The 55,924-nt window shown below is 66.7% G+C and carries 58 protein-coding genes (2 of these 58 running past the window's edge); 35 read left to right on the forward strand and 23 right to left on the reverse strand.

From position 1 onward, the window contains the following. The 3 genes in view from ABD678_RS03745 to ABD678_RS03755 are tightly spaced (each overlapping or abutting the next) and all read left to right on the forward strand, a layout consistent with a single transcriptional unit that may run on beyond the window. Positions 1–297 carry the 3' portion of a hypothetical protein gene (locus ABD678_RS03745; RefSeq protein WP_344753847.1) on the forward strand. It extends 63 nt beyond the left edge of the window, so only the last 297 of its 360 coding nucleotides appear in the window; its start codon lies off the left edge, out of view; the stop codon is at positions 295–297. Further along, the gene (locus tag ABD678_RS03750; protein ID WP_344753849.1) at positions 294–968 is read left to right on the forward strand and encodes a cysteine hydrolase family protein; all 675 of its coding nucleotides are present in this window, start codon (positions 294–296) and stop codon (positions 966–968) included. The genes ABD678_RS03745 and ABD678_RS03750 overlap by 4 nt, the downstream gene beginning before the upstream one ends. Next, positions 965–1,762 (forward strand): hypothetical protein, encoded by a 798-nt coding sequence (locus ABD678_RS03755; RefSeq protein ID WP_344753851.1) that lies wholly within the window; start codon positions 965–967, stop codon positions 1,760–1,762. Before ABD678_RS03750 ends, ABD678_RS03755 begins: the two co-directional genes overlap by 4 nt. 23 nt (positions 1,763–1,785) lie before the next feature. Here the strand turns inward: ABD678_RS03755 and ABD678_RS03760 are convergent, their stop codons facing one another. Further along, the gene (locus ABD678_RS03760) at positions 1,786–2,943 is read right to left on the reverse strand and encodes an FAS1-like dehydratase domain-containing protein (protein WP_344753853.1); all 1,158 of its coding nucleotides are present in this window, start codon (positions 2,941–2,943) and stop codon (positions 1,786–1,788) included. A 166-nt stretch (positions 2,944–3,109) separates the two neighbouring features. On the opposite strand from ABD678_RS03760, the gene ABD678_RS03765 reads away from it, so the two are divergent. From ABD678_RS03765 to ABD678_RS03825, 13 genes are all read left to right on the forward strand, one after another. Then, positions 3,110–4,732 (forward strand): thiamine pyrophosphate-binding protein, encoded by a 1,623-nt coding sequence (locus tag ABD678_RS03765; protein ID WP_344754360.1) that lies wholly within the window; start codon positions 3,110–3,112, stop codon positions 4,730–4,732. A gap of 26 nt (positions 4,733–4,758) precedes the next feature. Continuing rightward, a complete protein-coding gene (locus ABD678_RS03770; protein WP_344753855.1) occupies positions 4,759–5,922 on the forward strand; it encodes an ABC transporter substrate-binding protein in 1,164 nt (387 codons plus the stop codon). Positions 5,923–5,946: 24 nt separating this feature from the next. Next, the gene (locus tag ABD678_RS03775) at positions 5,947–6,849 is read left to right on the forward strand and encodes a branched-chain amino acid ABC transporter permease (protein WP_344753857.1); all 903 of its coding nucleotides are present in this window, start codon (positions 5,947–5,949) and stop codon (positions 6,847–6,849) included. Continuing rightward, on the forward strand, positions 6,846–7,715 hold the full coding sequence (locus ABD678_RS03780) for a branched-chain amino acid ABC transporter permease (protein ID WP_344753859.1): 870 nt from the start codon (positions 6,846–6,848) through the stop codon (positions 7,713–7,715). Before ABD678_RS03775 ends, ABD678_RS03780 begins: the two co-directional genes overlap by 4 nt. A 13-nt stretch (positions 7,716–7,728) precedes the next feature. Beyond that, entirely contained in the window at positions 7,729–8,433 is a 705-nt protein-coding gene (locus ABD678_RS03785) for an ABC transporter ATP-binding protein (protein ID WP_344753861.1), read from the forward strand. After that, positions 8,433–9,131 (forward strand): ABC transporter ATP-binding protein, encoded by a 699-nt coding sequence (locus tag ABD678_RS03790; RefSeq protein ID WP_344753863.1) that lies wholly within the window; start codon positions 8,433–8,435, stop codon positions 9,129–9,131. Before ABD678_RS03785 ends, ABD678_RS03790 begins: the two co-directional genes overlap by 1 nt. 10 nt (positions 9,132–9,141) lie before the next feature. Beyond that, positions 9,142–9,519 (forward strand): hypothetical protein, encoded by a 378-nt coding sequence (locus ABD678_RS03795; RefSeq protein ID WP_344753865.1) that lies wholly within the window; start codon positions 9,142–9,144, stop codon positions 9,517–9,519. 81 nt (positions 9,520–9,600) lie between these two features. Beyond that, the gene (locus tag ABD678_RS03800) at positions 9,601–10,350 is read left to right on the forward strand and encodes an alpha/beta fold hydrolase (protein WP_344753867.1); all 750 of its coding nucleotides are present in this window, start codon (positions 9,601–9,603) and stop codon (positions 10,348–10,350) included. Beyond that, positions 10,347–12,422 carry an acetate--CoA ligase family protein gene (locus ABD678_RS03805; RefSeq protein WP_344753869.1) on the forward strand — a complete coding sequence of 692 codons (2,076 nt, stop codon included), beginning with the start codon at positions 10,347–10,349 and terminating at the stop codon, positions 12,420–12,422. The genes ABD678_RS03800 and ABD678_RS03805 overlap by 4 nt, the downstream gene beginning before the upstream one ends. After that, the gene (locus ABD678_RS03810; RefSeq protein ID WP_344753871.1) at positions 12,415–12,816 is read left to right on the forward strand and encodes a carboxymuconolactone decarboxylase family protein; all 402 of its coding nucleotides are present in this window, start codon (positions 12,415–12,417) and stop codon (positions 12,814–12,816) included. Before ABD678_RS03805 ends, ABD678_RS03810 begins: the two co-directional genes overlap by 8 nt. Next, positions 12,809–13,786: an alpha/beta hydrolase gene (locus ABD678_RS03815; protein WP_344753873.1), complete on the forward strand. Its 978-nt coding sequence runs from the start codon at positions 12,809–12,811 to the stop codon at positions 13,784–13,786. Before ABD678_RS03810 ends, ABD678_RS03815 begins: the two co-directional genes overlap by 8 nt. Continuing rightward, positions 13,716–15,713, forward strand: a complete 1,998-nt coding sequence (locus ABD678_RS03820; protein WP_344753875.1) for a flavin-containing monooxygenase — start codon at positions 13,716–13,718, stop codon at positions 15,711–15,713. The genes ABD678_RS03815 and ABD678_RS03820 overlap by 71 nt, the downstream gene beginning before the upstream one ends. A 33-nt stretch (positions 15,714–15,746) precedes the next feature. Then, positions 15,747–16,379, forward strand: a complete 633-nt coding sequence (locus ABD678_RS03825; protein ID WP_344753877.1) for a TetR/AcrR family transcriptional regulator — start codon at positions 15,747–15,749, stop codon at positions 16,377–16,379. A gap of 228 nt (positions 16,380–16,607) precedes the next feature. On the opposite strand, the gene pstB is transcribed toward ABD678_RS03825, so the two are convergent. From pstB to ABD678_RS03870, 9 genes are all read right to left on the reverse strand, one after another. Next, positions 16,608–17,387 (reverse strand): phosphate ABC transporter ATP-binding protein PstB, encoded by a 780-nt coding sequence (gene pstB, locus ABD678_RS03830; protein ID WP_344753879.1) that lies wholly within the window; start codon positions 17,385–17,387, stop codon positions 16,608–16,610. A 10-nt stretch (positions 17,388–17,397) separates the two neighbouring features. Further along, positions 17,398–18,480, reverse strand: a complete 1,083-nt coding sequence (gene pstA, locus ABD678_RS03835; protein ID WP_344753881.1) for a phosphate ABC transporter permease PstA — start codon at positions 18,478–18,480, stop codon at positions 17,398–17,400. Beyond that, positions 18,480–19,433 (reverse strand): phosphate ABC transporter permease subunit PstC, encoded by a 954-nt coding sequence (gene pstC / locus ABD678_RS03840; protein WP_344753883.1) that lies wholly within the window; start codon positions 19,431–19,433, stop codon positions 18,480–18,482. The genes pstA and pstC overlap by 1 nt, the downstream gene beginning before the upstream one ends. 133 nt (positions 19,434–19,566) lie before the next feature. Further along, positions 19,567–20,658, reverse strand: a complete 1,092-nt coding sequence (locus tag ABD678_RS03845) for a phosphate ABC transporter substrate-binding protein PstS (RefSeq protein ID WP_425561942.1) — start codon at positions 20,656–20,658, stop codon at positions 19,567–19,569. Between the two features lie 146 nt (positions 20,659–20,804). Then, positions 20,805–21,893, reverse strand: a complete 1,089-nt coding sequence (locus ABD678_RS03850) for a phosphate ABC transporter substrate-binding protein PstS (RefSeq protein WP_344753885.1) — start codon at positions 21,891–21,893, stop codon at positions 20,805–20,807. A gap of 106 nt (positions 21,894–21,999) precedes the next feature. Further along, the gene (locus ABD678_RS03855; RefSeq protein WP_344753887.1) at positions 22,000–22,968 is read right to left on the reverse strand and encodes an NUDIX hydrolase; all 969 of its coding nucleotides are present in this window, start codon (positions 22,966–22,968) and stop codon (positions 22,000–22,002) included. Then, the gene (locus ABD678_RS03860; protein WP_344753889.1) at positions 22,965–25,136 is read right to left on the reverse strand and encodes an RNA degradosome polyphosphate kinase; all 2,172 of its coding nucleotides are present in this window, start codon (positions 25,134–25,136) and stop codon (positions 22,965–22,967) included. The genes ABD678_RS03855 and ABD678_RS03860 overlap by 4 nt, the downstream gene beginning before the upstream one ends. Before the next feature lie 69 nt (positions 25,137–25,205). Continuing rightward, entirely contained in the window at positions 25,206–26,090 is an 885-nt protein-coding gene (gene mshD / locus ABD678_RS03865) for a mycothiol synthase (RefSeq protein WP_344753891.1), read from the reverse strand. Then, positions 26,065–26,760 carry a response regulator transcription factor gene (locus ABD678_RS03870; RefSeq protein WP_344753893.1) on the reverse strand — a complete coding sequence of 232 codons (696 nt, stop codon included), beginning with the start codon at positions 26,758–26,760 and terminating at the stop codon, positions 26,065–26,067. Before ABD678_RS03870 ends, mshD begins: the two co-directional genes overlap by 26 nt. A 63-nt stretch (positions 26,761–26,823) precedes the next feature. On the opposite strand from ABD678_RS03870, the gene ABD678_RS03875 reads away from it, so the two are divergent. The 4 genes from ABD678_RS03875 (at position 26,824) to ABD678_RS03890 (ending at position 29,757) form a co-directional block, all read left to right on the forward strand. Next, entirely contained in the window at positions 26,824–27,114 is a 291-nt protein-coding gene (locus tag ABD678_RS03875; RefSeq protein ID WP_344753895.1) for a hypothetical protein, read from the forward strand. 131 nt (positions 27,115–27,245) lie between these two features. Next, entirely contained in the window at positions 27,246–27,866 is a 621-nt protein-coding gene (locus ABD678_RS03880) for a nitrobindin family protein (RefSeq protein ID WP_344753897.1), read from the forward strand. Then, positions 27,835–29,004, forward strand: coding sequence for a CAF17-like 4Fe-4S cluster assembly/insertion protein YgfZ (gene ygfZ / locus ABD678_RS03885; protein WP_425561943.1), 1,170 nt, complete (start codon positions 27,835–27,837; stop codon positions 29,002–29,004). The genes ABD678_RS03880 and ygfZ overlap by 32 nt, the downstream gene beginning before the upstream one ends. A gap of 9 nt (positions 29,005–29,013) precedes the next feature. After that, positions 29,014–29,757, forward strand: a complete 744-nt coding sequence (locus ABD678_RS03890) for a phosphoglyceromutase (protein WP_344753899.1) — start codon at positions 29,014–29,016, stop codon at positions 29,755–29,757. 165 nt (positions 29,758–29,922) lie between these two features. Here the strand turns inward: ABD678_RS03890 and phoU are convergent, their stop codons facing one another. Continuing rightward, positions 29,923–30,585, reverse strand: coding sequence for a phosphate signaling complex protein PhoU (gene phoU, locus ABD678_RS03895; RefSeq protein WP_344753901.1), 663 nt, complete (start codon positions 30,583–30,585; stop codon positions 29,923–29,925). Between the two features lie 154 nt (positions 30,586–30,739). Between phoU and ABD678_RS03900 the strand changes: the two genes are divergently transcribed. After that, positions 30,740–31,894, forward strand: coding sequence for a sensor histidine kinase (locus ABD678_RS03900; protein ID WP_344753903.1), 1,155 nt, complete (start codon positions 30,740–30,742; stop codon positions 31,892–31,894). Then, a complete protein-coding gene (locus ABD678_RS03905; protein ID WP_344753905.1) occupies positions 31,891–32,571 on the forward strand; it encodes a response regulator transcription factor in 681 nt (226 codons plus the stop codon). The genes ABD678_RS03900 and ABD678_RS03905 overlap by 4 nt, the downstream gene beginning before the upstream one ends. Before the next feature lie 33 nt (positions 32,572–32,604). Here the strand turns inward: ABD678_RS03905 and ABD678_RS03910 are convergent, their stop codons facing one another. Continuing rightward, positions 32,605–33,087 (reverse strand): hypothetical protein, encoded by a 483-nt coding sequence (locus ABD678_RS03910; RefSeq protein ID WP_344753907.1) that lies wholly within the window; start codon positions 33,085–33,087, stop codon positions 32,605–32,607. Between the two features lie 162 nt (positions 33,088–33,249). Here ABD678_RS03910 and ABD678_RS03915 point away from each other — a divergent pair, with 162 nt between their 5' ends. After that, positions 33,250–33,732, forward strand: coding sequence for a CarD family transcriptional regulator (locus ABD678_RS03915; protein ID WP_344753909.1), 483 nt, complete (start codon positions 33,250–33,252; stop codon positions 33,730–33,732). 23 nt (positions 33,733–33,755) lie between these two features. Here ABD678_RS03915 and ABD678_RS03920 read toward each other — a convergent pair whose 3' ends face one another. Beyond that, on the reverse strand, positions 33,756–34,757 hold the full coding sequence (locus ABD678_RS03920; RefSeq protein ID WP_344753911.1) for an MBL fold metallo-hydrolase: 1,002 nt from the start codon (positions 34,755–34,757) through the stop codon (positions 33,756–33,758). Positions 34,758–34,827: 70 nt separating this feature from the next. Here ABD678_RS03920 and cysS point away from each other — a divergent pair, with 70 nt between their 5' ends. Both cysS and rlmB read left to right on the forward strand, forming a co-directional pair. Then, positions 34,828–36,249, forward strand: coding sequence for a cysteine--tRNA ligase (gene cysS / locus ABD678_RS03925; RefSeq protein ID WP_344753913.1), 1,422 nt, complete (start codon positions 34,828–34,830; stop codon positions 36,247–36,249). After that, positions 36,246–37,247, forward strand: coding sequence for a 23S rRNA (guanosine(2251)-2'-O)-methyltransferase RlmB (gene rlmB, locus ABD678_RS03930; RefSeq protein WP_344753915.1), 1,002 nt, complete (start codon positions 36,246–36,248; stop codon positions 37,245–37,247). Before cysS ends, rlmB begins: the two co-directional genes overlap by 4 nt. Before the next feature lie 42 nt (positions 37,248–37,289). On the opposite strand, the gene ABD678_RS03935 is transcribed toward rlmB, so the two are convergent. Then, complete coding sequence (locus ABD678_RS03935; protein WP_344753917.1) at positions 37,290–38,315, reverse strand: ketopantoate reductase family protein; 1,026 nt, start codon at positions 38,313–38,315, stop codon at positions 37,290–37,292. Positions 38,316–38,483: 168 nt separating this feature from the next. Between ABD678_RS03935 and ABD678_RS03940 the strand changes: the two genes are divergently transcribed. Continuing rightward, positions 38,484–38,786 (forward strand): Dabb family protein, encoded by a 303-nt coding sequence (locus ABD678_RS03940; RefSeq protein ID WP_344753919.1) that lies wholly within the window; start codon positions 38,484–38,486, stop codon positions 38,784–38,786. On the opposite strand, the gene ABD678_RS03945 is transcribed toward ABD678_RS03940, so the two are convergent. Both ABD678_RS03945 and ABD678_RS03950 read right to left on the reverse strand, forming a co-directional pair. Beyond that, on the reverse strand, positions 38,771–39,796 hold the full coding sequence (locus ABD678_RS03945; RefSeq protein WP_344753921.1) for a ketopantoate reductase family protein: 1,026 nt from the start codon (positions 39,794–39,796) through the stop codon (positions 38,771–38,773). The genes ABD678_RS03940 and ABD678_RS03945 overlap by 16 nt on opposite strands. A 5-nt stretch (positions 39,797–39,801) precedes the next feature. Then, entirely contained in the window at positions 39,802–40,692 is an 891-nt protein-coding gene (locus ABD678_RS03950; RefSeq protein ID WP_344753923.1) for an NAD(P)-dependent oxidoreductase, read from the reverse strand. 253 nt (positions 40,693–40,945) lie between these two features. Between ABD678_RS03950 and ABD678_RS03955 the strand changes: the two genes are divergently transcribed. Beyond that, positions 40,946–41,965, forward strand: coding sequence for a ketopantoate reductase family protein (locus ABD678_RS03955; RefSeq protein WP_344753925.1), 1,020 nt, complete (start codon positions 40,946–40,948; stop codon positions 41,963–41,965). Positions 41,966–42,022: 57 nt separating this feature from the next. Here the strand turns inward: ABD678_RS03955 and ABD678_RS03960 are convergent, their stop codons facing one another. The 5 genes from ABD678_RS03960 to ABD678_RS03980 all read right to left on the reverse strand — a co-directional run bounded on the left by ABD678_RS03960 (position 42,023) and on the right by ABD678_RS03980 (position 45,679). Then, on the reverse strand, positions 42,023–42,868 hold the full coding sequence (locus ABD678_RS03960; protein ID WP_344753927.1) for a fumarylacetoacetate hydrolase family protein: 846 nt from the start codon (positions 42,866–42,868) through the stop codon (positions 42,023–42,025). A 36-nt stretch (positions 42,869–42,904) separates the two neighbouring features. Next, positions 42,905–43,777, reverse strand: a complete 873-nt coding sequence (locus ABD678_RS03965) for an NAD(P)-dependent oxidoreductase (RefSeq protein WP_344753929.1) — start codon at positions 43,775–43,777, stop codon at positions 42,905–42,907. A 22-nt stretch (positions 43,778–43,799) separates the two neighbouring features. Next, positions 43,800–44,261, reverse strand: a complete 462-nt coding sequence (locus ABD678_RS03970) for a cupin domain-containing protein (protein WP_344753931.1) — start codon at positions 44,259–44,261, stop codon at positions 43,800–43,802. Between the two features lie 14 nt (positions 44,262–44,275). Then, a complete protein-coding gene (locus ABD678_RS03975) occupies positions 44,276–44,887 on the reverse strand; it encodes a VOC family protein (protein ID WP_344753933.1) in 612 nt (203 codons plus the stop codon). 84 nt (positions 44,888–44,971) lie between these two features. Next, the gene (locus ABD678_RS03980) at positions 44,972–45,679 is read right to left on the reverse strand and encodes a GntR family transcriptional regulator (protein ID WP_344753935.1); all 708 of its coding nucleotides are present in this window, start codon (positions 45,677–45,679) and stop codon (positions 44,972–44,974) included. A 275-nt stretch (positions 45,680–45,954) separates the two neighbouring features. Between ABD678_RS03980 and ABD678_RS03985 the strand changes: the two genes are divergently transcribed. The 6 genes from ABD678_RS03985 to ABD678_RS04010 are packed head-to-tail and all read left to right on the forward strand — an operon-like array spanning position 45,955 to position 51,822. Next, entirely contained in the window at positions 45,955–47,208 is a 1,254-nt protein-coding gene (locus ABD678_RS03985) for an amino acid ABC transporter substrate-binding protein (RefSeq protein ID WP_344753937.1), read from the forward strand. A gap of 28 nt (positions 47,209–47,236) precedes the next feature. Beyond that, complete coding sequence (locus tag ABD678_RS03990; protein ID WP_344753939.1) at positions 47,237–47,977, forward strand: ABC transporter ATP-binding protein; 741 nt, start codon at positions 47,237–47,239, stop codon at positions 47,975–47,977. Continuing rightward, complete coding sequence (locus tag ABD678_RS03995) at positions 47,974–48,714, forward strand: ABC transporter ATP-binding protein (protein WP_344753941.1); 741 nt, start codon at positions 47,974–47,976, stop codon at positions 48,712–48,714. The genes ABD678_RS03990 and ABD678_RS03995 overlap by 4 nt, the downstream gene beginning before the upstream one ends. Before the next feature lie 13 nt (positions 48,715–48,727). Continuing rightward, the gene (locus ABD678_RS04000; RefSeq protein WP_344753943.1) at positions 48,728–49,606 is read left to right on the forward strand and encodes a branched-chain amino acid ABC transporter permease; all 879 of its coding nucleotides are present in this window, start codon (positions 48,728–48,730) and stop codon (positions 49,604–49,606) included. Continuing rightward, the gene (locus ABD678_RS04005) at positions 49,606–50,676 is read left to right on the forward strand and encodes a branched-chain amino acid ABC transporter permease (RefSeq protein WP_344753945.1); all 1,071 of its coding nucleotides are present in this window, start codon (positions 49,606–49,608) and stop codon (positions 50,674–50,676) included. Before ABD678_RS04000 ends, ABD678_RS04005 begins: the two co-directional genes overlap by 1 nt. Before the next feature lie 36 nt (positions 50,677–50,712). Then, on the forward strand, positions 50,713–51,822 hold the full coding sequence (locus ABD678_RS04010; RefSeq protein ID WP_344753947.1) for a LacI family DNA-binding transcriptional regulator: 1,110 nt from the start codon (positions 50,713–50,715) through the stop codon (positions 51,820–51,822). Positions 51,823–51,843: 21 nt separating this feature from the next. Here ABD678_RS04010 and ABD678_RS04015 read toward each other — a convergent pair whose 3' ends face one another. Both ABD678_RS04015 and ABD678_RS04020 read right to left on the reverse strand, forming a co-directional pair. Then, entirely contained in the window at positions 51,844–52,896 is a 1,053-nt protein-coding gene (locus ABD678_RS04015) for a zinc-dependent alcohol dehydrogenase (RefSeq protein WP_344753949.1), read from the reverse strand. Next, a complete protein-coding gene (locus ABD678_RS04020) occupies positions 52,893–54,281 on the reverse strand; it encodes a M24 family metallopeptidase (protein ID WP_344753951.1) in 1,389 nt (462 codons plus the stop codon). The genes ABD678_RS04015 and ABD678_RS04020 overlap by 4 nt, the downstream gene beginning before the upstream one ends. A gap of 159 nt (positions 54,282–54,440) precedes the next feature. Here ABD678_RS04020 and ABD678_RS04025 point away from each other — a divergent pair, with 159 nt between their 5' ends. Both ABD678_RS04025 and ABD678_RS04030 read left to right on the forward strand, forming a co-directional pair. After that, positions 54,441–55,166 carry a helix-turn-helix domain-containing protein gene (locus ABD678_RS04025; RefSeq protein WP_344753953.1) on the forward strand — a complete coding sequence of 242 codons (726 nt, stop codon included), beginning with the start codon at positions 54,441–54,443 and terminating at the stop codon, positions 55,164–55,166. A 34-nt stretch (positions 55,167–55,200) separates the two neighbouring features. After that, positions 55,201–55,924 carry the 5' portion of a M24 family metallopeptidase gene (locus tag ABD678_RS04030; RefSeq protein ID WP_344753955.1) on the forward strand. The gene runs 512 nt beyond the window's last position, so the window shows 724 of its 1,236 coding nt (coding positions 1–724); it begins with the start codon at positions 55,201–55,203; the stop codon falls past the right edge of the window.

The following is a 55,924-nucleotide window of genomic DNA, read 5'->3' on the forward strand; positions in this document are numbered from 1 at the left end:
GAAGAGTTCAACACGTGGTATACGAACGTCCATCTGCCAGAGATCGTGGCCGTCGCCGGAGTCCGGTGGGGCAAGCGCTATCGAGTACGACGCGACGACGCCAGCTACCCGTCGGATGAATCCATCCAAACCTACTTGGCCATCTATGGGCTGGAGAGTGCGGACGTCCTGCGGTCGGAAGAGTTCCTTTCCCGTCGAGGGTGGTCGAAGGAGATCGCGCCGATGGTTCTCAACACGACGGTGACCATCTACGAGGAGTTGGCCGCTCTCTCTCACCCATCCGATGGAGAATCGTGAGTCCGTTGATCCTGGACCCGGCAACCACCGCGCTCTTGGTCGTCGACATGCAGAATGACTTCTGCGAAGAGGGTGGCTATTACGCTGGCGTTGGCGGCGGTGTCGGCCCGGTGCAGTCCATCATTCCGCCCATCCAGTTCTTACTGGAAGCGGCGCGGGAGAACGGCGTCTTCGTGCTCTACACGGCGATCACGTATCAGCCTGCCGATCGCGGTGTCCCCACCGACCTCACGGAACTGCACAGCCTACTGCCGGACACGTTCGGCGCGTACGAATCGCGCCTCCTCACCGGCACGTGGGGGGCGCAGATCATCGATCGGCTTACTCCGCGCAGCAACGAGATCGTCCTCGAAAAACCGAACTATTCCGTCTTCTATCAGACACAGCTTGAGGCGTTGCTGCGGCGGCGCGGGATACGCACCGTCGTCTTGACGGGCGCTGCGACCAATGGATGCATCATCCACAGCGCTTACGACGCATTCGTGAGGGACCTCGATGTCGTGCTCGTCGAGGATGGTGTGATGTCGTACTGGCCGGAACTGCACGACGCGGCCATGGCGATCATGGGGGCGATGATCGGCCCGATCGTGCCTTCACGGGACCTGGTGGCCGCGTTCGGCAATCGGGCCCCCATCCCGGCCGGATCTTCCAAGGATGGAGCAGCGTTGTGACACGCGTCACGGTGGGTCCGGTCAATGTGAGTCGGCTGCCGATGGAGAGCAACATCCCAGGGCGACCCGGGGTGACGCGGCAAGTACTGTCTCACAATGCGCTGACGGGCGCGACCACGCTGATCCAGGTCATGCCAGCCGGTTACCGGCCTCCGAACGGGGAGCCGCAAGGCAGTCGCAAGTTCGAGATGCACACTTGTCACGAAGAATTGTTCGCGCTGGAGGGGACATTCCACTTCGGCTCGTGGCACACGCTCAGCGCGCTCGGGTATCTGAACCATCCGCCGTATTGGGTACACCCTGCGGATCAGACCGCGGCCACCCCGGTCACCTTTCTGATCAAGTTCTCCGGCGCGCTGGATTTCGCTTTCGAGGACATTCCGTCCGGATGGGACGGAAGGGAATATGTTCATCCGTCAGCGCCGCCGGAGTCGACGCTGAGAGGATGCTCGCCCGTCAGCGTCGACGAACTGGAGTGGGTATACGCCACCGATCCGGGCGGCGCACCGCTCGGGTTTGAGATCAAGGAGGTTTGGCCGGGGGAGGTCGGCGGATGGTCGACGTCGCTGAACCGCTATCCGGCCGGCTGGCGAGGTTCCGGTGAACCGCAGCGCCTCGACGGTGGGGACGAATGGTTCGTGCTCAGCGGATCGCTGCACCTCGGGGACGGGGTAACGCTGACCGCCGGCGATTACTACTGCGACGCCGAGCAGACGATCGATGGCGGTGCTTCCGCGTACTCAGACGACGGTTGTCTCGCGATCAGATGGCGCGAGCGGCCGGATCACCACTGACGGCGGGCGGCCGGTCGACATTGTCATTCCGGTCTTGCGGGATGACGACCGCCATTGGTGAGGACCGTCGCGCCGCCGGTGGCGACGACATCGCCGAGCTGATTCGTGCCCGTCATGGTCACGGTGATGCGAGCATTTTCACCCGCCGTCTCGATACCGGCGACCTCGCCGCCGATCCAGACCGTGTCGCCGAAGATGTCGGGGCGACGGAGCTTGATCTCGAGCGTCTCAAGGAACGAGAAGTCTCCCATCCAGTTCGTGACCGCGTGGGCGAACCATCCGCAACGCTGCGGGCCGTTGTCGTAGGCGTTCGGCATGCCGATCTCGCGCGCAACACCACTGTTCTGGTGCCCGAGGCTGGGCAGGACCTTCTCAGCGAAGTAGCTCGGGTCGTAATTCGACGGCAACTTGCCCGGGTCGTTGGCGGCGAAATCACGGTACTTCCACGCGAGTTCGACGCCCTTGTAGCCCGGCGAGCCGATGCACCCGGCGTAGTACGCGGTCATCGCGATCTGGTCGATCGGCCCCTTCACGACTGCAGGGATGACGTCGCCGACGTTGACCCGGGCGGGATCCAGTGGCGACGAGCCTCTGCGGAACTCGTTCAGCGCCTGCTCCCTGATGGCGTCGAGCTCGGCATCCGTGTAGACATGCTCTTCGCGGAATGGATAAGAGAGTCCCTGGCCGCCGTCGGCGCCGCGACGCGGAACGCGGAACGTCTCCGCGGTGGCGTGGGCGATCACCTTGCCGCCAACGGTGTAGTCGGTGAGCGCCGTCTGGACGAGGAAGTACGGCGCCGTACGGCCGCGATGCTCCCTGACCTCGCCGAACCGGGAGTTGGGCGTGATCGCGTCGCCACGACGGAGGTAGTCGAAGAAGCGCCATCGGGTGCCGGCATAGAACGGCTGGACTCCAGGAAGCCCTGCCCCGATCGCGCCGTCGAACACCGAGTAGAGAAAGGTCGGCGGGGCGAGGAGGTTGTCGTGGCCGGCAGCCACCGCGTGCTCGGTGCTCGTCCAGAGGGGATTGTCGTCACCGATGCCCCAGGCGTAGTGACGGATGGTGTCGAGGGTCGCTTCGTGGTTGTAGGGCTCGACCCGGATGTCCTTCCCCTCGAACCGTCGAAGGTCTTCGAGGGCGCTCTCGTCAATGCTTGGGGACAGGTCCAACTCTGCAGGCACGGTCTTTCCCTTCGTTGAGTTCCGAAGATCGGTCTTGACTTCGGCTGGCTGGTGTTGAAGACTCTACTTCACCGAGCGCTCGCTCGACCAGTGGCATTCTCAAGGGTGAGGAGTCGAGATCAACACGTCGCACAACCAAGACACTCTCGTCCCCACCTACGCGCGACTGGCGAATGCGTTCGTTGCTGAAGGTGTTGAACGAGTCTTTGCACTGATGGGCGACGGCAACATGCACTGGGTCGCCGAGTTGGCGAAGATCGTCCCGGTGGTGCACGCCAGGCACGAGGCCGGTGCCGTGGCCATGGCGGACGGGTATGCGCGGGTCAACGATCAGATCGGAGTCTGCACTGTGACGTGCGGACCGGGTGTGACGAACACGCTCACGCCGCTGCGCGCCGCAGTGATCAACCGCACGCCGATGGTCGTCTTCGCCGGGGACACTCCGAGCGATGAAGAAGGGCACCTGCAGGAGTTCGACACCGAGGCGTTCGCCACGGTGGTCGGTGCCCATCATCTTCGCCTGGAGGATGCACACGCGGCGGCTGACCTGGTCGCTGAAGCGTTCACCGTCGCCCGCCGCGATCGCATTCCGGTCATCTTGAGCGTTCCCATGGACGTGCAAGAGGTGCTCGGCTCGCCGGAGGTCGCACGTTCTGTCGTTGCCGACATCGCGGCGCCGGTCGAACTCGATCCGGCATCGGCAGCGGAGCTGCTGGCAACGCTCGAGGGTCGCCGCTGCGTCGTGCTCGTCGGACGCGGTGCGCTCGCTGCGGACGCGCTCTCCGAGGTCGAGGAGCTGGTCGACCTGCTCGACGCTCATGTCGGCACGACACTCAAGGGGCTCGGCGCGCTTTCCAACCACCCGCGCAGCATCGGGATCATCGGCGGATTCTCCAACCGTAGGGCTCGCGAGGTGATTGCGCAGGCTGAGGTAGTTCTCGTCGTCGGTGCGAGCCTGAGCCGCCACACCACGGACGAGGGCACGCTCTTCGGGTCGGCGGCGCTCGTCCGCATCGATGTCCGTCCGGCATCCGCCGACGCTGGAGTGTGGTTGCACGTGCAGGCAGACGCGAAGGCCGCCGTTCGGCGACTGGTTGCTGACCTTCGAAGCCGTCGCTTGACTTCTCCGCGACGCGGCAGCGTCGATTGGGCCGCCGGCATGGTGGCTGATCCGGAATCCATCGGGTCAACCGAAGCAGCGGCGCCGATCCTCGATCCCGTTCAGGTGGTCCGGGCAATCTCGAACGAGGTCCCCGCCGCCGCGCAGGTCGTCGTGGGTGTCGGGCACTTCTGGAACTACTTCATCGAGAACTACACCCCGAAATCGGCGGGCAGAACCCACTTCCACTATCAGTTCGGCGCAATCGCGCAAGGGTTTCCCTCGGCGCTGGGGGTGGCCGCTGGTCGTCCAGCCGGCGGAACGCTCGTCGTCGAGGGTGACGGCAGTCTGCTGATGAGCTTGCCGGAACTCGAGACCTGGGCGCGCTACCAGCTGCCACTGCTCGCGGTCATCATGAACGACGGGGCCTACGGAGCCGAGGTGCACAAGCTTGCCGCCCACCGCCAGGACCCTCGGCATGCCGTGTTCGGCTACTCGCCATTTGCCGACCTCGCCACGGCGCTCGGCATCGAAGCCCACACTCCGTCGACCGTGGAGGCGCTTGCCGGCCACGTTCGCGACTACTTCGCCAGACAACGCCCGTTGCTCATTGATGCCCGCATCCCGCCGTACGCAATGAGCCGGATGTACCAACGAACCGTCATCACAGCTGAAGCGGGTCACCGTTGAACCGCTCGAAACGAAAGGAAACACCAGTGAAGAATCGATTCGGAAGACTCGCCAGCACCATCGCCGTTGGTGCGATCGTGGCTCTCGGGGCGGGCGCATGCGCGTCGCCAGGGGAGACCCCGCCATCCAGTAGTGATGACGGGCCCATCTATCTCGCCGGGATCTCTGGCGTCTCCGGCGTCGCAGCGACCTACGGGGAGCAGACGCGCGCCGGCGAGGCGATCGCTCTTGCACAGATCAACGATGCGGGCGGTATCAACGGGCGCCAGGTCCAGATCGACCACGAGGACAGTCGCTTCGACATCCCGACCAACGTCGCACTGTTCAAGCGGTTCGCGGCGGACAGCAAGTACGTCGCAGTGCTCGGGCCGGCCGATGGGTCCGGCGGCATCGCCACGACACCGTTCGCCAACGAGGCGGGTCTCGTGAGCATCGTCGCGGGAGGCTCGGCACCGTGGACGGTCCCGTTCGGGGACTTCGTGTTCCGACTTCCTCCGCAGAACAAGGAGATCATCGCCAAGACGGTCAAGGCCGCGGTCGATGCGTGGGGTATCAAGAGCGCTGCAATCATCTACGCTTCGGATGCTGACTACGCGGTTGCGGCGAAGGACCTCTACGAGGCGGTTGCCGCTGACTTGGGGATTGAGATCAAGCGGGTCGAGTCGTTCGAGTCGACGCAGCAGAACTTCGCACCGCAGCTCACGAACATCGCTGCAGCGAACGTTGATGCCGTGCTGATGTCGGTCGTTGCCGCCAATGCCGGACCCATGCTGCTCCAAGCGCAGAACCTCGGCCTTGAGGATATGCATTGGGTTGGTGACGCCGGCGCGCAGAACGCGAGCCTGTGGGAGCTCTCGCAGGGTAACGCCCAGGGATTGATCACGGGTACGCCGTTCGATGTGACGAGCAAGAACCCCGAGGTCGTTGAATTCGTCGAGGCCTTCCAGGCCAAGCACGGCACGCAGCCGACCATCTTCAACGCGTATGGCTACGACAGCGTGAGGCTGCTCGGGCAGGCCATCGCCGCCATCGATGGTGAGATCACCCGGGAGAGCGTCCGAGACGCGCTCGCGGGCATCACCTACGAGGGTGTCACCGGCACGATTTCGTTCCCCGACGGCAGCGGAAACGCGGCGCGCGAAGGAATCTTCGTCCTGGTGATGGACAACGGCAAGTTCATCCCGTTCTAGCCTCGACTGCTATTGGATCCGATAATGAGCCTCCTCATTCAGCAACTTCTCAATGGACTGAGTACCGGTGCGATCTATGCGCTGATCGGTCTCGGCTTCGTCCTGATCTTCGGGGTCGCACGAGTGTTCAACGGGGCTCAGGGTCCGATCGTGATCGTGGGCTTCTATCTCGCGTCCGTGGTGGCAGGGCTGTCAGGGGGAAACTTCTGGCTAGCCCTGCTCGCCGCGACCGCAATCGGTGCCGTGTTCGGCCTGCTGCTGGAGCGGCTGGCGATCGCCCCCCTTGCGTCGAAGGGCGGCGGACTGCTCGTGCCATTCCTGACCACGCTCGGGTTCGGGATGGTGCTCGAGGGAATCGTTCGCACGATCTTCTCCTCGAGTCCGCAGCCCTTCTTCGTCGAGTTCGCGAGCGAGAGCTTCAAGATCGGCGACGTTCGGCTGGGTCAGGCGCAGTTGTTCGTGACGGTGTTCACGATCCTCCTTCTCGTCGCACTCGATCGCATGATCTATTCGACGAGTTGGGGCCTGAGCGCTCGAGCGGTCGCCGAGAACGCCTCGATCGCCGGCGGTGTCGGGATCAGTCCGGTGGCGCTGAGAATCGGGATCGTTGCACTCGCCTCCGCGCTGGCCGGCACGACCGGGGCGCTTTACGGGCTGCAGTATGCCGCGGCGACTCCGACACTCGGCGTCGTCCTGACGATCAAGGGCCTGCTCGTCGCGGTGATCGCCGGGCTGACCAGTTTTCGTGGTGCTGTCCTCATCGGCCTCCTCCTGGGCGTCACCGAGGCCATGGTCATCGCGTTCGCCCCGGCGATGCCGGCTGACGGTTTCGCCTTCGTGATCCTGGTCGCCCTGCTGTTGTTCAAGCCCGCAGGCATCTTCGGCAGAAAACTATCCGGAACGGCAGTGGGAGCGGACGACCGATGATCGAGTTCTTTTACGGATATTCCGGGCAGCTGCTGCTCACGTTCGCGATTCTGGCGATCGCCGCGAGCGGCTGGAGCGTCATCTTCGGAACGGGAATGTTCTCCATGGCACCCTCCGCGACGATGGGCATCGGTGCGTATGGGGCGGCCGTCGCCTACACCCACTGGGGTATTCCCTTCCCGATCGCGACCGTCATCGGCGTAGTCCTGGCGGCAGTCGTCTCGGCGCTGCTGAGCCTGTTCGCCTGGCGGCTGGACCATCTCTTCCTCGGGATCGCGACGCTCGGTGTTGCAGAGTTCTTGGTGGCACTCGCGCACAAGACCCCGTACGTCGGAGGCTCGCTCGGCATGCCGGCAGGATTCGACGCCACGCCACCGGTCGTGCTCATCACGCTGGTGATCGTCGTGTTCGCACTGTGGCTGTTGCGCCGCACCCGCCTGTTCAGCGCAATGAGAGCCGTCGGGGATGACACGCTCGCGGCACAGAGCGTCGGCATCGACACGCGGAAGATGAAGGTCATCGCGTCGATTGTCGGCGGGGTGATCCTCGGGGTCAGTGGCGCGCTCTACACGTTCCAGTTGGGAAGCATCATCCCAAGCAACTTCGGCTTCTCCATGATCGTCCAGATCATCCTGGCGGTGTTGATCGGCGGCCGTGACTCGTTGTTCGGTCCGGTCGTTGGCGCGGCGGTCGTCATCGCGCTCCCGGAACTCGCCAGGTTGGTGTCCGTCGATCACAGCATCGCCTATGGCCTCGCACTGATGCTCATCGTGCTGCTGCGACCGCAGGGTCTGATTCCCGGCGGGCGGCCGCGGTGGCTGCGAGCCAAGTCTGTTCGCGCCGTGCAGGCGGGGATCACGTCGTGAGGAGAGCACTCGAATGCTTGAGCTGAATGAGATCAAGAAGTCCTTCGGCGGGGTCACCGCACTTGCCTCAGTCCAACTGAGCGTCGATGACGGCGAGTTCGTCTCGCTGGTCGGGCCGAATGGCGCGGGCAAGACGACGCTCATCAACATCATCACCGGGGCATTGCGTCCCGATGGTGGCCAGGTTCTCCTGGACGGCCGGCCGCTCAACCGGGTGCCCGCCTACAAGCGTTCGCGCCACGGTGTCGTGCGCACCTTCCAGAGCCCGAGGATGTTCCGCCGGCTCACCGTTAGGGAGAACATCCTGGCGAGTCCTCGAGTGCACACCGGTGCGAACAATGAAGACTTCGACGAGATCGTCGAAGCGCTTCAACTGACCGGTCGACTGGACGCTCGCACGGATGAGCTGAACGTGGTCGACCGGCATCGGATCGAGATCGCTCGCGCGATCCTGATGCGTCCGAGTCTGCTCCTGCTGGACGAGCCGACCGCGGGGATGGCCGAGAGTGAAGCTCGACAGGTCATCGACGTCATCAGCGCCCGGCAGAGCGCGGCCGGGTTCGGCATCTTGCTCATTGAGCACAACTTCCGGTTGGTCAAGGAGGTCTCGGATCGCCTCGCCGTGCTCGACTTCGGCCGCCTCATCCACACCGGCCCACCCGCCGAGGTGGAGAAGAACGAACGAGTCCTCGAGGCCTACTTGGGAAAGCGAAGCTGATGCTCAGAGTCGAGTCGATAGCCGTGAGGTTCGGCGCAGTCCAGGCGGTCCAGGACGTCGATATCGTCGTCGACCCCGGTGAGATCGTCGCGGTGATCGGCGCGAACGCCGCCGGGAAGTCCTCAACGCTCAACGCGATCGCCGGCATCGTCAAGACGAGCGGTGGGCGGATCGTCCTGGATGGCGTGGACGTCACGGGTTGGTCCAACTACCGGATCGCGCGTGCCGGGGTTCGGCAGGTGCCGGAGGGCGGCGGCATCTTGAACTCCCTGACCGTCGACGAGAACCTCCGGGTCGGAGGAAATCGGATGACGCGCGATGACGCGCGAGCGGCGATCGAGGCGTCGTACGAGACATTCCCGCGTCTGGCGGAGCGACGGAATGTGCTCGGCGGCACACTCAGTGGTGGGGAGCGGCAGATGCTCAGCATTGCTCGCGCGACCATCAGCGCTCCGAAGCTGTTGCTCCTGGACGAGCCGTCCTTCGGATTGGCGCCGGCGATCGTGAGCCAGGTGTTCGAGCTCGTCGAGGGCCTGAAGCGAGGCGACATCGGCGTGCTCGTCGCAGAACAGAATGCCGCACGGGCCTTCGCGATCGCGGACCGCGTCTACGTGCTGCAGCAGGGCAGGGCGGTGCTCGAGGGACCACCGTCCGAGCTCGAGAAGAATTCAGCACTCGTCGAGAGCTATCTCGGGTAAAGGGGGACGTGTGGAATTAGCAGGATTCAAGGAAGCCGTCGAGGGCATCCTGGCCCAGAACGACGAGTTCTCTGCGGGAGCCCGGTGCTTCCAGGCGGTGGTGGAGGTGAGCACCGCGTCAGGGAACGAGAACTTCGTGATCGATCGCGGAACCGTCGGCGGCCATGAGGCGCCAACGGAGGCGGCCCGAGTGACGATGGCCGTCACCACGCAGGGGTGGCAACTCCTCCAGGATCCTCATGCCGTCAACATCACGCTCAATCGTCTTTTCCGTGAGGGGCATGTCGAGTTCGGTGACGACCTCCACGAGGTGATGCATCACTGGAGCGCCCTGTTCTGGCTGACTGCAGCCATGCGGGAATCGCTCAGCGGCGTGCAAGAAGTCTGATCAGGGGAGTTTGGAATGCCGTATGTGTACAGCCGCGGGGTGCGGCTCTGTTATGACCGGATAGGCGAAGGACAGCCCCTTGTGCTGTTGCACGGCGCGTCGCAGGACTCGACATCCTGGCGCTTCAACTGGGACGAGTTCGGTCGCTACTACGACGTGATCGCACTGGACAACCCTGGGCACGGCAAGTCCGCGGTGCCACCATCCGGGCCGGTCGAGAGTGTCGATGAGTTCGCGGACTACGCGTGGGGGATGATCGAGGCGCTCGGGCTTGAGCGCCCGATCATCATGGGTCACTCGTTGTCGGCAGCGGTGGCATTGCGTCTTGCCGTGCGCTACGGGTCGCAACTGACGGGTGTTGTGGCTGTCGACGGCGCCGCACGTACGAAGAACGCAACGCACTATCGCCCGGGCCTGCTCGACTATGTGGCGATCAATCCGATGGCCTGGATCGAGACGACGTTCCTCTCCGTCCTCGGGCGAGCCACGCCCATCGCGCGAAAGCGCGAGATGGCACGCGATGCCCGCAGAGCCATCCCAGAGGTTTCTGTCGCAGATCTCGTCGCATACACGAGCTGCGACTTCCTGGATGAGCTTTCATCGATCGTCTGCCCGGTGGTGACGGTCGTAGGCGAGGACGACTGGTCGTGCACGCCGGAACTCGCCGCGGAGTCGCACGAGAAGATCACCTCACGCAAGGCGTTTCACTGCTTCGAGGGCGTCGGTCATATCCCTCACACCGAGCAGCCGGAGGTCTTCAACGAGACGCTGCTGCGACTGATGGCGTCGACGTTCGGTACGGGGTCCCAGGCCAACGGCGGGCAGTCGTGAGCCGCCCGACCGGGGCTGCGCTCGTCGATCTGCTCTGCGAACCGACCCAGGTCATCGTGATGGGTGGGTCCCGCAAGCCCGGTCACCCCTCCGCGCGACCCGTGCAGGCAATGCTCAAGTATGGTTTCCGCGGCGACATCGTGGTCGTCAATCCCAATGCAGAGGTCGAAGGCACCGTTGACGGCGTGCTCCAGGTGCGTGATCTCGCGGCGGTGCCGGTGCTCCCCGGCGCGGTCGGGATGATCGCGGTTCGGGCCGAGCACGTGCCATCGACCCTGGTCGCACTGGGCGAACGTGGCGTGAAGGCAGCGGTCGCCATAGCGAGTGGACTCGAGTCCGGCGCTGCGCGAGCGGCGATAGCGGCGGCGCTGGACTCCGCAGCTGCGGTACGCCTGATCGGACCGAACTGCGTCGGTACTTCCACGATCGCCACCGGGGCGCAGCTCAACTTCTCCTCGGTCATTGCGAGCACCACCGTTCGAGCCGGCGGGATCGCGATCGTCACGCAGAGCGGAGCGGTCGGCAATGGGATCCTCCAGTCGCTCGACCGGCTGGGAATCGGAATCTCGACGTGGTTCAGCACGGGGAACGAGTACGACGCCGGCGCTCTCGAGATCATCGCCGGCGTCCTCGAGCGTGAAGACACCCATACGGTCGGGGTGTTCCTGGAGGGCGTGACGGACCAGGCCTGGCTCGGCAAAGTCGGCGACGCGATCCGGTCCTCCGGGAAGCGGGTGTACTTCGTGAAGGCGGCGACCTCCGCGAGCGGCAAGAGTGCGGCGGCCGGGCATACCGGTCGTCTGGTCGACGACTCCTCGATAACCACGCGGGTGCTCGAGTCCCTCGGTCTGACACCGGTCGGTTCGGTTTCTGAGCTCATCGACGTGCTCGTCGTGCGTCATGTCGAGCATGACATCGTGGCCGGCGGCGAGATCGCTGTCGTCTCGGTGTCAGGCGCCTCCGGCGTGCTGGCCGCCGACCGGATCGAGGAGCGTACCGGCTTGCGCCTTGCGTCGGCCGACGGATGGAGTCTGCCCGCGACGGCGGAGGGCGTGCACGTGGCGAATCCGCTCGATGTGCCGTTCCTCGGTCGCACGGACGATTTCTGCGACGTGGTCGCGTCCGTGAGGCGAGAACCAGGAGTCGATCGAGTCGTGGGGGTGGTGTCCAGTCTTGCCCACGAGCTTGATCGGCTGCCTGTAGTGATGACAGCCGTCACCGGTGCCGCTCCACTGGGAATCACGTTCCTCTCCGAGCCCGATGGCGAGAACTCGGATGTGCGCCGGGCTTTCCACGAGAACGGCATCGCAACCGGAGTGACCGTTGATCGATTGATCCTCGCGATCAGCCGCTCAATGCGGCTCGCTGATCGCGAAGACGCGCTCCTGGATTCCCACCGCGCGGCGGACCACCACAGCCGCGATTCCGCCCAGCTCGACCTCGTCGAGGGCGCCGCGGTCATGCCGGAGCTGCCATGGGCGCCCTTCGAGGAGATCACGACGGCCAAGGATCTTGCTCGTGCGGGTGAGCGGTTGGGCTGGCCGGTCTTCCTCAAGACTTCTGGGCGCACACTGTCTCACCGGACCGAACTCGGTGCGGTTCGGAGAGTCCTGAGTCCAGAGCAGATCGAGTCGAGCTTCGCCGAACTGGCATCGCTCGCATCCCGTTTCGATGAAGGACTGGTTGCGCAGGCATCCGTGAGAACGGGCGGCTACGAGCTTCTTGTGGCCGCATACCCGCACTCCGAGATCGGACCGGTTGGCGTGGTGCGGCCGGGCGGTGTGCTGGCCGAACTACTGCACGGCGAAGAAATCGTCACAACGATGGACAGCGCCGAGGAAGTCGGACGCCGCCTGCGGGAAGGCGAGCTCGGCCCGTGGCTGGGCGGATTCCGGGGCTCGGATCCCTGCGACGTCGATGCGGTCGCCGCGATCGTGACGAACTGCGTCCGGGCGGTCGCACAGAACCGGCTTGCCTTCATCGAGCTGAACCCCGTCATCGCTTTTCATGACGGCGCGACTGTCGTCGATGCCGTCATGCATCGCACCAGGAAAGGAGAAGACCATGACTGACCCCACTGGTCACATGGCGCACTACATCGAGACTCTTGGCGCAGTGCCGGAGGCGATCCAGAGGATGTCGGAACTGTCGACGGAGTTCTTCGACTCGTACACGGCGATCAGAAAGCTGGCCTATTCGGACTCAGAGGGCGGGCTGTCGCTGCGACACAAGGAGTTGCTCTTCACCATCCTCGACGTGACGGTCTCCAATCGGGACGGCGCGCTCAACCATCTCCGTGCCGCTCGCCGCGCGGGGCTGACCGACGCCGAGCTGCGCGATGCGCTCATCATCACCTTCATCGTGCGGGGTGTCGCGAGCTGGGGTCTTGTCGGCCAGGACTTGTGGGCCGAGGCGACCCAGGATGGCTACGGGCAGAACGCTGCAGGGGAGCCGACTCATGGATAAGCCGAACTCGCCCACGAAGAGCGCAGAATCCCCGTACGCGTTCGAGGACGCGTTGGCGCAGGTGATTCCATACCTCTTCGTACTCGATCTGGATGACCTCGAGTCGTCTCGGGCCATCGTGATCGAGCAGGCGATGAAACGTGCCGCGACGGCGGATCAGGTCGAATCCGTTTTCGATCGCACCGCGCAGTGGCGCGGCAGGAGCGTGGGGGTGCGGGTCTACCGTCCTGAAGGCGTTCAGGATGGCGCGGCGATCCTGTACTTCCACGCGGGTGGATTCGTGCTGGGGAACGTGGATTCCGGCGACAGCTGGTGTCGCCGACTCAGCACGCTCGTTGGAGCCGTCGTTGTCTCGGTGGACTACCGGCTCGCGCCGGAGCACCCGTTCCCCGCTGCGGTCGATGATGGGGAGACGGCGTACGGGTGGTTGCAGGACAACGCCGAGGAACTCGGTATCGCCGGTGACAATGTCGCGTTGGTGGGCGACAGCGCTGGCGGCGGAATTGCCGCATCGGTGGCTATCCGGCTGCGAGGCGCTCAGGCACGCCCGCCTCGGGCTCTCGTGCTCTGCGCTCCACAACTGGATCCGCGCGGAGATTCCGACTCTATGAGGCAGTTCGTCGACACGCCCCTGTGGAACACCGCCCTCGCCAGGCGGAGCTGGCAACACTACTTCGGGGATCGCGACTATTCGAAGCTTGGACCAGAGGCCGCGCCGGCTCTGATCGACGACGCAACGGGTCTGCCGGAGACCTTCGTCTATGCCCACGAGTACGACCCATTGCGTGACGATGCGATCGCCTTTGCGGCCCGGTTGTTCGCTGCCGGGGTTCCGACCGGCCTCTCGGTCTATCGAGGCACCTTCCACGGGAGCAGAACCGTGGATGCCGCCCCATCCAGTGCGCGCATCGTCGCCGACGTCGTGGCTGCGCTCACCAACGCCCTTCATGGAGGCAACCGTGCCCATTGAGTACTCCGGAAGAGGGATCGACGCCGACGCGGATGCCGCCCGCCTTCGAGCGGCGCTCAACGCGGTGGAGTTGCCCCCGGCCCTGACCGCCATCGCACACTTGACCGGCGACCTCTCCCTGGTCGACCAGTCGTTGCGAGGCTTGCCCGACCCTGCTGAGGTGTTGCCCCGACCCCATGGCGGGATGACCGACGACCAGCGCGCAGAGGCCATCGACCGTGCCGCAGCAGCCATGGCGGACTTCGCTCGCAATGGCGGGCGAAGCAAGGGCGGCCCCAGTGACGAGACCCTCCGTCAGCTTCTTCACTTCATCACCGGCCCGATCGACGATGCGTACCTGCCGCTGCTGCTCCATGAGCTGGGCATCCCCTACGACCGGAGCGCGCCATCGTGGACGCAGGAGGATTTCCGTCCGAAGAAGCCGTTGCGAGTCCTAGTGATCGGTGCCGGCATGTCCGGTATCGCGTGCTCCCATAGGTTGGCGCAGGCGGGGATCGAACACGAGGTGTTCGAGCGGGGCGATGATGTCGGTGGAGTCTGGCGCGAGAACACCTACCCCGGTTGCCGCCTGGACACCATCAACTTCGGTTACAGCTATTCGTTCGCGCAGAAGAACGACTGGCCCCATCAGTTCTCGAAGCGCGACGAGGTGCTGGGCTATTTCCGCGACGTGGCGGACTCGATCGGCCTTCGCGCCCGCACTCGGTTCGGCGCGGAGGTGACGAGACTTCAGTACGACGAATCCCGGAGGCTGTGGCTCGTCACCTCGAGTTCGGCGCAGCGGGGTGTACAGACCGACGAGTTCGACATCGTCATCTCGGCCGTAGGGCAGCTCAATCACCCAAGCATTCCGGAGGTTCCCGGGCGTGACTCGTTCCAGGGCGCCCAGGTGCATACCGGTGCGTGGGATCACTCGCTCGAACTGGCCGGCAAGAGCGTTGCGCTTGTCGGCGCGGGTGCCAGCGCGTTCCAGGTCGGGCCGGCCCTTGTCGACGACGTCGCGCAGTTGACGGTCTTCCAGCGCAACGCCCCGTGGATGGTCCCGACGCCCGCCTATCATGATCCGGTCACGGAACCGATGCAGTGGCTCCTTGATCGCGTCGGCCCCTACCACCGCTGGTTCCGGTTCCATCAGCTCTGGAGCAACGTCGAGGGCATGCGGCGATTTGCGCGTGTGGACGAGGAGTGGGCGGACGACGGCCTGTCCGTTTCCGAACTGAATCTTCGGCTTCGCCAGACGCTGAGCGACCGGATGCTGGAGCGCTACGATGATCGTCCGGACCTCGCCGAGTACGTCGTGCCCACCTATCCGCCATTCTCCAAGCGCGTGCTTCGAGACAACGGCGAGTGGGCGCGAATGCTCAAGCACCGGAACACCACGCTGGTCACGAGCGGGATCGAGCGTCTCACCGTGGACGGGATCGTCTCGAATGACGGGTCGACGCACGCGGTGGACGCCATCGTCTGGGCCACCGGCTTCGACGCCTCGAATTTCTTCCAGCCGATGGAGATCGTCGGGGCAGGCGGGGTCACGCTGCAGGACTTCTGGGAGGGGGAGCCGAGAGCATATCTCGGAACCTCTTATCCCGGATTTCCGAACTTCTTCTCCATCTATGGGCCGAACACCAACCTCGCTGTCAACGGCAGCATCGTGCTGTTCTCCGAGTGCGCGATCGACCACATACTGATGTGCCTGCGCGAGTTGCTCGAGCACAACGCGACGGTTGTGGAGGTGCGTAATGACACGTTCAACGAGTACAACGACATGATCGATGCCGAAAACAGCTTGATGGCCTGGGGGGCATCCTCCGTGACAAGCTGGTACAAGTCTGCATCCGGAAGGATATCTCAGAACTCGCCGCTTCCCACGCTGGACTACTGGAAAATGACTCACAATGAGGTTACCAATGCATACTTGTTTCGGTAACCGCGTCCTCGAGGGTGCAATGGAAGTGAACGCATGTCAACTGGCCTTGATCGCGTAGGTCCCCATTCTGACATCGAGGATTGGGCGCACTACGCACCGGAAAACCTGTCGCCCATTCTCGCTGGTGCTCTCGATTGCTTCATGCAGAAGGGGTATCACGGAACCACCACACGGGAGCTGGCCGCGGCCGCTGGGCTGTCGGTGCCGGGGGTCTATCACCACTATGAATCGAAGCACGCCATTCTCGTCGAGTTGATGAGTCACGCGATGGACGAACTCTATTCACGAAGCCTCCTCGCGTTGACAGCCGCCAACAGTCCGGAGGAGAAACTCGACCTGCACGTCACATGTCTCGTGCTCTTCCACGCCCACCGGCAGGCGCTGGCGTTCATAGCGGCGAGTGAGATTCGCGCACTCGAGCCTGACGCCCGCGCAGCCCATCTGGCCTCGCGGGATAGGCAGCAGGACTTGCTCGAGGCCATCATCCACGAGGGAGTGGCGAAGGGTCTCTACACGGTGGACGATCTCCGCACGACTACCCGCGCGATAATCACCATGTGCACCGGTGTCTCGCAGTGGTACCGACGCGGCGGATTGCTGACGCCTGAGAAGGTTGCTGAGATGTACGTGCGCCTTATACGGCGAAGCGTCGGCGTGAGAGAATAGCCTGTTTCTGCTCTGGTGCGGACGTCTGAAATTGTTGAACGGGCGACGCCCGGTACCTGTCGGGAGCATCTGCATGGATCGAGTGTGGGCCCAGAGTGAGCGACTTTGCGATTCGGGTCATCATGAAGAGAATTAGGCGATCTCGTACGTTGTGAAGTGGCGCAACGACTTCCGCTCTCGAAGACTTCAACAAGCAGTCGGAGAACGGCGGTGGGCGATTCGCTTGCGCTACCCGAACTTGCCGGAGACGTAGTCCTCAGTGGCCTGCACCGACGGGTTCGAGAAGATCGTGCTCGTGTCGTCGTACTCGATGAGCTTGCCGGGCTGGCCGGTCCCGGCGATGTTGAAGAACGCGGTGCGGTCGGAAACCCGTGAGGCCTGCTGCATGTTGTGGGTGACGATGACGATCGTGTACTCGGTCTTGAGCTCCTCGATGAGGTCCTCGATCGCGAGGGTCGAGATCGGGTCGAGGGCGGAGCACGGCTCGTCCATGAGCAGCACGTCCGGCTGCACGGCGATCGCCCGGGCGATGCACAGGCGCTGCTGCTGGCCGCCCGAGATCCCCGAGCCCGGCTTCTCGAGGCGGTCCTTGACCTCGTTCCACAGGTTCGCGCCCTTGAGCGAGCGCTCGACGAGGTCGTCGGCATCCGACTTGCTCAGGCGCTTGTTGTTGAGCTTGACCCCGGCGAGCACGTTCTCCCGGATGGACATCGTCGGGAAGGGGTTGGGGCGCTGGAACACCATGCCCACCTGCCGGCGCACGAGCACCGGGTCGACGCCCGCCTCGTACAGGTTGCTGCCGTCGATGAGCACTTCGCCGTCGACGTACGCCCCGGGGATGACCTCGTGCATCCGGTTGAGGGTGCGGATGAACGTCGACTTGCCGCATCCGGATGGCCCGATGAAGGCGGTCACGCTGCGCGGCTCGATGTTGAGGTTGATGCCTTCCACGGCCTTGAACTTGCCGTAGTAGACGTCGAGGTCACGAACTTCGATTCTTTTGGACACTGGTTTCCTTCTATCGACCCGACTTGGGGGCGAAGTAGCGGGCGATGACGCGGGCGATCAGGTTGAGGAGCATGACGATGAGGATGAGGGTGAGCGCGCCGGCCCAGGCCCGGTCGAGGTAGGCCTGCACGTCGGCGCCGGGGCTCACGTACTGGTAGTACACGGCAACCGGCAGCGACTGCATCCGCCCCTCGAGCATGTTGTAGTTGAGGTTGTTGGTGAAGCCGGCGGCGACGAGCAGCGGCGCCGTCTCGCCGATGATGCGGGCGATCGCGAGGATCACGCCGGTCATGATCCCGGCGACGGATGTCGGCAGGACGACCTTGAGGATGGTCAGCCATTTCGGCACCCCGAGCGCATAGGATGCCTCGCGCAGCTCGTTGGGGACGAGCTTCAGCATGTCCTCGCTCGAGCGCACGACGACGGGGATCATGAGCACGGTGAGGGAGATGGCCCCGGCGATGCCGAGCTTGGTCCCCGGGCCGAAGAGGAGCGCGAAGATCGAGTAGGCGAAGAGCCCGGCGACGATCGACGGGATGCCGGTCATGACATCCACGAAGAAGGTGATCGCGCGGGCGAGTGGCCCACGGCCGTATTCGACGAGGTAGACCGAGGTCATGAGGCCGATCGGCACCGAGATCACGGTCGCGGTGAGTGTCATGAGCAGGGTGCCGACCATAGCGTGCACGAAGCCGCCGCCCTCCCCGACGATGCTGCGCATCGAGTAGGTGAAGAACTCGAGGTCGAACCGGGCGAGCCCGTTGACGACGACCGTGGAGAGCAGCGAGATGAGCGGGGCGAGTGCGAGCAGGAACGCGCCGCAGACGAGCGCCGTGACGAGCCTGTCCTTCGCCTTGCGCGAGCCTTCGACGAGGAACGAGAACGTGTAGATCGCGAGGGCATAGAAGACCGCGCCGAGGATGACGGCACCGGCGACGTTGACCGTCGCCCCCGGCGTCCCGGCCTGCAACAGCCAGAACAGGATGAACGCCACGACCATCGATCCGGCGAGCACGAGCCAGGGCGTGCGCTTGCTGAGCAGCCCTGCCGCGTAGACGTTGACGGCGGGCGTCGAGGAGGTCGAGGTCGCCACTAGTTCGCTCCCGAGAATTCTTTGCGGCGGCCGATGATCCACCGGGCGATCATGTTGACGATGAGGGTGATCGCGAACAGGATGAGGCCGGTCGCGATGAGCAGGTTGATGTTGGTCCCGAAGGCCTCGGCGAAGCGCAGGGCGATGTTCGCGGCGATCGTCCCGGGGTTGGAGGAGGTCAGCAGGGCGAACGAGATGCCCCCGGATGCCGAGAGCACCATCGCGACGGCCATGGTCTCCCCGAGGGCGCGGCCGAGGCCGAGCATGGATGCGGAGACGATCCCCGCGCGGCCGAACGGCAACACCGCGGTACGGATCATCTCCCACCGGGTGGCGCCGAGCGCGAGGGCGGCCTCCTCGTGGAGCACCGGGGTCTGGAGGAACACCTCGCGGCAGAGCGCCGTGATGATGGGCAGGATCATGACGGCGAGCACGATGGAGGCGGTGAGGATGGTGCGGCCGGTTCCGGATGCCGGCCCCGCGAACAGCGGGATCCAGCCCAGGTATTCGGTCATCCAGGAGTAGGCCGGTTGCACGGCGGTGGCGAGCACGTTGCCGCCCCACAGCCCGAAGACGACCGAAGGCACCGCGGCGAGCAGGTCGATGATGTAGCCGAGCCCCTGGGCGAGCCTGCGCGGCGCGTAGTGGGAGATGAAGAGGGCGATGCCAATCGCGACCGGTACGGCCATGAGGAGGGCGAGCGCCGCAGACCAGAGTGTGCCGAAGACGAGCGGAGCGACATAGGACCAGAACGGTTCACCGTCGAGGATGTTGATGTCCGCGGGGTCGGTGGTGAGGGCGGGGATGCTCTCGAGGAGGAGGAAGGCGGCGACGCCGGCGAGGATCGCGAGAATGAGGGTTCCCGCGGTGAGCGCCGAGCCGGAGAAGACGCGGTCGCCGGGCCTCAGCCTGGGCTTCGCGCGTGCGGGAGCCGCGGTCTCCGGCGTCGTCATCTGCTCGAGTTCCCCTGGTCGGTTGTGCGGGTGTCGTGGTCGGGCGAGGTCGCGAACTCGGTCACAACCTCAGTCTGCCCGGTGCCCAGTCCTCACACAATGTGAGGGGGGCACCGGGCAGACCCGGAGCGGTTTACTTGATGCTGTCGATCGCGGTCTTGGCCTTCTCGAACAGCGTGGCCGAGATGGGCGCGATGCCGGCGGCCTCGACCCCGACGGCCTGGCCTTCGTCGCTGATGATGTAGCCGAGGTAGGCCTTGACGAGGTCGACGACCGCGTCATCCGCGTAGTCCGAGCAGGCGATCAGGTAACTGACCAGGACGATCGGGTAGACGCCGGCGGCGTCCGAGGTGCGGTCGAGTTCGATGGCGAGGTCCACAGCGTCGCGGCCGGGGGCGGCAGGGGACTCGTCGACGATCGCCGCGGCGGCAGCCGCAGAGTACTCGACGTAGTCGCCGCCGACCTTCACAGCGACGGTGCCGAGGCCACCGGCGCGCGAGGCGTCGGCGTAACCGATGGTTCCGGTGCCGTTGGTGACGGCGTCCACAACGCCGGAGGTCTGCGCAGCGGCCTCTCCGCCCTCGTACGGCCAGTCACCGCTCGCCTCGGCATCCCACACCGGGGAGTTGGCGCTCAGGTAGTCGGTGAAGTTCTCGGTCGTACCCGACTCGTCGGAACGGTGCACGGCCGTGATCGCGAGGTCCGGCAGGTCGGCATCCGCGTTCTGCGACGCGATCTTCGGGTCGTTCCACTTCGTGATGTCGCCCTTGAAGATGCCCGCGATGGTGTCAGCGTCGAGGTTCAGCGACGTCACGCCATCGAGGTTGAAGATGATCGCGATCGGGGAGATGTAGTTGGGGATCTCGACGATCGGGGTGCTGGGAACGCATCCGGCGAAGTTGTCCTTGGCGAGTTCCTCGTCCTTGAACGCGCGGTCGGAGCCGGTGAAGCTGTTGGCGCCGGCCACGAAGTTGTCGCGTCCCGCTCCCGAGCCCGTGGGCTCGTACTCGACCGTGACGCCCGAGTTGGCGTTCTGGAACGCGGCGACCCAGGCCTGCTGTGCGGCGTCCTGCGATGAGGCGCCACCGCCGTGGATGGTGCCGCTCAGCCCGCTCGGGCTCTCCCCGCCCGGTGTCGGCTCGTTGGCCGCGCAGGAGGAGAGGAGGATGGTGCTCGCGACGGCGACGGCGGCGATACTGGCCAGTCGCGTCGAGCTCAGACGCATGGAGTTCACTGTGTTTGTTCCCTTTCAGGATTCTGAGTGGGGCCGGTGCTGGCCCCACGGACGACCCTAGGAAGCGCGGTTGACCGGATGGCCGCCGCTCGGTGAACGCGGGGTTAACGACTCGTGAACCCGAGGGGCCCCGTGGTTCAGCGGATGCGGGAGACCGCGGCCTTCGCCTGCGCGGCGAGCCCGGTCGTGAGCGGCGCGGACCCGGCGGCCTTCTCGGCGGTCTGCTGCGCCGTGTCGCTCACGACCCAGTCGAGGTAGTCGTGCACGAGTTCGCCCTGCGCCGGGTCGAGGTACTGCTCGCAGGCGATGAGATAGCTGACGAGCACGACCGGGTACGCGCCGGGGCCCGCGCCCCTGCGGTCGAGGTCGATCACGAGGTCACCGGATGCGCGCCCGGGCTCGAGCGGTGACGCCTCGACGGCGGCGGCAGCGGCATCTGAGGAGTACGGGACGTAGCCGTCCTCGACTTTCACGGCGACGGTCGCGTGCCCCTGCGCCTGCGAACCGTCGACGTACCCGATGGTCCCGTGCCCGTTGGCGACCGCGGTCGCCACCCCGGCTGTGCCTTGCGCGGCCTCGCCACCCTCGATCGGCCACACCCCGGCCGGATCCCACGACCACGCGTGCGGCGCGGCCTCGTGGAGGTATTCGGTGAAGTTCTCGGTGACGCCGGAGTCGTCGGAGCGGTGCACGGCGGAGATGATCGTCGACGGCAGGTCGACTCCGGGGTTCTGGTCGGCGATCTCCGGATCGTTCCAGCGTTCGATCTCCCCGGCGAAGATGCGGGCGATCGTCGTGGAGTCGAAGTTCAGGCGGTCGATCCCGTCGAGATGGAAGATGATCGCGATGGGCGAGATGTAGGCGGGCAACTCGATGATCGGGCTGCCGGCGCGGCACGAGTCGAACGGCCCGTCGGCGAGCTCGTCAAGGGTGAACGGACGATCCGAGCCGGTGAAGTCGATGGCCCCGGCCTGGAACGCGTCGCGCCCGGAACCGGAGCCGACCGGGTCGTACTCGACCGTGGCCCTCGGATGCTCGATCTGGAATGCGGCGATCCAGGCATCCTGCGCCGCGCGCTGCGAGGAGGCGCCGTCACCGAAGATGGTGCCGCTGAGTGTCGAGTCGCTCGTGACCGCCAGCTCGTTGAGGGCGCACCCGGACAGTATGGTCGTCGCGGCGGCGACGATCGCGGCCGCGGCGACGGCGGTGGAGTGGGGGCGCTTCACCTCACCAGCGTATCCGCGGTTCGGGGTCGTGGAGGCGCGGCCCCGTGGACGACGCCGCCGCTCAATCGGTGTACGCCCAGTCGGTGCACGCTCCGTCGGTGCGCAATCAGTCGGGCAGCGGCGCGTGGGTCTCCACGGCGACGAGTCCGCCATCCGGATGCGCGGCCGACACGTGCAGCACGGTGAACTCGGCGGTCGAGAGCATGGCCGCGCGGCGCAGCTCCGGGTCGAGTTCGGTGTTGGTCTCTTTCGCGACGGCGGCGACGATCTCCGGCAGTACGGGGCCATGGCTGCAGAACACGACTGTACGGCCCCTGGCGAGGCGTCGGCGCAGCAGTGAGCGCACCTTCGCGTCGTCGTTCTCGTAGGCGTCCTGGCTGATGTCGGCGACCTGCTTGACCGGTAGCCCGGTGAGTTCGGCGAGCGGCTCGATCGTGGCGAGGCATCGCGCCGCCGGGCTGCTCACGAGCCGTTCAGGGCGGTAGGCGGCGATCGCCGGTGCGACGCTTGCGGCCTGGTCATTGCCGCGGTGCAGGAGCGGGCGGGTGGCGTCCGGCCCGTCCCAACTCCCCGGTGGAACCGCCTTGCCGTGGCGCAGTGCGATGACCGCGAACGTCTTCACCTGCCCCGCCTCCACGAATTCGGCGAAGCGGTCGAGCACGTCGCGGTCCCGGTCGTAGCTGAGGGCGGCGCGCGCCTTGTCGATCGTGAGCCATTCGAGGGCCTCGATCTCGTGGTTGGATTCGAACGTCGTGGCGGCGAGCGCCTCATCGGTCACCTCGCCCGCCCAGTAGTAGACGACCTTCTCGCGCCCGCCGCCGAGCGTGTACTCGATGGTGCCGAGCGGGACGCCGAGGGCAATCCGGATGCCGGTCTCCTCCTCGATCTCACGGACGGCGGTCTGCGGTGGCGTCTCGCCCGGATCGAGCTTCCCCTTCGGCAGCGACACGTCCGCCCGCGCGGCGCGGTGCACGAGCAGCACCCTCATCTTGCCTTTGACGACGCGCCAGCACACGGCGCCGGCGGCGACGACGACGGCCGGACTCGTGATGGCAGGACTCGTGACGGTGCTCACCAGGTTCCGCCCCGCTTGCGCGCCGAGATCTGCCGCATGACAACATCCTGCAGGTCCTGGAGCTCGTCGCCGGCGACGGTCGCCGCGTGGCGCGTCCATTCGCCGGACTCCTCGAGCCACCAGGATGCCGTCTCCTCCGACATCGCGAGGTCGAACAGCGCTGTGACCTCCTGGAGCTGGCCGGGGTCGGCGAGGCGCACGAGCGTCTCGACCCGCCGGTCGAGGTTGCGGTGCATGATGTCCGCACTCCCGATGAAGACCTGGGGGTCATCGCCGTTCGCGAAGGAGAAGATGCGGGAGTGCTCGAGGTAGCGGCCGAGGATCGACCGCACCCTGATGTTCTCGCTCAGTCCCTCCACCCCCGGACGCACGCTGCAGATGCCGCGCACCCAGAGATCGATCGGAACACCCGCCTGGCTGGCGAGGTAGAGCGCGTCGATGATGGCTTCGTCGACGATCGAGTTGACCTTGATCCGGATGCCGGACGGGGCACCCGTGAGCGCGTTCTGCGTCTCCACGCGGATGCGCTTGAGCAGCCCCTTGCGCAGGTGCAGCGGGGCGACCAGAAGCCGCTTGAACTTCTTCTCGATCGCGTAGCCGGAGAGCTCGTTGAACAGGCGGGTGAGGTCTTTGCCGACCTGGTCATCCGCTGTCAGCAGGCCGAGGTCCTCGTAGATGCGGCTCGTCTTGGGGTTGTAATTGCCGGTGCCGATGTGGCTGTAGTGGCGAAGCACCCCGCCCTCCTCGCGCACGACGAGCGCGAGCTTGCAGTGGGTCTTGAGCCCCACCATCCCGTAGACGACGTGCACACCAGCCTTCTCGAGCTGGCGGGCCCAGTTGATGTTGGCCGACTCGTCGAAACGCGCCTTGATCTCCACGAGCGCGAGCACGGCCTTGCCCGCCTCCGCCGCGTCGATGAGTGCCTCCACGATGGGACTGTCGCCGCTCGTGCGGTAGAGGGTCTGCTTGATGGCGAGAACGTTCGGGTCGCGCGCGGCCTGCTCGAGGAAGGCCTGCACGCTCGTCGCGAACGACTCGTAGGGATGATGGAGCAGGACGTCGCCCCGCGAGATGGAGGCGAAGACATCCGGCTCTGCGTTCGGTTCGACCGGGAGCAGCGCCGCGCTCGTCGTCGGAACATGCTTGCGGTACTTGAGTTCCGGGCGGTCGATGCGGAACACCTCGAAGAGTCCGCCGAGGTCGAGCGGGGCGGGAAGCCGGTACACCTCCTGCTCGGTGATGCCGAGTTCGCGCACGAGCAGTTCGAGCGTGCGCTCGTCCATGTCGTCGGTGATCTCCAGGCGGATGGGCGGGCCGAACCGGCGACGCAGCAGTTCGCGCTCGAGCGACTGGATGAGGTTCTCGGACTCGTCCTCCTCGACCTCGACATCCTCGTTGCGCGTCACGCGGAACTCATGGTGCTCGAGGATCTCCATGCCGGGGAAGAGCTCCTCGAGGTGATTGGAGACGAGGTCTTCGAGGGGGATGAAGCGCAGGAGGCCGCGTTCGTCATCCGGGAGCTGCACGAAGCGGGGCAGCACGGTCGGCACCTTGAGCCGGGCGAACTCCTCTTTGCCGGTCTTCGGGCTGCGCACCCGGACCGACAGGTTGAGGGAGAGCCCGGAGATGTAGGGGAAGGGGTGGGCGGGGTCGACCGCGAGCGGCATGAGCACCGGGAAGATCCGGGTGGAGAAGATCTCGTCGATGCGCTCCCGGTCTTCGTCGTCGAGGTCCGCCCAGGTCTCGATGTGGATGCCTGCGTCGTCGAGGGCCGGCTTGACGAGGTCACGGAACACCGCGGCGTGGCGGGCCTGCAGCTCGTGGGCGCGCTCGCTGATGGCGCTGAGCACGTCGAGCGGCGCGCGGCCGACGTTCGTCGGTACGGCGAGCCCCGTCATGATGCGGCGCTTGAGCCCGGCGACGCGCACCATGAAGAACTCGTCGAGGTTGTTCGAGAAGATCGCGAGGAAGTTGGCGCGTTCGAGGAGGGGGAGGTTCTCGTCCTCAGCGAGCTCGAGCACGCGCTGGTTGAAGGCGAGCCAACTGAGCTCCCGGTCGAGGAAGCGGTCCTCCGGCAGGGTGCCGTCGTCGACCCAGGTCGAGTCGTAATCGTCGTCGAGACTGTCGGTCGCGAGCCCCGTGTCGTCGAGGAAGCTTTGCGCATCCATCCCTAGATCATTGCACTTTGTCTCCCCTTCTCCGGTCGAGCTTGTCGAGACCGCTGGATTTCGACAGGCTCAATCCGCGAGGGCGCCACGCCGGTATCGCACGTCGATCGTGTGCTGCTCGAAGCCGTAGCGGCGGTAGAGCGCGAGGGCTGGGGTGTTGTCGGCCTCGACGTAGAGGGCGGCCGTGCGGGTGCCGCGGCTGGCGAGGCGGGCGAGCCCGGCATCCATGAGCACGCGGCCGAGTCCCTCGCCCTGACGGCCGGGGTCGATGCCGACCGCGTAGAACTCGCCGATGTCACCGTCCACCTTGAGCCAGCAGAAGCCGATCATGGCGTCGCCGCCCGCGCCGCCGTCACGGAGGATGAGGAAGTCGTCGGCATCGAACCAGGCCTCCGCCTTGCGGTCGTCGAGGTCGCGCTGGGTGAGCTTTCCCTGTTCGGGGTGGTCGGCGAAGGCACGGGCGTTGAGGGCGAGCCATTCCGCATCGTCGGTGCCGGGGTCGAACGCGGTCATCTGGGGACGGTCATCAGCCGTACCCGTTCCCTGAGGCGCGCGCAGCGCGTCACGAAGGGAAACGTCCGCGGTGACCTGGGCCCTCAGTTGCAACAGCGTGCGCACCGCCAAGAAGCCGAACCTCGCTGCGAGCACCCGCGACGCCGGGTGGTCGCCGTGCGCCCATGCGAACTCCACGTCCGGATGCGCGGCGAGCACCTGCTCGGCGAGTGCCGCCCCCAGGCCGCGGCCCCTGGCATCCGGGTCGACGACGAGTTCTGCCTCGACCTCGCGGTCGGCCCCACCCACGATCGCGACCCCGTGCTCGCCCTCCACGAGCTCGCGCTCGCTACGCGCGAGCTCGACGAGCGACTGGTCGGAGAACGGCGGCTGGCCATCCGCGGCGAGGGCTCGCTCGATGAGCGTGCCGAGGGCTTCAGGAACCGATGGGCTCGGTGACACGATCGCTCTCGTCCTCCTCGTAGACGTTGAAGCGGTAGCCGACGTTGCGTACCGTACCGATGACGGCCTCGAGATCGCCGAGCTTGGCGCGCAGCCGCCGCACGTGCACGTCGACCGTGCGCGTGCCGCCGAAGTAGTCGTAGCCCCAGACCTCGCTCAGCAACTGCTCGCGGGTGAACACTCGGCTGGGGTGCGAGACGAGGAAGCGCAGGAGCTCGAACTCCTTGTAGGTGAGGTCGAGCGCGCGACCCCGCACCTTCGCCGAGTAGCTCGCCTCGTCGATCACCACGCCGCTCGCGCTCACCTTGTTGCTCTTGGCCTCGTCCGACTGTCGTCCGATGACCAGCCGGATGCGCGCATCCACCTCGGCCGGCCCCGCCGTCTCGAGGATGAGGTCGTCGGCGCCCCACTCCGCGGTGACCGCGGCGAGTCCGCCCTCCGTGACCACGAGCATGAGTGGGACGACGATGCCGGTCGCCTGCAGGATCCTGCAGAGCGACTTCGCACTCGCGAGATCGGCACGGGCGTCCACGAGAAGCACGTCGCAGCCGGGTGCGTTCACGAGCTGGGCGGGTTCGGCGGGAATGCGCCGGACCTTGTGGCTGAGAAGCCCCAGTGCCGGCAGCACGTCGTTCTCCTCCGCAGAGGTGAGAATCAACAGCTGCGCCACAGGATCCTCCCGATTCGCCAGAGCCACATTCTACGCAACGTGTGGATGGGGCAGGATGGAGGGGTGACGACGAGCGACCAGCAGTGGGAACTGAAGGTGGGAACCGTCGTGCCCGTGTGGGTGCTCTGCCTCGCGGCCGCCATCACGATCGGCGTCGCATCCCCCACCGACCAGTACCTGATCTGGCTGCCCATCGCGCTCGCTGCGGCCGTGCTCCTGACGTTCTGCATCCAGCTCTCCACCCTCACCAAGGAGGGTTTCGTGAACCGCGTCATGGCCTCGATCGGCGGTGCGGTGCTCGTCATCGGCGTCGCGACGGCCGTGCTCGCGGCCCTTGCCGCCCTGAACGGATAGAATCGCAGCATGATCCTCGCGCTGGAACTCTTCTTCGTCGGCCTCCTCGGGCTCGCGACGCTGGCGATCGCGTACGTCTCCGTTGTGGTGCTGTACAACCTGTTCCGCGGCCAGCGCTAGGTCGTGCAGCCATGATGCTGCTCCCGGAGGACCTCCCCGCCGAGCTCGTGCCGCTGTCCTGGCTGCTTGGGGTCTGGGAGGGCACCGGCGTCGTCAACTACCCCGTCGGCGACGAGGTGCGCGACTACGAGTTCGGCCAGCGGGTGAGCTTCAGCCACGACGGCCTGCCGCATCTCAACTACAACTCCTACACCTGGCTGCTCGGCACTGACCCCGACGACGCTGACCAGCCGATGCCGACCCCGCTCGCGACCGAGATGGGGTACTGGCGTCTGGCGCGCCCCGCGACGGATGCCGACCATGGCCCCGGGCTTCTCGCGGGCAACGGAGGCAGGGTGTTCACGACAGCGGATGCCGTGGAAACACTGCGTAACAAAGACGATGGATTCGATCTCGAGGTGTCGATCCTGCATCCGGGCGGTGTGAGCGAGCTCTACCTCGGACAAGTCAAGGGAGCCCGCATCGACCTGTCGACCGATGCCGTCATGCGCTCCGCGACGGCGAAAGAGCACACGGCATCCACGCGGATGTACGGGCTCGTCGAAAGCCACCTCCTGTGGGCGTGGGACCTCGCCGCGCTCGGTCGCCCACTCACGTCCCATGCCTCTGCGCGGCTCGCCCGTGTCGACTGAGCCTGTGTCAGTCGCAGGCGGGTCGGTGTTCCTGACCCGCGACGGTGCCGTGGCCGGCAGCGGCGGTCCGGATGCCGGGGTCGCCGCCCACTACGGCAACCCGATCGCGGAACAGCGCACCCTTGCCGCCGGCAAGGCGATCGTCGACCTCTCGCATCGCGGCATCCTCTCGGTGACCGGCGCCGACCGGCTCGGCTGGCTCGACTCGGTCACGAGCCAGGCCCTCGCGAAACTCGCGCCGGGCGAATCGGCCGAGGCGCTGCTGCTCGACCCGACCGGCCGCATCGAACACGTGCTGAGGGTCGTCGATGACGGTACGACGGCCTGGCTTCTCGTCGAGGCGGGCGAAGCGGCGGGGCTCCTCGCCTGGCTCGAGTCCATGCGGTTCATGATGCGCGTCGAGGTGGCCGACCGCGCGGGCGAGTTCGCGGTCGTCGGGTGGTTCGCGGATGCGGCGGATGCCATGGGCGACGCGACCGGCGGCGGTCTCGCGCTTCCCGTCGCAGCCCCCAACGGCATCCCGCTCACCTGGGTCGACCCGTGGGGGTCGGTGACGGCCGGCGGCCACCAGTACGCGGACGACGGCACCCATCCGTACGGCGACTGGAGCTGGCGGGAGTCGCTCGTGGAACGCGCGGCGCTCGCCGGGCTGTCCGGGTTGCCCGCGGCCGGCACCATGGCGCTCGAGGCGCTGCGCATCGCCGCGTGGCGTCCGCGATTCGCGACCGAGGTCGACGAGCGGTCGATCCCGCACGAGCTCGACTGGCTGCGGTCGGCGGTGCATCTCGCGAAGGGCTGTTACCGGGGCCAGGAGACGGTCGCGAAGGTGCACAACCTCGGGCATCCGCCCCGGCGGCTCGTCATGCTGCACCTCGACGGTTCGGATGCCGTGCTCCCGCCTGCCGGCGCGGAGGTCGCGCTCGACGGCCGGGTCGTCGGTCGTATCACGAGCTCCGCGATCCACCACGAGTTCGGCCCCATCGCGCTCGCCGTCGTCAAACGGAACACCGACCCGCAGGCGACACTCACGGTCGAAGCCGAGGGCGTGACGGTCGCCGCGGCCCAGGAGGTCATCGTGCCCGTCGACGCCGGGGCGACCGCGAACGTCCCGCGGATGCCGCGACTGGGCGCCCGATAAACTGGCGGCATGACCCACACCCTCATCCTCCTGCGTCACGGCCAGAGCGACTGGAACGAGAAGAACCTCTTCACCGGGTGGGTGGATGTCCCGCTCACCGACCTGGGGCGCGAGGAAGGCGGGCGGGCGGGCGAGTTGCTCGCGGCATCCGGGTTGCTGCCGGACATCCAGTTCACGAGCGTGCTCAAGCGTGCGATCCACACGGCGCAGCTCGCGCTCGCGACCGCCGACCGCGACTGGATCCCGGTCGAGCGCACCTGGCGGCTCAATGAGCGCCATTACGGCGCACTGCAGGGCAAGAACAAGGCGCAGACCCTGGAGGAGTTCGGCGAGGAGCAGTTCATGACCTGGCGCCGGTCGTTCGATGTGCCGCCGCCGCCCATCGACGACGATGACGAGTTCTCGCAGGCGCATGACCCGCGCTACGCCGGGCTCGGCGCGGACATGCCGCGCACCGAGTGCCTCAAGGACGTCATCGAGCGGATGCTGCCCTACTGGCGCTCGGACATCGTGCCCGCCCTCGGCGCGGGCAAGACGGTGCTCGTGACGGCGCACGGGAACTCGCTGAGGGCGCTCGTCAAGCACCTCGACGGCATCTCCGACGAGGAGATCGCCGGGCTCAACATCCCGACCGGCATCCCGCTCGTCTACGAGTTGAACGACGACTTCATGCCGGCCGCTCCCTCGCGCTACCTCGACCCGGAAGCCGCCGCAGCCGGTGCCGCGGCCGTCGCCGCCCAGGGCAAGAAGTAGTCCTCACGACCACGCCGTGCGTGAGTGATGGTCGTTCGGACGAATGAGTGCGCCTGGGCGCCATCACTGGTTCGAACGACCATCACTCGGCGCCAGAGAGGTCGCGGGTCGCGATACGCCGCGCTCTGCGCGGCACTCGACCGGCGAGCAGCGACCACGAGCAACTCAGGAGGCGGGGGTGCTGCTGACCTGCCAGTCGCCCGTCGCGAGGTACTGCACCTTCTTCGCGATCGAGACCGCGTGGTCGGCGAAGCGCTCGTGGTAGCGGGAGGCGAGGGTCGCATCCACCGTGTCCTCGGCGCCGCCCTTCCAGGTCTCCCCGAGTACCTTGTCGAAGACGCTCAGGTGCAGTTCGTCGATCTTGTCGTCGTCGTTGCGGATCTGCTCGGCGATCGCGACATCCTCGCTGCGCAGCAGCTCGGTGAGCTTCTTCGCCACCTCGACGTCGAGGCGTCCCATCTCGGCGAACGTGCTCCGCAGCGACTTGGGGACGACCTTCTCCGGGAAGCGGTAGCGGGCGAGCTGGGCGATGTGCTCGCTCATGTCGCCCATCCGTTCGAGCGACGCGGAGATGCGCAGCGCGCTCACCACGATGCGCAGGTCGCGTGCGACCGGCTGCTGGCGGGCAAGGATGTTGATGGCCAGCTCGTCGAGGTTGACGGTCAGCTGGTCGATCTTGTCGTCGTCGGCGATGACGGTCTCGGCGAGGGAGACGTTGGATTCGTTGAACGCCCTGGTCGCATTCTCGATCGAGGCCTCGACGAGCGCGGCGATCTCGACGAGGCGCTCCTGCACCTCGCGCAGCTCCTGCTGGAACACTTCGCGCATCGCCCATCCCTCCACACAGTGCGTCACTCGACGCGGTCATTCTGGCGGGCCGAGGTTAACAGTCGGTGGCCACCGACTGAACAACGCCCCACGTCGTGCCGCCGCAACCGCTCTTCGGCGAGGTGGCACGATCGAAGTAACTAATCTAGTCGCTATGGACCCCGCCTGGCTGGTGCTCGCGTCGATCGCGTTCGGCATCCTGCTCGGGGCCGGCGTCGTGCTCATCGTCACCATCGCGGCGAGGAGGGGCAGGAGGGCGGTCGCCGTCGTGAGCCCGTCCGTGCCGGACGGCGTCGACCAGGTCATCGATGCGCTCGAGTCCGGCGGTATCGTGCTCGACCCGTCCAATAACGTCATCAAGTCGAGCCCGGGAGCGCTCGCCCTCGGCCTGGTCTGGAACAACGCCCTCGTCCACCCCGAACTGGTGGCGATCGTCGACGATGTCCGCCGCTACGGCGATCCGATCGTGCGGGAGCTCGAGCTTCCGCGTGGCCGGATCGGCGACGCGAACATCTTCCTTCTCGTACGGGTCGCGCGGTTGGGTGCGCGGTACGTGCTGCTGCTGGCCGAGGATCGCACAGAGAGCGTCAAGCTGGATGCCGTCCGCCGCGACTTCATCGCCAACATCAGCCATGAGCTCAAAACGCCCATCGGCGCCGTGAGCCTGCTCGCCGAGGCGCTCCAGGCCGCGGCCAAGGAGCCCGAGCAGGTGAAGCGTTTCGCCAAGAGGCTCACCAAGGAGTCCGACCGGCTGGCCAGGATCACCCAGGAGATCATCGAGCTCTCCCGTCTGCAGGCCGCCGACGCGCTCGCCAGGCCGGCGACGGTGGAGATCGACCACGTCATCGCGGCGGCCATCGACCAGAACCGGGTCGCCGCGGAGGCCCGCAACGTCACCATGGCGAGCGGCGGCGACGCCGGCGCGGAAGTGTTCGGGGATGACGCCCTCCTCGTCGTGGCCGTGCACAACCTCATCAACAACGCCATCATCTACTCGCCGAAAGGCTCGCGGGTCGGTATCGGCGTGAGCAACTCGGGCGGCATTGTGGAGATCGCCGTCACCGACCAGGGGATCGGCATCGCCGCCGATGAGCAGGATCGCGTCTTCGAGCGCTTCTACCGGATCGACCCTGCCCGCTCCCGCCACACCGGCGGCTCGGGGCTCGGCCTCAGCATCGTCAAGCATGTCGCGCAGAACCACGGCGGGGACGTGCGGCTGTGGTCGCAGCCCGGCTACGGTTCCACCTTCACCATCCGGCTGCCCGAGGCGACGCACGCGACGGCGGACTCACTGGGAGAGAGCGCATGACCCACATCCTGATCGTCGAGGACGAGCGCTCGCTGAGCGAACCCCTCGCCTTCCTGCTCGAGCGCGAGGGCTATCGCACTTCGATCGCCGAAGATGGGCCGTCCGCGGTCGCGGCGTTCGAGCAGGACGGCGCGGACCTCGTGCTGCTCGACCTCATGCTCCCCGGTTTCCCCGGAACCGAGGTGTGTCGTCGGCTCCGGGCGGTGTCGACCGTGCCGATCATCATGCTGACCGCGAAGGACAGCGAGGTCGACATCGTCGTGGGGCTCGAGCTCGGGGCCGACGACTACGTGACCAAGCCGTACTCGACCCGGGAGCTGCTCGCGCGCATCCGGGCCGTGCTGCGCCGAAGGATCGATACCGGCGATGCCGAGGATGCCGTGCTCACCGCGGGCGACGTGCGGATGGATCTCGAGCGACACACGGTCGAGGTGCGGGGACAGGAGACGGCGATGCCGCTCAAGGAGTTCGAGCTCCTGGAGGTGCTGCTGCGCAACGCGGGTCGGGTGCTCACGCGTGGGCAGCTCATCGACCGGGTGTGGGGCTCGGACTACTTCGGCGACACCAAGACCCTCGACGTGCACGTCAAGCGCATCCGGAACCGGATCGAGCGCGACCCGTCGAACCCGGTCATGCTCGTGACGGTGCGCGGACTGGGCTACCGTCTCGAGGACTGAGGCTGCACCTCGCGGCTTGCGCCGCTGCCGGAACTACGGCACCAAGGGGGCGTACTGGCTCATGGAGCCGTCGAGCACGGGAACCCACAGTTGCTTGCCGGTCACGTCGCCGTACTGGATGAACACCGGGAAGAGCGACCCAGCGGGCGCGTCGATGCCGGTCAGGAGGATGCGGTCGGAGTCCTGCCCGCCGAAGCTCGCGACGGAGCCTGCGTTGACGTAGACCGTGTCGTCCACCTTTGCCTTGTCGGCATTCTCGTACTGCACCTTGACCTGCACGCCGTACTTCGTCGGGTTGTCGAGGTTGATGAGCAGGCTGCCGGTCGTGCCGTCGGCGGTGAGCAGCAGCGCATTGCGGACCTGGAGGTCGCCGACCGTCGCGCCGATACCGTCGCTCGCGTCATAGTGCACTGTGGTGGCCTGCGGGGTGATGAAGGTGCAGCCGGTGAGGGCGCCAAGGACGAGTGCTGCGCCGAGTGCTGCCGCGACGGCTCTCCTGCCAGGACGTACTCTCAAGGGATCCTCCGAGGGTTTAACCGGATGTCGTTCTCGGGCGATGATCCCGCGGAACTCAGTTGCGAGTTTAGCCTAGCGTCGCTGCCCTTCGGGCTCCGGACCCGCCCTGGGGCCGTCGGTGCCCCTGTGGTAAACTGTTGGTCGCGGAATGGAGCCCAATCAATGCTTTTCGAGGTCGGCGAGACTGTCGTCTATCCCCATCACGGGGCAGCAACCATCACTGAGGTCAAGAAGAGGACCGTCCGGGGTGAAGAGAAGCTCTACCTGAAACTGAACGTCACGCAGGGCGACCTCACGATCGAGGTTCCGGCCGAGAACGTCGACCTCGTCGGCGTCCGCGACGTCATCGGCAAGGAAGGCCTCGACCAGGTGTTCGAGGTGCTGCGCGCCCCGTTCACTGAGGAGCCGACCAACTGGTCCCGCCGCTACAAGGCCAACCTCGAGAAACTCGCCTCCGGCGACGTCATCAAGGTCTCGGAGGTCGTTCGCGACCTGTGGCGCCGCGACCAGGACCGCGGCCTCTCGGCCGGGGAGAAGCGGATGCTCGCGAAGGCCCGCCAGATCCTCATCTCCGAGCTCGCGCTCGCCGAGAAGACCGACGAGGAGAAGGCCTCTACCGTGCTCGACGAGGTTCTCGCCTCCTAGCTTGCAGGGCTGATCCAGTCCCCTCAGGGAGCGGAGTTCTGTGCTCGGCCGATGTGCAGGGCCGTCTGCGAGAGCGCGGAGTGCAGGGCGAAACCGTGGAGGTTCTCCCAGCCGGCCGTCCAGGTGAGGCCGCTCGCGACCGACCAGACAGTGCCTGCCCCGGCATCCGTGGCGGCGAGCGCCGCTGACACCTCCCGCGTGCGCCGGTCATGGTGGGCAGCGGTCTCGGCGCACCGCTCGGCGATCCCGGTGAAGCGGTAACCATGCCCCGGCAGCGCCTCGTGGTCGTCGAAAGACGCCACGAGCGAGAGCGAGCGCAGATAGGCCTCGATCGGGTTGACATCCGGTGTGCCGCCCAGGCCGATGCCGGGGAACTGGTTGGGCAGCAGCAGGTCCCCGGTGAAGACGAGCTGGCGTTCGGCATCCAGGATGGCGAGGTGCCCGGTCGTGTGGCCCGGCGTGTGCAGGGCGCGCAGCTCCAGCCCGGGGATGTCGAGCAGGTCGCCGTCGTCGAGCAGCCGGTCCGCCGTGAACGGATCCCAGGCTCCTCGCCGGTGCACGGCGTCGAGAAGCTCCGGATGCCGATCGGCCGGCACTCCCCATCCGGCGAAGCGATCGACCGCCGCCGCATCCGCGGACAGAGGGTCGTCGGCCGGGCTCGTGAGCTCGCGGATCGCATCCTGCTCCGCACGATGCAGCGCGACCACCGCTCCGGATGCCTGCCGCACGCGCTCGGCCATCCCCAGGTGGTCGGGGTGCAGGTGGGTCACGGTCACCGTCGCCACATCCCGGATGCCGCGCCCCAGCCCGGCGAGCACCGCCTCAAGCGCATGCCAGTTCTCGTCGGAGTCCCAGCCCGGGTCGATGATGTGCACGCCGCCGGCGTCATCCAGCACGAGATAGCTGAGCGTGAAGTGGGGGAGCACCCCCGGCAGCGGCACTCCATAGCAATACAGCCCCTCGCGTACCTGCTCGAGCGGCGGAATGCCATCGCCGGCTGCTGCCTCGAACTGTGCCGTGCTCATGGGGTGCATCACCCCGATGTTAGCCGACGCACGGCCTCCCCCCTGAGCGAGGCCAAGTAGGCTTTGCACTGTGACAGTGCGCCTCTACGACTCCCGGTCGCAAACCGTGAACGACCTCGTCCCGCTCGTCGACGGCGAGGTCGGCATGTACGTCTGCGGGCCCACCGTGCAGTCCTCGCCGCACATCGGGCACCTCCGTTCCGCCCTCGTCTACGACCTGTGGCGGCGCTGGCTCGGATACCGCGGCTATCGCGTCACCCTCGTGCGCAACGTCACCGACATCGACGACAAGATCCTCGCGAGCGCGACCGCCGAGGGCAGCGCGGAACAATGGTGGGCGCTCGCCTACCGTTTCGAGCTCGAGTTCACGGCCGGGTACACGGCCCTCGGCATCCTGCCCCCCACCTACGAGCCGCGCGCGACCGCGAGCATCGGGCAGATGCAGGAGATCATCCAACATCTCATCGACGCCGGCCACGCCTACCCGGCCCCGGATGCCTCCGGCGACGTCTACTTCGACACCGGCTCCTGGCCGGCCTACGGCGAGCTCACCCGGCAGAAGCCCGAAGACATGGCCCCGGCTGCGGATGCCGACCCGCGCGGCAAGCGCGAACCCCGCGACTTCGCGCTCTGGAAGGGCCACAAGACAGACGAGCCGGAGTCGGCGAGCTGGCCTTCGCCCTGGGGGCCTGGCCGCCCGGGCTGGCACATCGAGTGCTCGGCGATGGCGAGCCGGTACCTCGGGAGCAGGTTCGACATCCACGGCGGGGGACTCGACCTGCGCTTCCCGCACCACGAGAACGAGCTCGCCCAGTCGACGGCGGCCGGCGACGGGTTCGCGAACTACTGGGTGCACAACGGCCTCGTGAACGTCGAGGGCCAGAAGATGTCGAAGTCGCTCGGCAACTCGATCTTCGCCTCCGAGTTCCTGCGGCAGGCGCGGCCCATCGTCGTGCGCTACTACCTCGGCTCCGCCCATTACCGTTCGACGATCGACTACCACGACGGTGCGCTCGTGGAGGCGGAGGCTGCGCTCGAACGCATCGAGGTGTTCCTCGAGCGCGTCGACCGCCGACTGGACGGGACTCCGTTCGCCGGCAGTGGCGCGCTCGTCGTGCCGGATGCCTTCGCTGCGGCGATGGATGACGACCTCGCCGTCCCGCAGGCGCTCGCCGTGCTTCACGACCGGGTCCGCGCGGGGAATGCGGCCCTCGACGCGGACGACCTGGCGGCGGCGGCCGCCATCCGGGGCGAAGTCTTCGCGATGACGGATGTGCTGGGCATCAACCCGCTCGCACACCCCTGGCGGGAGGCGGCGACGGATGCGGCGGCGCCCGCCCTTTCCCGCCTCGTCGAGCGGCTCATCGGGGACCGGGAGGCGGCTCGCGCGGCGAAGGACTTCGCCGCGGCCGACCGGATCCGTGATGAGCTGTCGGAGGCCGGCATCCAGCTCGAGGACTCGCCGACCGGAACCCATTGGAGTATCGCGTGAAGACACCAGGACCCAGGCATGGCCGCCCCGGCGCGGTGCGCAAGAAGAGCAGGGGAGGGCAGGTCGGCTCCGGCGGGCAGGGCCGCCAGGCGCTCGAGGGTAGGAAGCCGACGCCGAAGGCGGAGGACCGCCCGTACCACCCCGCCGGCAAGCGCAAGGCCGCGGCGGATCGCTACGAGGCATCCGGCGGCAAGCGTAAACCCGCCCAGGGACCGGATGCCGCGCCGCGGCAGCGCCGCCCGAAGTCGTCGGACGAGTCGGAGTTCGTGACCGGCCGCAACTCGGTGCTCGAGGCGCTGCGGGCCGCCATCCCGGCGACGACGCTTTACATCGCCTCGCGCATCGAATACGACGACCGGGTCAAGGAGGTTATGGGGATCGCCACCAAGCGCGGCCTGCCGATCCTCGAGGTCATGCGCCCGGAGCTCGACCGGATGGCCGGCTTCGACTCGGTGCACCAGGGACTCGCCCTCAAGGTTCCGCCGTATGAGTACGCGCACCCGATCGAACTGCTCGAGAAGGTCCTGTCGCAGGGGAAGGTGCCGCTGCTCGTGGCGCTCGACGGGGTGACCGACCCGCGGAACCTCGGGGCGATCATCCGTTCGGTGGCGGCATTCGGAGGGCAGGGCGTGATCGTTCCGCAGCGCCGGTCGGTCGGGATGACCGCGGCGGCGTGGAAGACCTCGGCGGGAGCGGCGGCCCGCACACCCGTCGCGATGGCGAGCAACCTGACGCAGACGCTCAAGGCTCTCAAGGAACGCGGCGTGTTCGTGCTCGGGCTGGACGGCGGTGGAGAGGTGTCGCTGCCGGGCCTCAGCTGGGCGAAGTCCCCGCTCGTCGTCGTGGTCGGCAGCGAGGGCAAGGGACTGTCGCGACTCGTGACCGAGACCTGCGACGCGGTCGTCTCGATCCCGATCGCTGCGACGACCGAGTCGCTCAACGCGGGCATCGCGGCGAGCGTCGCGCTCTACGAGATCGCGCGCACTCGCTCGACCTGATCCGGGGCCGGCCCGGCGCGGTGCTTCGGATCGACCGGGCGATCAGCGGGCGGCGAACTCGCGCAGCAGGGTGAGGTTCTGCGGCCCCGGCTGCAGGTCGCCGCGCTCGATGCGGTGGGCCAGCTCGACGACCGTGGCGTTGACCGGCGCCGAAAGCCCGTGCTCGGCACTGGCAGCCACCACGGCGCCGTTGATGTCGTCGACCTCGGAGTGGCGCCCCTTGACCCAGTCCTGGAGGATCGTGGTCTTCGTCTGGGGGAGCACGAATCCCTCCAGGAGCGCGTCGAGGAGCGTCTCGACGACGCTGTCGTAGTCGGCAACGGCATCCGCGGTGAGACCGAAGATCGGGAGCACCGAGTAGCCCTGGGCGCGCCCGGCGTCGAGCGCCTCCTGGCCGGAGCGGACCATGAGTTCGCGCATCCCGGGCTGCGCGACCGCCTCGAGCATGGGCAGGCCGAGGATGGCCGTGGTGACGAGGGTCGTGGAGTTGCTCACGAGCTTCATCCACTTGGCCGAGCGGATGTCGTCGACGATGTCGACGGCGCCGGTGCGACGCAGGAGGGCGGCGACTTCCTCCTCGCGACCTCTCGTCGACGCGTCGATGCTGCCGAGCGCGAACCAGGAACGGTCGGGACCGGAGTTGCGTTCGATGACACCGGGTTCGAACATCATGGAGGAGATCTCGATGACGCAGCCGAGGGTGCGATGGGCACCGACAACGTCGGCGATCGTGTCGGCCGTCATGCCGTTCTGGACGCCGACCAGGATGCCGTCCTCGGCGAGGTGCGGCTCGATGAGCTGCGCGGCCCACCCGCTGTCGTAGGCCTTCATGAGCATGAACACCACATCGAACTTCTCGCGCAGCTCGGCGACCTGGCAGAGGTGGCGCACGTCGACCGGTTGCACGAGGGTACGGTCGGGCATGTTGATGGTCACGCCGCGTTCGCGCATCGCCTCGGCATGCGCCGGCCACTGCTCGATCAGGGTGACGTCGACTCCAGCCGCGGTGAGGTCCGCCCCGATGGAGGCGCCGTTGGCTCCTGCTCCGAGCACTGCGACTTTGACCATCTGGCGGACTCCTTCGTCATGGTAGGGGATCGTGCCGGGCGGCTCCGTTCCGGGAGGTCACCGCTGGCGTGCCAGGATGCTAACACAGCGACAGTGAACACCGTTAAGTTACACTGAACAAACTGTGCGGCGGTGAATACCTCCCCGCCGAGTCTCGAGGAGTCGACGATGATCGTTCACAACATCGCATTCAAGCTCGCGGAGACCGACCCTCGGGTGCGTGCGGAACAGACGGCCGAGTTCGCCCGTCGCATCCGGGATCTCGGGGGGAAGGTTCCCGGACTCCAGTCGATCAGCGTGGGAACCGACGTCGGACGGATCGCCGATCACTACGACCTCGTGCTCGTCTCACACCACGACAGCTACGAGGACCTCGAGGCCTACCAGGCGCATCCGCTTCACGTCGAGGTCATCGAATTCGGCAAGACCATCGTGTCGGCGCGCGCCTGCGTCGACTACGAAGTGGCGTAACCGGCCAGTTCCCGGAGGAGCGCGACGTTCTCGATGCCGAGTGTCGCCTCACCGCGCTCGATGCGCTCCGACAACTCCACGCAGGCGGCGTTGACCGGCGCGTTCTCGGCGCCGAGCACGTCGACGACCAGGCCATTGATCTCCCGTGCTTCGCTGCGGCGGCCCTTGAGCCAGTCGTGCAGGATGGTGGTCTTCGTGGTGGGGAGGGAGAAGCCCGCGAGAAGCAGGTCGAAGATCTCGGTGACGAACGTCGCCGGGTCGACCTCGGTCAGCCCGAAGATCGGCACGACCTCGAGACCCTCCTGGTAGACGGCGCGAACCGCTTCGTTGCCGGCCTCGAGCATGAGCTCGCGCATCTCGGGGATCTCCGCAGCGGCCTGGATCGAGTAGTCGAGAACCGCGGACGGAACGAGCTCCGCCGCATTCAGGACCAGCTTCATCCACTTCGCGCTCCGGATGTCGTCGATGACTTCCACGGTGCCGGCGGCACGAAGGATCTCTGCAGCCTTCTCGGCCTTCGCGTGGGCGACGGGGTTGGGGCTTCCGAGCGCGAACCAGGTGTTGGTGTAGTTGTTGTGCCGCTCGACCTCACCGGGCACGAACATGTTCGCCCCCAGCTCGATCACACCGCCCAGGGTCCGCTCCGGGCCCATGATGTCGGTGACGTCGTCGATCGACATGCCGTTCTGCAGGCCGATGACCACGCCGTCGTCGGCGACGAGCGGCTTGATGAGCTCGACTCCCCAACGGGTGTCGTAGGCCTTCAGCACGACATAGACGATGTCGAACTTCTCGCGCAGTTCGGCGACCTCGCACAGATGGTGGATCCTGACCCTGGTGACGGTCGTGTCACCGCCCATCATCCTCACGGTGACGCCGCGTTCGCGGATGGCCTCCACGTTCGCCGGCCACTGGTCGATCAGGGTCACATCGTGGCCGGCTCGCGTGAGGTCGGCGCCGATTCCGGCACCGTTCGCTCCTGTGCCGACGATCGCGATCCTGGGGGTCATGTGCGTTACTCCGATTCCGTGTTCGCGGCGAGGCCGCGGGTGATCTCCGCGGTGGCCGACCAGTCGAGGCCCGCGAGCGCGGGGTCGGCGAGGGTGCGTTCGTAGACATCGCGCAGTGCTGGCGCGGTGAGGAGGGTGACCCCCTCCTCGCGTGCTGCGCCCTCTGCGAGGGAGAGGTCCTTGAGGCCGAGTGTGACGCTGAAGGAGACCGGCTCGTATCGCTTCTCGGAGATGAGCCGGCCGTAACCGACATAGGCGGAACCCGAGAACGAGGTGTCGGTCAGGATGTCGACGAAGGTCGAGGAGTCGACCCCGCCCCGCTCGACGAGCGTGATGCTCTCGGCGAGGGCCTGGATGGCGTGGATGAGGTTGTAGTTGACGGCGATCTTGACGAGGTTGGCAGCTCGGGCATCCTCGCCGACCACCCACGTCTGCTTCCCGAGCAGGTCGAGGCACCCTTTCGCCGCCGCGATGTCGTCGGCGGATCCCGCGGCGACGATGTTGAGCATCCCCTCGGCCGCGACGTTGGGCCGACCGAGGACGGGGGCGGCGACATAGCCGACGCCGGCGTCCCGGTGGAGCCTGGCGAGGTGGTCGGCGGTCTCCAGGCTGATGGTGGCCATATTGACGTGCACGAGCCCGGGGCGCGCGGCGCGGAGGGTTTCGGCGGTGAAGCAGTCGCGTACGGCCTGGTCGTGGGCGAGCATCGAGATCGCGATGTCCGCGTCGAGCGCCTCGTCGACGCTTCCGGCCCTCGTAGCGCCTGCCGCGAGGAGTTCGGCGAAGTGCGGGGACTCCGAGCGGTTCCAGACACGGATCGAGTTACCCGCGGCCACGAGGCGCCTCGCCATCTCGATGCCCATGCTTCCGAGTCCAAGAAACGAGATCTCCGACATGACGGTTCTCCTTCGAACTGCTCCTCGCGGGGCGAGCCCGCGTCATACCGTCGCACACGGCGACCGCATGTTCATTGTTAGTAAACAGAAACTCTACCGGCGAGATCAACAGGTATCAACGATTCAGCAACTCGCTCGACTCTGATCAGTACCAATGTAAAGTATGAGTGAACAGATCGTCAGCTGGGTCCGCCGCCCCGAAAAGGGTCGGCGGTACCCGCGCCATCGCGGCCTCAACGAAGGAGACCCGGACATGAGCGGCAAGAGAATCGCATTCGTCGGAACCGGCGCACAGGGGGCCGGGATCGGGGCGGACCTGATCAGGGCGGGACTCGATGTCACCTTCATCGAGCAATGGCCGGCACACGTGGAGGCCATGCGTGCGAACGGACTGCGCGTCGAGCTGCCGACCGACTCCTTCACCACCCCGGTTCGGGTCCACCACCTGTGCGAGGTCGCGACGCTGCGCGACAGGTTCGACATCGTCTTCCTCGTCGTCAAGGCTTACGACACGAAGTGGTCCACCGAACTCATCAAGCCCCTCCTCGCCGACGATGGGCTCGTGGTGGGATTGCAGAATGGCATGTCGATCGATGACATCGCGGATGTCGTGGGTCCCGAGCGCACGATCGGCGCCGTGATCGAGGTGGCCTCCAATATGTTCGAACCGGGAGTCACCGTGCGCCAGACACCGGCCGCGGAGTCGTGGTTCACGGTCGGAGGCATCCACGAGGCCACCCGGGGTCGCGAGCAGGAGGTGGTCGACGCCCTCCAGCACGCCGGTACGGTGGAGATCTCGCAGGACATCCGATCGTCCAAGTGGATGAAGCTCGTGGCGAATGCCGGCGAGCTGGTGCCGACGGCGATTCTCGACCTCCCGATGGCGGAGGCCGCTGCCACTCCGGGAATGCGCGAGTTCATGGATCGCAACTGCCAGGAGGCGCTGCAGGTCGCACTCGCGACGGGGAACAGGGCCGTTCCGATCTTCGGGCTCACCGAGATCGTCGGCGATCCAGACGACTACGCCGTGAAGCTGCTGGATCTGGTGCACTCCCACTGGACCCTGCCGGACACGCTCACGACCGTGCTGCAGGACTGGCGCAAGGGCCGTCGCGCGGAGATCGAGGAGGTCAACGGGCTTGTGGTTCGCGAGGCCGCGAAGGCGGGCATCGAGGTACTGGCGAACGCCCGGACCCTCGAGCTTGCGCGACGCATCGAGTCGGGTGAGCTCCAGGCCCACCCGTCGAACGTCGAGCTGCTGCTCGCCGACTGACTGGACTCACGAGCCCACTCGCTCGGGCACGGCGCCGGCCCAAGGACCGGCGCCCGCTCAGGCCACGAAGGACTGTCGTAGTTCTCCGATGCCCTCGATCCAGGTGACGAGTTCGTCGCCCGGCTTCAGCCAGACCTGAGGGTCGCGGCCCATGCCGACCCCCGAGGGCGTTCCGGTGAAGATGAGGTCGCCGGGCAGGAGGGTCACGATCGAGGAGAGGTAGCTGATGAGCCGGGGCACGCCGAAGATGAAGGAGCTCGTCCTCCCGTCCTGCATCTCGACGCCGTTGATGCTGCAGCCGAGGCCCAGGTCGTCCGGGTCCGCGAACTCGTCCGGCGTCACGATCCACGGTCCGGTGGGGGCGAATCCCGCGAAGGACTTGCCGAGGCCGAACTGGGGCGCCGGCCCCGAGCGCTGGGTGATGCGTTCGGAGAGATCCTGGCCGATCGTGAGCCCCGCGACATGGCCCCATGCGTCGTCTTCGCTCACGGCGGATGCCTTGCGGCCGACGACGACGACGAGCTCGGTCTCCCAGTCGGTGTGACCGCCGGAGGGCAGCCGCACGGTCGTGTTCGGTCCGGTGAGGGCGCTCTGGTACTTGGTGAACACCACGGGGGAGTCCGGGATGGAGAATCCCGATTCGTCGGCGTGAGCGCGATAGTTGAGCCCGACAGCGAAGATCTGACGCGGGGTCGGCGACGGGGCGCCGATGCGGTCGGGTCGGAGCTCGACCTCGGCGGCGATGTCCTCGAGGCCCGCTGCCCATTCGGAGAACTCGTCCCAGCGGTCGAACACCGCGGTCGGCTCGGCCGCGAACCGTCCGCCGGACGCCCGCTCCACGTCGATGCCGTGGTCGGTCGTCGCGACGATCGTGAGTCGTCCGTCGATATTGGCGATGCGCACTGTAGTTCTCTTTCCTGGTCGGTTCGATCGGTTCTGTCAGTTCGCGGAGTCGGCTTCGAGGGCGATGCCGATGCGCGAGAGGTCGAGGTTTCCGTGCCCGCGGGCGATGGCATCCGCGAGGACACCCGCATTGGCCGCGGCACCCGGGAGGCGGATTCCGAGCTGGTCGGCGAGCTCTGCGGCCAGGGTGAGGTCCTTGTGGATGAGGGTCACGGGTGCGTCGACGGGAGGGTCGCCCGCGGCGAGGAAGGCGTCCTTCTTGTAGTCCACGTAGGCGCCGCCGCCCGCCCCGGCCTGGAGCACCTCGTAGAAGAGGCTCCGGTCGACCCCCGCCTTCGTCGCCAGCAGGAGTGCTTCGGCCACGGACTCGTTGACGGAACCGACGACGACGTTGACTGCGAGCTTGACGACGTTGCCCGAGCCGACCGGGCCGACGTGGAACTGCGCCTTCGTGAATTCTGCGAGCACCGGACGGAGCTCCTCGAAGAGCTCGGGGGTCGACCCGACCATGGTCGTGAGCGTACGGGCGCGCGCAGCGGCGACGCTCCCGGAGACCGGGGCGTCGGCGAGGCCGACGCCGTTGCGCGCCGCCTCGACGGCCAGCTCCTGAACGACACCGATTCCCATCGTGCCCATCAACACGTGGCGGTGGCCTTCGACGGCCGCCGCGAACAGCCCGCCGTCGCCCTCGAGGAGCTGCCGGGCGCTGCCGGCATCCGGAAGCATGCTGAGGGAGAGCGGCGTTGCAGCGATCGTGGCCACGTCGTCGACGAGCGAGATTCCGGCGCCCTCGAGCTCCTCGTCGGCCCGCACGACGGGGTCGAAGGCGATCACCCGGTGACCCGCGCGCGCGAGGTGGAGGGCGAAGTGGCGGCCCATCCGGCCGACTCCGGCGAATCCGATGTCCATGTCCCGTTCCTTCCGCAGGGGGTTAGAGCTCGACCGCGTAGCGGGTACTGAGCTCTTCGACCCAGTGGGGAACCCCGCTGACGCCGAACGCCGCTTGGAGTCCGCTCCGGCCGGCGGTGTCATCGGCGTCGAGCTCGGAGAAGCGCTGGAAGTACTCCTCGAAGTCTCCCGGCGCGCTGATCTCGAGGAACCGCGCGGGCTCCGATCCGGCGTTCCACACCGTGTGGGGGATGTGGCGCGGTCGGACCGCGATGTCGCCGGGGCCGGCCGTCCATTCACGATCCCCGACGCGCACGCCGAGTTCACCGGAGATCACGATCGCGACCTGGTCGTGGTCGGTGTGCACGTGCGGCCAGACGAGCACGCCCGGTGCGACCGTCTGCTCGACGATGCTGAAGGCGCCGCCCACGTGGTCGGCGAGCACGCGGAAGGTCGTCGGCAGGGTGCCGACGAGGATCTCCTGGTCGGTGATCGGACCGCTCATGGGTTCGGCCGCCCTCAGTACACTTCGGGCAGGTAGATCTCGGGGATGACCGCGGGAAGGTACTCCCCGGCCAGGGCCCGCGTGTGGATCTCGGTGAAGCCGAGGCCGGCCTCTCGGGCTTCGACGAGCCGTTCCGGATCGAAGTGGGTGCCGATGGGGTTGTCGGCGAACTCGATCGAGAAGTACATCCACGACTTCGAGGCATCCCAGTCGCCGAAGGTGTCGACCTGGATCTCGACGCCGTTGCCGTCGGGGTCCGCGTAGTAGATCGACATCGTCATGCCGTGGTCGAGGGTGAGGAACGGCAGGATCCCCTCATCGCGGAGGCGGACGTAATTGTCCAGCCACTGGTCGAAGGTCGCGTACTCGAACGCGGTGTGGTGTAGCCCCGTCGTATGGGGCTTGTCGACCGGATGCTTGAGGTTCGGAGGCGACAGCAGGGCGATCCGGTGGTTGGCCTCGTCATTGCTGAGCCAGGCCCCGCCCTCGCCGTGGAAGACCGGTTCGAGTCCCGCCACCGTGCGGTACCAGTCGACCATCTCCTGGAGTCGGAGGGTCGTGAAGGTCGTGTGGTGGAAGGTGGGCGCGACGATGGGTCGGTTGGGTGCGCGGTTCTGGGACATCATGTCCTCTCCTTCGTGGGCGTGGTCCGAGCGGGGTGGTCAGTCCGATGGTAACCGTATCTTCGATTATTGCCAAAGATTTCGAAATTATACCGATCGAGTGGTCATCGCGTCGTCAGCGTCGTCGTCCACGAGGCCGGACTCGAGCAGCAGCTCGGTGGTGAGCGAGATGTGCCGTGCCAGGAGCGCCGAGGCGAGCTCGGCATCCCGGGCGATGGCGGCATCCGTGATCGCCCGATGCTCGCCGGCTATGTCGCGAGCATGCTCGTGGCCTTTCGGGACCGACCAGCGACGGTAGAGCTCTGCCGAGGCGCGCAGGTCGGCGGCGATATCGATCAGCCAGGGGTTTCCGCAGCCTCTCAGGAGGGTCTCGTGGAAGACCTGGTGCTGGGATGCCCACTCCTCGTTGATCCGGTCGGGGTCGTCGTCGGTGGTCTCGGGGCATTGCGCGAGACGGTGATGCGCGGCGAGGACCTCGGACTCCCAGACCGTGTCGCCATCGGCGATGGCCAGGCGGAAGGTCAGGGTCTCGATCTCCCGCCGTGCCGTCGTGAGGTGCACGAGGCCGCTGCGCGAGATCGCCGTCACGAAGTAGCCCTGTTGCGGTGCACTCCTGACGAGACCCTGTTCGAGCAGTCGGGAGAGCGCTTCGCGGAGCACCCCGACACTGACCTCATAGTGCTCGCAGAGCTCCGAGAACGGAAGCTTGCTCCCCGGCTGCAGTCGGCCGGTCAGGATGTCGGATCGCAGGCGGCTGAAGACCGCCTCATGCCGGGTCTTGAAGGGTTGGCCCATGTGAGGATGCTAGCAGTCGACGAAATCTTTGCGGATGTTCGAAAATCTCTATCTTTCGGTTACCATTGCGGTTCGCAGTCGGTCGCATGGAGGGTGAGAGTGAACATTTTGGGCTCATTTGTTCAGTCTGACTTGACACTTGAAGAGTGCCGTGAAACTATTCTGCAATCGAATGCACGGATCGATGCCTGGCTGTACGGGCACCGGACCCGTCTGTTCGAGACGCAATCACCCCAGCAAAGGTCGCATCACCGCGACGAACAAAGGAGTTCACGATGAAGTCCATTTCCCTTTCCAGGAAGGGAAGGCGCCTCCTGCTTGCACCGATCGGTGCCGCAGCGGCCCTCCTCCTCGCTCTCACCGGGTGTTCCCCGGATGCGGGCGGTCCATCCGATCCCGCCGACACCAGTCCCATCGTCGTCGGCGGAACGCTCGGCCTGACCGGGATCTACTCCGGTCCGTCCGCGGCGTACAAGATCACCTACGAGCACTGGGCGGATGACGTCAACAAGGCCGGCGGCATCATGGGTCGCCAGGTGGACCTCATCCTCTACGACGACGAGAGCAACCCGACCGTCGCCCAGCAGCTCTACCAGCAGCTCATCAACGAGGACGAGGTGGACATCCTCCTCGCCCCGTACACGACCGCCGTTGGTGGTGCCGTCGTTCCGATCAGCGAGCGTGCAGGCAAGCTCATGGTCAACGCCGGATTCGTCGCGAAGGAGCTCCACGGCAAGTCCGACCTCCTCGTGAGCACCTGGCCCTACCAGGAGAGCGAGTACTCGCTTCCCCTGTTCTCCTACTTCGACACGCTTCCGGACGACCAGAAGCCGAAGACCCTCGCGGTCATCACCGCCCAGAACCCGTTCACCCTCGTTGCGCGCTCGGGCGTCAACGGTGAGGGCGGTGTCGTGAACTACGCCAAGGAGCGCGGGATCGAGATCGTCGTCGACGAGGAATACGACCAGACCGCCACCGATCTGTCGAGCCTCATCCAGCGGGTCAAGCAGTCCGGCGCAGACGCCCTCGTGGCGCTGAGCCTGCCGAACGATGCCGCGCTCATCGCGAAGACCGTCTACGACAACGACTACAAGCCGGACTTCTACTGCCAGTGCGGTTCCCAGGTCACGAGCCTGCCGAACTGGCCGGACAACGGCGCTGCGGCGATCAACGTGTTCTCCACCGTCGGTACCTGGCTCACGCAGCCGAACCCCGGCCTGAAGGAGTTCGCGGACTACATCCTCGGAGAGCTCGATGTTCCGGTCCTGCCCGCCTACGCGGCCACGGCCTACGCCGCCGGTCAGGTCATCCAGCAGTCGATCGAGGGAACCAAGTCCCTCGACTCGCAGACGCTGCGTGACTACATTGGCGACAACACCTTCGACACGGTGGCCGGCAAGCTCAAGTACGCGGCCGACGGAACGGTTGACTTCGCGGCGCTCCTGGTCCAGTACCAGGACGGCGGCAACGAACTCATCTGGCCGATCGACCAGGCCACCGCTGACGCGGTGATTCCGTACCGGAACTGAGTTCGAGTCCGAAGAGGAGGTTGAGTGAATGACGTCGGTCATTGAAACCCAGTCGCTTGCCAAGAGTTTTGGCGGGATGACGGCGGTCGACAACACGTCGTTCGAGATCGAGTCGGCGACCATCGTCGGCCTGATCGGGCCCAACGGCTCGGGAAAGACGACAACACTCAACCTCCTCAACGGCGCGATCTCCCCGGACAGCGGTTCGATCCGAGTCCAGGGCACCGAACTCGCCGGCAAGTCGAGCACATCCTTCGTCAGGGCGGGGGTGACCCGGACGTTCCAGAATCCGCGGGTCTTCACGACCATCACCGCGATCGAGAACCTCCTGGTCCCCGTCCTGCACAGCAAGGGGCGTGGGTCGAAGTGGACCGAGAAGGCGGAGGAGCTCCTCTCCTTCGTCGGGCTCCTCGGTCACCGGGACACCCCGGCGAGCGAGCTGTCCGGCGGGCAGCAGAAGCTGCTCGAGTTCGTCCGCGCTCTCATGACGGACCCGCACATCGTCCTCATGGACGAGCCGTTCGCGGGCGTCCACCCGAGCGTCAAGGAAGTGATGCGCGAGCGCATCATCGAGAAGAACAAGCAAGGAACGGCCTTCCTCATTGTGAGCCATGAGATCCCCGACCTCACCCGCCTGTGCTCCGACATCATCTGCATGTCGGACGGCGAGGTCATCGCCTCCGGAACGCCGGCCGATGTGACCTCCCACCCGCGCGTCATCGAGGCCTACCTCGGGCACGGCCCGGCCGCGAGGGGGGAACGCGGATGACCGCCACCGACGGGACCGCTCCCGAACTCAGGCTCAACGGCGTCACCGCCGGATACTTCGCCAACGACATCGTCCTCGACGACGTCAGCATGCGCATCGAGCCGGCCAAGGTCACGGTCGTCCTCGGGCCGAACGGCTCGGGCAAGTCGACGGCGCTCCGGATCATGTCCGGGTTCCTCAAGCCCCGCACCGGGACGGTCACGCTCGCCGGCGAAGACATCTCCCACCTCGATCCCGGCGAGCGATTGAGCCGCGGCATCGCGGTCCTGCCACAGGGCCGGTCCGTCTTCCCCGAACTCACGGTGCTCGACAACCTTCGCCTCGGCGCATGGCAGCTCCGCTCGGACCGCGGCGCCTTCCAGGCGGCGGTCGACGCGATGCTCGACCGCTACGAGGTTCTCAAGCCCCTTCGGATGCGCATCGCCGGCAGCCTGAGCGGTGGCCAGGCGCGCATGCTCGAGTTCGCGCGCACCCTCATCCTGCAGCCGAGCGTGCTCCTCATCGACGAGCCGTCGGTCGGACTGGCGCCGGTTCTCGTGGACGGGGTCTACGACGAGCTGGAGCGGCTGAAGGACGAGGGCCGCACCATCCTGCTCGTCGACCAGAACGTCCAGGCCGCCGTCGGTCTCGCCGACCAGGTCTACACGCTCGCCTACGGCAAGAACCACCTCGAAGGCGCACGCGATGGCTTCGAGGGGCAACTCGACGACCTGATCAAGCAATGGCTCAACCTGTGAATCGGATGCCCTCATGACCTTCATCGACCTCCTCCAGTCCCTCGTCAACGGGGCACTGCTCGGCGGCGTCTACGGCGGACTCGCGGTCGGCCTCAGCCTGCTGCTCGGAGTGCTGCGCATCGTCAACCTCGCACACAGCGCGGTGCTCATGTTCAGCGGGCTGCTCTACTGGCAGCTCGTGAGCGGATACGGGTTCGACCCGCTGCTCATGATCATCCCGGTCGTGGCGATCGCCTACTTCTTCGGGCTCGGAGTCCATCGGGGGATCGCGCAGTACATCGCTCGAGAGAGCGACACGACCGTCATCCTCGCCTTCTTCGGACTCATGGTCATCCTCGAGTCCATCGCGATCATGATCTGGAAGACCGACCCGCGAACGCTCAACCTCGGCTATCTCGACGGGGTCGTCGATCTCGGACCCATCAACATCCCGATCTCCCGGATCGTGGCCGCCGTCATCACCTTCGCGGTGCTGATCGCCCTCCACATCTTCCTCACCCGCACCCTCACCGGTTCCGCGATCAGGGGGATGGCCCAGAACCGCGATGTCGCCGAGATGGCGGGCATCAATGTCAACAAGCTCTCACGGCGCGTCTTCGCGGTGGGCATCGCGCTCGCTGCCTTCGGCGGGACCGTTCTCGGGCTCGTCTCGACACTCGCCCCGCAGGAGCACATGAGGTGGCTCGCCTGGGCCTTCCTCGTCGTCATCCTCGGTGGCCTCGGCTCCGTCATGCGCACGCTCGTCGCCGGTGTCGCCGTCGGAATCTTCGAGACCGTCGTCGGGCTCCTCATCCCGTTCCAATTCACCTACCTCGCCCTCTACGCACTCCTCGCTGTGGTTCTCCTGATCCGCAACGAAGGGCTCGGCAGCATCAAGCAAAGGACCCTCTGATGGCCCGTACCTCGGAATCGTCCCCGCAGAAGGGGGCCGCCCCGACCGACGACATCGCCCTCGGCCAGGCGCGGGCATCCAGTGCCGGCGTCCGGAGGGCCCCGTGGTGGCTCACCCCGCTCATCGGGCTCGTGATCTTCGCGTGCTTCGCTCCGCTCGGATTCACCCTTGGACTCGGCGTCGTCACGACCCTCACGACCGTGCTCATGTACACCGTGATCGCCCAGGGCTGGAACCTGCTGGGCGGTTACGGCGGATACCTGAACTTCGGTGCCGCCGTGTTCTTCGGTGCGGGCGCCTACACGGCCGGCTACCTCAACAGCGAGTTCGGCTGGAACGTCTGGCAGACGATGATCCCCGCCGCGGTCGCAGCGCTCGTCGTCTCGGTCATCGTCGGATATGCGACTCTTCGACTGCGCAGCCACTACTTCGCGATCTTCACGCTCGTCCTGACCTTCCTCGCGATGGTCGTCGTCAAGAACTGGCCGGCGCTCGGCGGTGCGGTCGGCCTCTTCGTGGATGTCGAAGGCGACTTCAACTCCCGCGGCCTCGCCCAGTACTTCTACTACCTCATGTTCGGGCTCGCCGTCCTGGCGACCCTCGTCGCGTACTTCGTCGAGCACTCCAACTTCGGCTACGCCCTTCGGGCCATCAGTGAGGACGAGCCGGCGGCCCAGGTGCTGGGCGTCAAGACGACCTCCGTCAAGCTCCAGGCCCTCGTGCTCGGGGCCGCGATCGGCGGGCTCGCCGGTGCGGTCTACGCCTTCATGACCGGCTACATCGAGCCGACCGGCACGTTCAGCCTCGACCTGGCACTCGACATCGTGCTCGTCTGCGTCATAGGCGGGATGCGCTCGTGGCTCGGGCCGCTCGTCGGGTCGATCATCGTCGTAACGCTCGAGCAGTGGCTGCGCATCATCGTCCCGAAGCTCGACCTCTTCGGATTCTCCATCCCGTCGGAGACCAACCGTCTGGTCCTCGGCATCCTTCTGCTCGTCTTTGCCCTCTTCATCCGTCGTGGAGTCGTCGGCCTGTTCTCCCGTCGGCGAGGCCGCGTCGTGAGTGTCTAGGCTCGGGCTTCGGCAGTTCTGCTCAGGGGAGGCGCGGTGATCGGCGAGGGCGCAGACGCACGCGACGGCATCCGGACGGCCCTCCGTTCGCCGGTCAGCCTCATCACGGCGAAGGATGTCGCGCGCGAGGCGGGTGTCCACCCGTCGACGGTGAGCAGAAGCCTCGACCCCGAGCAGATGGCCCGGGTCAAGACCGAGACGCGGCTGCGCGTCCAGGAGGCCGCAGGGCGCCTGGGCTACCGGCCCGACCTCACCGCGAGCAGCCTGCGACGGCAACGGACGATGACGATCGGCGTCCTCATCCCGAGCTTCGGCAACCCGATCTACGGCGACCTCATCCACGGGATCAACGCCGAGCTGGAGCCCCACGGCTACCAGGGGCTCATGATCGAGACCCCGGATGGGTCGGACCGTCTGTCTCCGGCCCTCGAGACCCTGCGCGGCCGTCGTGTCGACGGCATCATCTGCGCGACGAGCCGATCGGAGGATCGGCAGGTGCTCCGCGACCTCGTCGACTCCGGGATGCCGGTCGTGCTCACACTTCGCTGGCTTGCGGGCCTGGCGATCGCCAGGGTCGTCAACGACGACCGTCTCGGCGGGTTCCTGGCCGGGCAGCACCTCGTGTCACTCGGGCACCGGAGGATGCTCGAGATCCCGGGTTCCGAGGACATCGAGACTTTCGCCGACCGATCCCGGGGTTTCCGCGACGGTCTCGCCGCCGCCGCCCTCACGCCGATCAGGCACGGCGAGCGGACGACGACCCCGGATGTGAGCGAGGGGCGCAGGGTGATGGCCAATCTCCTGGCCTCGGGAGTCATGGACGGGGTGACCGCGGTGTTCGCCCAGAACGACCTCCTGGGGATCGGGGCGATCGAGGCGCTTCGTTCGGCGGGCCTGCAGTGCCCGGAGGACGTCTCCGTCATGGGGTTCAACGACAGCCCTCTCGTCGACCACCTCGACCCGGCGCTCTCAACGATCGCCATGCCCATGGTGGAGATGGGGATGCGCGCCGGCCGGGAGATCCTGCGGGCGGTGAACGGCCAGGACACCGAGCACGACGTCGTGACCGTGAGGCCCACCCTCGTCCCGCGGGCGTCGACCTCTGCGCCGGCGCAGGCAGCTCGGCCGGCAGCGCCGGCGGACTGAGCCGAGCGTCGTGGTCCTGCCTCAGCGGGTGGGGTCGAGCAGCACCTTCCCCTGGACCTTCCCGGTGGCGAGTTCGTCGAGCGCAGCCGCGACCTCGGAGAGCGGCCGGACCGAGTCGAGCATCTCCGCGCCGAGATTCGTCGTCGCGAGGATCTCGATGGCGGTCGGGATGTCGTCCGGCGTCACGAGCGCGTTCGTCGAGTCGATCGTGATCTCGCGGAGGACGAAGTCGTGCGGGTCGAGCGCCTGCGGTGCGGCGGACAGGCCGACGGCGAGGAGACGGCCTCCCGTACGGGTGTATGCCAGCCCCTTGACGAGTAGTCCCGGTGCACCGGATGCCTCGATGACGACGTCGTAGTGCCGCGCGACCGGTGTTGCATCCGTGCTGAGGTCGACCGTCGAGTCGGCACCGAGACGCAGCGCTCTCTCGAGCTTCACGGGGTCGATGTCCGCGACGGTGATCTCGACATCCGGGACGAGGTGTCGCAGGCCGGCGAGCACGAAGCTGCCGATCGCACCCGCACCGGTGATCAGCACCCGGTCGCCGGCCACGGCTCCCGAGCGTCGTGCGGCGTGCAGGCCGACGGCCAGAGGCTGGGTGAGGCCCGCAGCATCCAGGTCCATCCCTTCGGGCGTCGGGACCCAGTAGCGCGCGGGCCCCGCCACGTATTCGGCATGACCCCCGTTCGCATTGAGCCCGAGCGTGTAGAGCCTCTCGCAGACGTTGATGCGTCCGGCGCGACAGGTCTTGCACTCGCCGCAGGCGACCTGGGCGCCGCTGGCGACGATCATGCCCGGCTCGAGTCCGCTCCCCTCGGGGGCGCTGACCACTTCCCCCAGCATCTCGTGCCCGGGGATGGTCGGTCCCTTGTGGTGGGAGTGCGGATGCTCCTGGTTGAGCGGGATCATGACCGGTCCGGCCACCCACTCGGTCACGTCGGTGCCGCACAGCCCGGAGCGGAGCACGCGCACGAGCACGTCGTCCTCGCCCGCAACGGGGACGGGGACCTCCTCGATCCGGATGTCGCGGGGGCCGTGGTAGACGGCGGCCCGCATGGTCGCCGGAACGGTCACGCCGTCGTTCCGGAGGCCGCGTCGGCGCGGTGGGTGAAACCGGGCTGGATGAGGTTCATCGGGCCGTCGATCGTGAAGTAGCGGTGCCCGCCGGCGACCATGAGGTCCTGGGCCGGGAACTTCGTGATGACCTCGCAGCCGAACTCGGTGACGACGAGCTCCTCCTCGATGCGTGCGGCGCCCACGCCGTCCGCGGAGGGCCAGTAGGTCTCGAGCGCGAAGACCATCCCCACTTCGAGCACTTCGGGGTTGTCGAAGGAGACGAGCCGGGAGAAGATCGGCTTCTCCCAGATCGACAGCCCGACGCCGTGGCCGTACTGCAGGGCGAAGGCGGCCTCCTCGTCGGGAAACCCGAACTCCTCGGCCTTCGGCCAGACGGCGACGATGTCCGCTGTCGTCGCCCCTGGTCGCACGAGCGCGATCGCCCGGTCCATGTACTCGCGGGCTCGCACGTAGGCGTCGCGCTGCGCGCTCGTCGCCGAGCCGACCGCGAAGGTGCGGTAGTAGCAGGTGCGATAGCCGTTGAAGCTGTGCAGGATGTCGAAGAACGCGGGGTCTCCCGGCCGGATGATGCGGTCGGAGTAGACGTGCGGATGCGGGGAGCAGCGCTCGCCGGAGATCGCGTTGACCCCCTCGACGTATTCGGATCCGAGGTCGTACAACGTCTTGGAGACGAGGCCGACGGTCTCGTTCTCGCGCACGCCCGGGCGGAGGAACTCGTACAGGTTCTCGTAGGCGGCGTCCACCATCGACGCCGCCGAGGTGAGGAGTGAGATCTCGTCCTGGGTCTTGATGCGACGGGCCTCTAGGAAGACCTGTTGTCCGTCGACGACGGTGATGCCCGCGTTCTGGAGCGCGGCGAGCACCGGCATCTCCACGAGGTCGACCCCGAGCGGTTCGCCGAGCACGCCGAACTTGTCGAGTTCGCGCCGGATCTTCGCGGCGAGTTCCTCGGCGATCCCGGCGTCCGGATGGAACGCGCCACGCAGCACGGAGATGCCGGCGCGCGCCCCGGACTCGGCGCGGGGGCGGGGAGCGTCGTGGTGAGGGGCGTGCGGGTCGGCGTCCGCCTCCATGTGCGTGTGGCCGAGCCAGGGGTTGTAGAGCTGGTGGTGCTTCGCCGCGGAGCCGAAGTCCCAGGAGATCGGGTCGGAGTTGCGGGTGATGAGCGCGAAGCGGATGAGCTTGTCCATCGCCCAGGTCCCGATGTGGGTCGCGGTCATGTAGCGGATGTTGCCGAAATCGAAGGCGAGGAGGGCGCCGAGGTCGGACTCCTCGAGCTTCTTCCTGAGGCGAGCGAGACGCTCGTCCCTCAGTCGATCGAAGTTGACGCGGGCTTCCCAGTCGACCCCCATGGTGCCGACCGTCGCGGTGCTGATGTCCATGTTCTGCTCTTCGTCCTCCAGGGCGGCAACGATGCCGCCTGTCGTAATGTTCAGTCTTACTGTACACTCATGAACATTAGTCTCGCTACCGGGATGCGGCATCCGCTACCCTCCGAAGGGAAGCGTCGCGAACCACTGAATAGTCGAGTGAGAGAGAACATGGAACACCTCGGAGAAGCCATCCGTGAGGCACGGAAGAAGAAGGGTCTCAGCCTGCGCAGCGTTGCCGCATCCGCCGAGATCTCGCCCAGTCTGCTCTCCCAGGTCGAGACCGGGAAGACGAACCCCTCGGTCGGGACGCTCTACGCGCTCGTGAACGTTCTCAACGTCTCCATCGATGAGCTCGTCAGTGGCAACCACCCCCTCGAGGCCGGTCCCGCCCGGACCGAGCCGACGGGGAGCATCGTCGTCACCACCGGACCCCCCGTCCAGCGACGCGAGGACAACCCGACCATCGTCATGGAGAACGGCGTGACCTGGGAGCGTCTCGCCGTGGACGGCTCCGGCACGATCGACTCCCTCATCACCACCTATTCCCCCGGGGGGTCGAGCTCCGTCGAGGGGAAGCTCATGCGCCACTCGGGAATCGAGTACGGGCTGCTGCTCGAGGGCGAGCTGACCCTCAGGCTCGACTTCGAGACCTACGTCCTTCGCGCAGGCGACTCGCTCTGCTTCGACTCGCTGCGGCCGCACCTCTATGAGAACCGCACCGACTCGGTCGCGCGAGGGCTGTGGTTCGTCGTGGGCCGCTCGCGCGACGGCGACTCCTCACCCGATGGGCACGGGGCCATGCCTGCTGGCGGCTTCCCGATGAACTCCGCGGTGGATGTGCTCGGCCTCCTCGGGCGCATGCCCGTCGCGGCCACGCCGACCCAGCAGCAATAGAACCGACATCCAGGAGCAATAGAAGTTGAGTACCGTGAAGCCGATCCCCTCGCCGGGGCACATGGGTGTGGACTATGAGGCCAGGGTCGACTTCGATCGCCTGCGCGACTATCGCATCTCCCGCGCCAAGGCGGCACTGGCCTCGAGCGACTGCGGAGCGTTCCTGCTGTTCGACTTCTACAACATCCGGTACACCACCTCGACCTGGATCGGCGGGGCTCTCGGCGACAAGATGATCCGCTACGCGCTCGTGACCCGGGACAGCGACCCGATCCTCTGGGACTTCGGCTCGGCCGTCAAACACCACCGGCTGCACTCGAAGTGGTTCCCCGAAGAGAACTGGCGCGCGGGATTCCTCGGATTCCGCGGAGCCGTCGCCCCGGATGCCGGCCTCATGCGCTCCGCCATCACCGAGATCAAGGCCATCCTCACTGAGGCGGGCGTCGCCGACGCGCCGGTCGGCGTCGACATCGTCGAGCCGCCGTTCCTGTTCGAGATGCAGCGACAGGGACTGACCGTCGCCGACGCCCAGCAGTACATGCTCGACGCCCGCGTCATCAAGTCGCAGGACGAGATCATCCTGCTCAACCAGGCGGCGGCGATGGTCGACGGCGTCTACCAGGACATCGTCGATGTGCTGAAGCCCGGCATCCGCGAGAACGAGATCGTGGCCCTCGCCAACAAGCGCCTGTACGAGCTCGGCTCCGACCAGGTCGAGGCGATCAACGCGATCTCCGGGGAGCGCTGCAACCCCCACC

Source organism: Leifsonella bigeumensis (assembly GCF_039537265.1).
GTDB classification, from domain to species: domain Bacteria; phylum Actinomycetota; class Actinomycetes; order Actinomycetales; family Microbacteriaceae; genus Terrimesophilobacter; species Terrimesophilobacter bigeumensis.

Excerpts from the sequence above, each read along its gene's own strand:
- ABD678_RS03775 (WP_344753857.1), top strand. The coding sequence starts at position 5,947 with ATGAGCCTCCTCATTCAGCAACTTCTCAATGGACTGAGTACCGGTGCG.
- ABD678_RS03780 (WP_344753859.1), top strand. The coding sequence starts at position 6,846 with ATGATCGAGTTCTTTTACGGATATTCCGGGCAGCTGCTGCTCACGTTC.
- ABD678_RS03785 (WP_344753861.1), top strand. The coding sequence starts at position 7,729 with ATGCTTGAGCTGAATGAGATCAAGAAGTCCTTCGGCGGGGTCACCGCA.
- ABD678_RS03790 (WP_344753863.1), top strand. The coding sequence starts at position 8,433 with ATGCTCAGAGTCGAGTCGATAGCCGTGAGGTTCGGCGCAGTCCAGGCG.
- ABD678_RS03810 (WP_344753871.1), top strand. The coding sequence starts at position 12,415 with ATGACTGACCCCACTGGTCACATGGCGCACTACATCGAGACTCTTGGC.
- ABD678_RS03815 (WP_344753873.1), top strand. The coding sequence starts at position 12,809 with ATGGATAAGCCGAACTCGCCCACGAAGAGCGCAGAATCCCCGTACGCG.
- ABD678_RS03825 (WP_344753877.1), top strand. The coding sequence starts at position 15,747 with ATGTCAACTGGCCTTGATCGCGTAGGTCCCCATTCTGACATCGAGGAT.
- pstC (WP_344753883.1), bottom strand. The coding sequence starts at position 19,433 with ATGACGACGCCGGAGACCGCGGCTCCCGCACGCGCGAAGCCCAGGCTG.
- ABD678_RS03845 (WP_425561942.1), bottom strand. The coding sequence starts at position 20,658 with ATGCGTCTGAGCTCGACGCGACTGGCCAGTATCGCCGCCGTCGCCGTC.
- ABD678_RS03860 (WP_344753889.1), bottom strand. The coding sequence starts at position 25,136 with ATGGATGCGCAAAGCTTCCTCGACGACACGGGGCTCGCGACCGACAGT.
- ABD678_RS03880 (WP_344753897.1), top strand. The coding sequence starts at position 27,246 with ATGATGCTGCTCCCGGAGGACCTCCCCGCCGAGCTCGTGCCGCTGTCC.
- ygfZ (WP_425561943.1), top strand. The coding sequence starts at position 27,835 with ATGCCTCTGCGCGGCTCGCCCGTGTCGACTGAGCCTGTGTCAGTCGCA.
- ABD678_RS03890 (WP_344753899.1), top strand. The coding sequence starts at position 29,014 with ATGACCCACACCCTCATCCTCCTGCGTCACGGCCAGAGCGACTGGAAC.
- phoU (WP_344753901.1), bottom strand. The coding sequence starts at position 30,585 with ATGCGCGAAGTGTTCCAGCAGGAGCTGCGCGAGGTGCAGGAGCGCCTC.
- ABD678_RS03900 (WP_344753903.1), top strand. The coding sequence starts at position 30,740 with ATGGACCCCGCCTGGCTGGTGCTCGCGTCGATCGCGTTCGGCATCCTG.
- ABD678_RS03905 (WP_344753905.1), top strand. The coding sequence starts at position 31,891 with ATGACCCACATCCTGATCGTCGAGGACGAGCGCTCGCTGAGCGAACCC.
- ABD678_RS03915 (WP_344753909.1), top strand. The coding sequence starts at position 33,250 with ATGCTTTTCGAGGTCGGCGAGACTGTCGTCTATCCCCATCACGGGGCA.
- ABD678_RS03920 (WP_344753911.1), bottom strand. The coding sequence starts at position 34,757 with ATGAGCACGGCACAGTTCGAGGCAGCAGCCGGCGATGGCATTCCGCCG.
- ABD678_RS03935 (WP_344753917.1), bottom strand. The coding sequence starts at position 38,315 with ATGGTCAAAGTCGCAGTGCTCGGAGCAGGAGCCAACGGCGCCTCCATC.
- ABD678_RS03940 (WP_344753919.1), top strand. The coding sequence starts at position 38,484 with ATGATCGTTCACAACATCGCATTCAAGCTCGCGGAGACCGACCCTCGG.
- ABD678_RS03945 (WP_344753921.1), bottom strand. The coding sequence starts at position 39,796 with ATGACCCCCAGGATCGCGATCGTCGGCACAGGAGCGAACGGTGCCGGA.
- ABD678_RS03950 (WP_344753923.1), bottom strand. The coding sequence starts at position 40,692 with ATGTCGGAGATCTCGTTTCTTGGACTCGGAAGCATGGGCATCGAGATG.
- ABD678_RS03955 (WP_344753925.1), top strand. The coding sequence starts at position 40,946 with ATGAGCGGCAAGAGAATCGCATTCGTCGGAACCGGCGCACAGGGGGCC.
- ABD678_RS03965 (WP_344753929.1), bottom strand. The coding sequence starts at position 43,777 with ATGGACATCGGATTCGCCGGAGTCGGCCGGATGGGCCGCCACTTCGCC.
- ABD678_RS03970 (WP_344753931.1), bottom strand. The coding sequence starts at position 44,261 with ATGAGCGGTCCGATCACCGACCAGGAGATCCTCGTCGGCACCCTGCCG.
- ABD678_RS03975 (WP_344753933.1), bottom strand. The coding sequence starts at position 44,887 with ATGATGTCCCAGAACCGCGCACCCAACCGACCCATCGTCGCGCCCACC.
- ABD678_RS03980 (WP_344753935.1), bottom strand. The coding sequence starts at position 45,679 with ATGGGCCAACCCTTCAAGACCCGGCATGAGGCGGTCTTCAGCCGCCTG.
- ABD678_RS03985 (WP_344753937.1), top strand. The coding sequence starts at position 45,955 with ATGAAGTCCATTTCCCTTTCCAGGAAGGGAAGGCGCCTCCTGCTTGCA.
- ABD678_RS03990 (WP_344753939.1), top strand. The coding sequence starts at position 47,237 with ATGACGTCGGTCATTGAAACCCAGTCGCTTGCCAAGAGTTTTGGCGGG.
- ABD678_RS03995 (WP_344753941.1), top strand. The coding sequence starts at position 47,974 with ATGACCGCCACCGACGGGACCGCTCCCGAACTCAGGCTCAACGGCGTC.
- ABD678_RS04000 (WP_344753943.1), top strand. The coding sequence starts at position 48,728 with ATGACCTTCATCGACCTCCTCCAGTCCCTCGTCAACGGGGCACTGCTC.
- ABD678_RS04005 (WP_344753945.1), top strand. The coding sequence starts at position 49,606 with ATGGCCCGTACCTCGGAATCGTCCCCGCAGAAGGGGGCCGCCCCGACC.
- ABD678_RS04020 (WP_344753951.1), bottom strand. The coding sequence starts at position 54,281 with ATGGACATCAGCACCGCGACGGTCGGCACCATGGGGGTCGACTGGGAA.
- ABD678_RS04025 (WP_344753953.1), top strand. The coding sequence starts at position 54,441 with ATGGAACACCTCGGAGAAGCCATCCGTGAGGCACGGAAGAAGAAGGGT.